The sequence below is a fragment of the Alteromonas sp. ALT199 genome (assembly GCF_018619335.1).
GTDB lineage: Bacteria > Pseudomonadota > Gammaproteobacteria > Enterobacterales > Alteromonadaceae > Alteromonas.
In genome coordinates this window covers 577-58,247 of the sequence record NZ_JAHHDX010000076.1, presented here as the reverse complement: position 1 = coordinate 58,247, position 57,671 = coordinate 577, and the positions used below count along the sequence as shown (strand labels likewise).

The following is a 57,671-nucleotide window of genomic DNA, read 5'->3' as shown; positions in this document are numbered from 1 at the left end:
GTTTTGTTCGGCTTGTTTTCGACGCCAACTATCATACCGCCCCACCGCGCTTTTTGGCCTTGAGCATTAGCACCTGACGTAACAGCTTTGGAATAGCTGACTAATTGCGTTCCTTCAGGTACTTCAATACTTTCTGGAACTATGGCACAGCCTGTAAATAACATGACCGTAAGTAAAACTAAATAACGAGACATTAAAGCGCTCCTTTGAACCCTAGAAAAAATGTTGCGCCTGTATGGTTTTCCTTTGCAAAAGCAGCTGATTTAAAAGGAATCCACGTGCGGCAGCACATTTTAAAACTCTTATAAACTTTTATGTATCTCTTTAAGTTAAAAAGAAAAACCGCACTCTAGCAACTAAACATTAGCATTATTACGTAACGACAACCACTGTCGTTCAATCAATGCAACCCATAAATGAGAACGGTAGTCTTAAACAAACACATTTTAGAGTAATGTTAATGGCGGTTTGTTCCGAATACTGAACGAAATTTAACAATTCGTTAGAAATATTTATCTATGCGAAAATAGCTGAGCGTAAAGCACTAAGCGTAGATATCTACACCAAACATTGATTGGATAGAATCCCGTTGTTGTTGTTTTTCGAAACTGTTGTAAGAGGCTATTGCATTTTGAGAATAGCTGTTGCCGTCTTCACGGATAAATTGTTGGTACGCTTTGGCGTTATCCGTACCCTGTTCGTCGGGCGCAACAACGATCGCCTTAGCAGACGATTCATTTTGCCCTTTGTTTTGCTGTTCAGGGTCTTTGTTAATTTTAGCGACACGACCCGGGGAAGGTTCAGAGGACGGTAGCGCGAAATTATTATTGATAATCATACAAACTTAGTGAGGCAAAAAACGTACCATACAAGAGCGAAATTTGCCATCTCGCTCGCATTTATGAGGTACGCTTTTTCGAATTGTTACTCTCTACCTGGTAACTTTTTCCATGTTACTTTATCGCGTAAATAAACGGGCTCCACATTCACAGCTTCAGTTACTTCACCTTTTTGATAAGCATCTAGTGCGTGCTTAAGCATATACTGTGCGTTTGGAAGGGTGACCTCAGACGTTACCTCGCCACATACCTCAGACTTCCACTGTTCAAGCTCTTTATAGGCAGACCAGCCTGTTCCAGCAGCGATAACACTCGCACTACTGCTATCTCGAAGGGCGTTTAGTTTCTCAATGGCAATATCTGGCGGGCAAACCTGCTCTTCAACACAAAGTACAAGGCCACTATGTGACTGTGCGTAAACCGCGAAATACACTTCATTCATACGCGCGTCCGACGCAACGGCAATTAACGTGTCTTTGTTTTCAGTTTTAGACACCACTTCATTCGCCATGGCTTCAAGGGTGCTTACGCCGGCTACTTTTAATCCCGTTCCCAACGCCAACCCCTGAATCATACCTGTAGCAATGCGAACACCGGTAAAGCTGCCTGGACCTCTACCAAAAGCCAATAAATCTAAATCACCCAATGTTACCTGCGCTTCTTTTAATACGTCATCTACCATGGGAAGTAGCCGCTGGCTATGCTGCTGAGGGCATACTTCAAAGCGTGTAATTACAATGTCGTTAAACTGAAGCGCAACCGAACAAGCTTCGGTAGCCGTGTCTATAGCTAAAATGTTCATGCTTATCTCTTATTTCATATAAACTGAAAGTGGTGTTAACAGCTCAATACACGTTAACCACTTTTCAGTGATTTAACTTAGGCTTCATCAATGCCGGCTAGAAACTTTTCCACTTCGCCTAAACTTCTTGTTCTTTTCATATCTGGCAAGCTACCGACAAAGGTTTTAGCGTAAGGTTTCGTAACCAGACGATTGTCGCATATTACCAATACGCCCTTGTCAGACGGGTCTCGGATGAGCCGTCCTGCCCCTTGTTTTAACGTAATAACAGCCTGAGGAATTTGAATAACTCCAAAGGGATTAGCGCCTCGTTTTTTCACATCATCCATGCGCGCTTGCAGCAATGGATCGTCAGGAGAGGCAAAGGGCAGCTTATCAATCATCACACATACAAGGTCATTACCTCGCACGTCTACTCCTTCCCAAAACGCTCCCGTACCCATTAGTACAGCTTTTTCATCAGCAAGATAGGCATCAAGCAGCGCCTGTTTTGTTGTTGTTCCTTGTACTAGCAACGGGTTATCTATTTCATCCTCTAGCTTTTGCGCTATTTCTCTAAGCATTGCGTGGCTTGTAAACAGCAAGAAACACCTACCGCGACTTGCTTTAATCAGCCGTTTAGCCGTTTCTAACAAGGTTTCGCGCATAGCGTAGCTATTAGGCTCAGGTAAATAGCGGGGTACACACAACATGGCCTGCTCTGGATAATTAAACGGGCTATCCAACCCTAATGTTTCTGCATCTTCCAACCCCATTCGGCGTTGAAAGTGGTCAAACCCGCCATTCACCATTAAGGTTGCTGACGTAAAAATCCACCCGCGCGGCGGCGATGTTATAAAGCGTCTGAATTTAGCAGCAATTGATAAGGGCGTTAAATGCATAATGAGATGGCGCTGAGTAGTTTCATACCACAAACTTACATTTTCTTGCTTATTGTCGCTTAACGCATCTAACTGTTCTCTTGCAGCCACAACACGTTCGTACATGTTGTCTAAATCTTTATCACGGCCAATATGTAACTTACACACTTCATGCAGTACACCTAGCGCTTCGGCCAGCTTGCCCACCTGCATGCGAACGTCGTCACGGTCTAGCGCCTCGGCCCAGTTGCCGCGTTCAGCAGTATCCGGGAACAATAACCGCAAATCAGAGGCAATCATTCTGCATTTATCAGCCGCTTTATCCAGCTGCCCAGCGTCTTTGAGAACCGTTCTAAATAGCAGCGTAATATCTTTTGCAATGTCGTGAATTTGTCGCGTTGAAAGCGACTCACCGAAATAGTCACTGGCAATATCAGGAATTTGATGGGCTTCGTCAAAAATAATCGCATCTGCTTCAGGAATGAGCTCGCCGAACCCAGTGTCTTTTAGTGCCATATCAGCAAAGAAAAGATGGTGATTAACTACGATTATATCCGCGTCTAGCGCTTTTCTTCGTGCTTTTACCAAATAGCACTCTTCGTAGTCAGGGCAATCTCGTCCCAAGCAGTTATCCACTGTAGAGGTAACAAGTGGCAAAACACGGGCATCTTCAGGAAGGGTTTTAAGTTCGCCCATATCACCTGTTTTTGTGGTGGTAGACCAACGTTTCACCTCTGAAAGCTGGCCCAACACCTCTTTTTCAACAAGGGTAGAATTACCACCGTGTTGTTCTACGCGATGAAGGCAAAGGTAATTCGAGCGCCCTTTTAACAGTGCGGCTTTACGTTTACTGCCCAAGGCTTTTTTTACCAGCGGTAAATCCCGGTGAAATAGCTGTTCTTGTAGGTTTTTAGTACCGGTAGAAACAATGGCTTTCCCATCGCTCAATAATGCAGGCGCAAGGTAGGCAAAAGTTTTTCCAGTTCCTGTACCCGCTTCAACTATTAAACTGCCTGTGGTATCGATTGCGCGCTTAACCGCCTTAGCCATTTCAGTTTGAGCTTCGCGAGGCACGAACCCCTTGATAGCACCGGCAAGGAGGCCATCTGAAGAAAATACGTTGTTTATTGTGGGCATTGTTTAAGCGCTGTCATTACTTTTCTATGTTAGGCCGCGCATTATGCCAAAAAGGCTATAGAATGCCCATTAAAGGTTTACATTTTAACGACTGTATTCGCAGTGATATAGCTTTTCGAATATTGCTAGGGCCCAAGTTAACGTTCAAAAAAAGCGTCAACTAAATCGGCGAGTGATTCTTCAAGTTCTTCTTCAAAAGCGTCGATATCGATACCAAAACTATCCATATATTTAGCCGCATTATCACGGGAAAGTACGGCATTTTTTATCTGAAATTCAAGCTCAGGTAGTGTTTTGTCGTAACGGGGCTTAATGGTCCACCGCAAACAGTGACCATTGTTGTCTTTTAGCTTCTTTTTAGCAAAAACACAGAACTCCTCGACATAGTCAGCACCTTGCGGCCCAAGACACCCAGGTTCTATGCGGTACATTACTAGCAGCTTTTTGTATAGCGGAAGTCGCGTTTCCATCACATCTTTGAATAGCTTAAAGATTTGATTATCGGAAAATTTTGAGGATTTTACCAGTTAAGTTGTGGAGTAAATGAGGTAATTACCTCATTTACTCGAATTAACTATTCTGCAAGTTCAGGGTCTTTTATGAACAGGATATCCATAATAATTGCAGGGTCCCACTCGCGCATTTCTGCTTCACATTTCAATCGAATTTCGTCTAACTCACTGATTGTAGCAATCGAGAATGCATCATCCACAATAATGTGGACTAAAAGATAAACATCCCTACCCCGTTTGCTAATCCGCACTTCCACATGTTCATACGGTACGTTTGCCAACGTCTTTTTGAATTTCTTTTCAATCACTGCCGAAATCGCTTCCGGTGGGGCCTTATTAATTACCTCGTTAAGACTTTCACGTAAAATCTTAAAAGGAACGGGCAACATTGCCGAACCTAGAATGATCAACAGAACAGGGTCAATATAGGGAGACAAGGTTTTATATTCGGTGAACTCTAATGCAAAGGCCAAAATGAAAGCGAACAAAATGGATGCACTCAACACACCGTCTATCATCCAAGTATGGGAGTCAACTTTCACCAAGTCCGATAACAAGTGCTTTCCCTTCACGCGCATGTAAAGAGAAATACCAAAGCAGCCTAAGGTCGCTACCACACCGTAGACCATGCCAATGCCATATTCAGCAGCTTGCCCACCCGCCAACAAACTCTGAACAGAACTTGCGACGGCATACATGCACGTAGCAATGATAATGAGCGACTTAAACATGTTTAGCGCAGGTTCAATCGCCGTATAACCAAAATGGAAACGGTCGTCATCAGGACGTTGAACTAAGTTAGCGACTTTCAGTGTCAGCATTGACATAACAAAAGCGATTAACGAGTACGCAGCATCAAATAAAATGGCGCCTGAACTCGTTAAAATGGCAAAACCAAGCGCAATGAACACAAATGCGCCAGCAATATAAAAAGAGAGCGTTAACAAACGCTTTTCTTCAAGGTGATGGAAACCAACGTCCATAAATATCACTTCGAAATTGAGGTGCGCGGATTCTACGTCGATATTACAAAAATGATAGTACTTCAAATCAAAATAGTACCTGAGGTATTTCAATGTTCCTTACGTTCAGTTGTTCGAAATTTGTTAAAAACAGTGAGTAACATTTGCAGAATAACCTAAAGAACTCGCAATACACATTCACATATGCTCTCCCACAAGAACCTCAAACCACTGTTTTGAATAACATTTTCACAAATGGCATGTACCATGAATATTTCCTTATGAATTCTCTCCTCCGTTTTTAAGCAGTATGGAGGCCGAAAACCAAGGAGTAAGATATGAAAAAGTTAACTATTGCTACATTAATTAGTGCCGCTCTGTCTGCTGGTGCATTTGCTGGCGACAATATGGAAAAAATCGACACTACGTTCGTCGATTTAGACAACGACGATAATGGCTACATCTCACGCGAAGAAGCTGACGACGATGAGATTCATGCGCATTTCTCGAAAATTGATGCTAATTCAGACATGCAACTTTCAGTTGAAGAGTTTAATTCTCATGTTATGAAGCATCCTCAACATTTCGATGATGAAGTGCTCGCTACGGTAAAGTCGATGAAAGAAAGCATGGGTACTGAAGGTACGATGAATACGACAGTTAAGGTTGATTCCGATATAGATGAAATGGTTGCTGCGACGCAAGACAAGAGGCTAACCCACGAACTAAGAGCTGAGACAGATCTGAAAGCCAATGGAAACTTAAAAAAAACAAACGTTGAAAAGGTCGCGGAAGATACGGTTGTTAACGATAAGACGGTTATCGCAGATGAAGCGGTGATTGCGCGTAGCAAATTCGAGAGGATGGACGCTAACAGCGATGGCGAACTTACCAAAGCTGAAGCCTCAAGAAGTGGCGTAACACGCGACTTCGACAAAATCGACTTAAATGACGATGAACTAATTACACAAACGGAATTTAAGCGTTATCAGCGTACGTCCGAAGTACAACATGAAGATAACTCGGAAGAATAGCAGCGAAGTAAGAAAAGAGCCGCATTAGCGGCTCTTTTAGCGTCAGAGACGGGCTTAGCTGCCACTGCAGTTATTGGGAAGCCGAGGACTAAGCGTGATGCACATCCCTTGTCAGATCTTTTAGTGGGAAGCTGTTCAGGCTTTGGTGTTGCCTACGCCCTCTCTAAAACTCGAAAAGCCCATTAAATCTGAAGTTTAAAGCCTTAAACAAAATATGCACCGGCAAAACCGATTTAAATAGCTCGAAGTGAGTATGTGCAAAGTAAGAAAGGCTCCTTTCTGTTGTAAAAGGGAACTGACTTCCAACAAATGAGCCTTTAACTTTCGGGCGTGGATTTAATCACTTTCTCTATATCACTGTTACCACTTAACCGGGCGAGATCTATCAAGTAACCTTTTTCTAGCTTATTTAAAGTATGGCCTTCGAGTCGCGCCTTAACCTCTTCTACATCTCCATTGGCAATAGAAGTCTTTAGCGCAGCATGATTATTTAAAGAGCGGTCTTCTGTTTTTTCAGTTGAATCATTCGCGGTCATAGTTCGTCCTTAATTTTTACCTAGTAAAAGATGAAATCACTCATCTACCCTTTGTAGTCGAAGGCAGCCCTAAACGATCAAAACTTCAAGCCACCCATACTTCAAAGTGCCAAGGCGCAAGTTTACAGAGGGAGTTAGATTTAAATACTCGCCGTTTGTCAGTGTCCCAATGCGTGTATTCACCTTGAAATAGCGGTTCTTCGAAGGTTACTTCTACCTGCTCGCTTGAAAAGTTAATAACAACAAACACTTTTTCCCGCTCGTTATGACGTAAAAAGCTAAAAACCTTGTCCATTCTTGAGTTTGGGACCTGAATCATCCTTGCGCCATACTCTCCGTTTCCTAATACCGCTTTAGATTTTTTAAGTGCAATAAGCTTGCGATACAAGGCGCCAATTTCATGGTCTTGCCACGCTATTGGATCGCGTTCAAAGAATGCTAACCGTTTGGTTTCTCCCGCTTCCTGTCCGTTGTGAATAAGCGGCATTCCCTCACCGATGACAGACAAAGCAATGCAAGCTTCAAGCGCATCGCCAAATTGCTCGCGCTGGGTGCCATCCCAAGCATTTTTATCGTGATTACTAACAAAGGTCATTCTGTAAGCTGAGAGAGGCCAGCTGCGTTCGTTCCACGAATAATATTTACGCAATCTATCTAGTGAGCACTTTCCGTGAGCGAGCTCATGAAGTGTTTCATTCCAGCTCCATGCATAGGTCATATTGAACGCATTTTCGTGAAGATCTCGATTCTCCCATTCAGCCAACATGAAGACTGGTCTGATTGCGCTTAGCGTTTGCACTGCTTGCTGCCAAAAATCGTTGGGGACATACCCAGCTACATCACAACGAAACCCATCGATATCAAACTTTTCAACCCAGTAGCACAATGCATTAATCATGTATTTTCGAAGGCCAATGTGTTCATAATCAAACTCAATAATATCGCTCCAATCCCACCACGGCGAAGGACGAAAATCCCCCTTGTAGTCTTTGGCGTACCACTCGGGATGTTGTTCAACCAAAGGGTTATCCCACGCGCTGTGATTGGGCACCCAGTCTATAATGACTTTGAGAGATAGCCGGTGCGCTTCGTCCACCAGCGCTTTGAAATCTTCTTCGCTACCAAATTCTGGGTTAATGGCCAAGTAGTCTTTAACGGCATAGGGGCTACCAAGTTCACCTTTTCTGTTCTTTTCGCCAATAGGATACACAGGCATTAACCAAACAATATCCGCTCCCAACGATTTGATATGCGCTAATCCTTTTCTCACCCCCTCAAAATTACTTTCTTCTGAAAACTGCCGAGTGTTAACTTGATAAATAACCGCATGAGATGACCATTCTGGCTGACGTACGTTATAGCGTTTCTGAGGTACAGGATTGATATCCATATTATCTTTCCTTTTGCAGATTAGCGTTTTTAAAGAAGAACTCGCATCACACGCACCACTTTAGGCGCTACCGTTTGGAGTAACAGCGATAGACACACTTAAAATATTGGTAAACTTGTAACACCTAAAATTAGTACCCATATGCCGAAAAAAAGTTTTAGACGCTGAACAGAAAATGCCAAAACTACATATTTCGCAATCATTCCCCCAATAATTGCACCAGCCCCCGCAAACAGAACAACGTGCCATATCACAGACTCGCCAATAAAAGCGTGATACGGCAATGCAGACCACACGGTGAACGCCGATAAAATAACGGCTATAGCGATAGACATGGTGACATTAAATCCGCGAATTATGAGGTAAACAGCGACTAACTCTCCGACCCCCACCGAAAGCCAGGCAGTAATAATTCCGCCCAAAAAACCAATGAAGGGTAAAAACACTAAGTCTTTTGTTTGTAAATCATTCTTAAAATGAGTGCGTTTCATTAGCGGAATCGACGCAAAAATGGCCATCGCCAAAAGTACGGAAAAGCTGCCAAAAGCAAAATGTAGGTTATTAGCTCCGCCCCATAAATGTTCAAGCAGTAACTTACTTTGCGAGGAATATTGCGCAAACCCTATACCGCAAATTGATGAAGGTATGGTTAGCATTAGTGCGCTCGGCAACGCTTTCCAGTAGTCATCGTGCTTGTGCTGTCTTTTATAGTAAGTTGCCCAAGTTAATGCGCCAGCCGTCATACCACAGCATTGAATTGCAAAACTGGTGGCGACTACACTTTGAGGTGAGAAAGACAGATAATTGAAAAATGGAACAAACACAACACCGCCACCAGCGCCTGTAGCGTTTGCAAATATAGCGCCTATCACACCTAATCCACCAAAGAGCCCGAACTCTTCAATAAGTGCTAATGGCGATGACTGAGCCAGCAATATACTTAACCATGCGCACACTAAAAAAAGCCCAAACAGCTTAACCGGTCTTTGTTTTATAAAAGAGAACACACTTATCCTTCTTAATATGACAACCACACGCCATAACCTCAAGTTTTGAGCAAGACTGCTGTCTAGCGCGCGTACAAATTTCGAACTATTGTTACCTATCTACGTATAAGCTTTTGCTTACTCATTTAACCTATACAAGATTTATTGAACGCATGGTTGAAGTATCTACATTTGAGCATAACGTGCAACTGCATCTTACACCGAACCGCTCGGCATCGTGGCAACAAACCAAACATCTGATATTGGTGTTTGCCCTATTTATAAGTGGTATCGCCATCGCTTGGTCTTTGGTTGGCGTTTGGATCATATTGCCTTTTGCAGGTTTAGAGGTAGGCCTTCTTGCGCTAATTATGCATTTAGTATCTAAGTCTACCTACCAGTGGGAATCCGTGGCCGTGTCTTACCGAAGTATCTCTGTTCGCTGTTCAAACGGAGCATTACTCGTTTTTTCTCGACAAGGTACTTCGCTATATTTCATTGAGGATTTAGGCAAACAACGTCTGCCCCGCGTACTGCTAAAAAGCGATTATCAACAGTGTGAACTGGGCGCGTTTTTAAACGCAGACGACAAACAGCGTTTACATTTGAGTTTAAAACAAGCTGGCGTAATGGTGTGCACAAACAGGTGGTGGTAAGAGAGATTTAATCGGTTTCTAACTAGGCAATAAGCACCTTAACCCAACGTCTATATGACATAAAATTAATGATCATCATCTTGGTTTTCGACTATCTACTTAATAATCGCGAATTTATTAGGCCGCGAAATAAAAAGGGCAACATTATGAATTTATATATCGAGTCTATAGAAGGTGGAAACTATTTAGCCGCTACTGGTGTAGGAGCAAATCGAACTCTAGTTAGAGATAATAAGTCACAGCCAAAATCGTTTCACTGCCTTAATGAAATAAGAGAACATTTCAATACAAAAGATTTCGACCACGTATGGCTACGGCAAAGTACACCTTACGAGGAAATGGTGGGTCAAACCGATCATCCTGGTGCGTTAGAGTTAGAGATTGAATGGTAACTTACCCACTGTTTTCATGTTGCGAAATTTTGCGGGATTACGTTGTCAACAATTGAAAAATTGGTGGAATAGTCTGCTTAAAAAGGCGATTCAAATTGAACTCGCCCTTTCAAACTTCCCGTAACTGACAAAACTTAGGTTACGCTGCTTTTTGCAACTTAAAAAAGAAGGTTGTTCCTTTGCCTAGGGTGCTTCTAACATCGAGGACAGAGCCATTGATTTCCACGAGTTTTTTACAAATAGCGAGTCCAAGCCCAGCGTTTATTCCTCTTTCTTTTTGACTATTTGAAGCCTGATATCGAGTATCAAATATGTATTGTAATTCGCTTTGCTCAATACCAATTCCAGAATCTTCAACTTCTACTACGATACCGTCTTTATCGTTTTGAACGGCTAACACAATACTTCCGTTGGCCTTTGTATGCCGAATTGCATTTCCAATTAGGTTAGTCAGTACTCGCTCTAACTTTTCAATGTCAGTACATACAATTGTCTCAATATTATCGGGAGCCACCGTGAGGGATATCTTATGTTCTGCCGCTTTTAAAGCAAATTTAGCGGCAATATCGTGTAATAACTCTCCTATTGGAAAGCGTTCATTAGATACGTTTACTTGGCCAGCTTCTAAATAGGCTAGTTCAAAAATTTGATCGATTAAACGCTTGAGATTTTGGGAGTTTTTGAGAGTTATCTGAATAAACCTTTGGCGTTCTTCCGCACTTAGTTTCTCATCGTTTATCGCTAACGTTTCAATATAACCCTGAAGGTTTGCAAGCGGGGTGCGCAAGTCGTGAGACAAGTCCGCAAGCAAAGCGCGACGCCTTGCATCAATGCTTTGTAGCTCTTTGAACTGCTTTTGAATATGGTCGACCATATCATTGAATGCGCATCCCAACTTCTGAACTTCATCCACACTATCTCGCTTCCATTCCATCTTTTCATTAGCCGAAGTAAGCATGTCGTAATTAGAGTCTCTTACTTTTTCCATGGCACTGGTAAGGCGGTTGATAGGCCGAGTTAAAAATGCGAATAGTGTTACCATCATGGTAAGAAAGAGACTTAATGTTGTTACTCCAATAAGAGTGTACTGAGCAAAAAGGCGGTTGTTAGTTAACTTATCAACAATAGAATCATAACGCTCACCACCGATAATGACATACAAATACCCTTGTAGATTACTGTCTTTATACACGGGGGATGCGGAAAATATTTTGTTTTTTGCAGGGTTTCTAGGGTCTTTGCCGAGAATAGGTAGCGCTTGAGATTTTTCTAAAAATGTATGAACTGGCTCTAAAGGAACTTTGCTGGCCTTTACCTTACCAGGCTCAGCGCTATAGGTAAGAATATTGCCTTCAGTATCTAAATAATAAAACTCAAAACTAGGCCCTAAAATCATCAAGGTATGAAACAGGTTACCCAAGCCTTCATAGTCGAAAACACCGTCTTTAAGCAATGGATTGTCTTGTACGAGGTGTTCTGCAAGTTCCAAATGCAGCTGTTGTTCAGCCTGATGGCGCGTGACGGTCTGCATATCATTTGACCACCAAACAAAGGCGGTAGTCATCATTAAAAATGCCGTGATGGTAACTAAAGAAAGTCGCTGATAGAAACGCGTTTTCATGCATTTAACCCTTCTGGATTAAATTTATAACCTACTCCCCAGACGGTTTGCACAATTTTCGGTTGGGCCGCGTCAAACTCTATCTTTGCGCGTAGGCGATTAATGTGCGAGTTTACTGTGTGCTCATAACCACTGTGAGTATACCCCCAAACCGACTCAAGCAACTGATTTCGGGTGAATACTTGCCCAGGTCGCTTCGCTATGTAAAAAAGCAAATCGAACTCTGTGGCTGTTAATTCCAAAAATTCTCGCCCTCTTTTTACACTTCGAGTTTGTGCGTTTATCGTAAATTGGCCAAATGCAATCTGTTCCGCCACATCATCGTTTACACTCTTTTCTTCCAATTGATGTACTAAGTCTACCTTGCGCAGCTGTGCTCTCACCCTCGCCTGAAGCTCTCTTACGCTGAAGGGCTTTGACATATAATCATCTGCCCCTAACTCAAGGCCGAGTACCCTATCAGTCTCTGAGTCCTTCGAAGTTAGCATTAATATGGCTTGCGCTGGCTTTTGCTGTCTTAAAGTACGGCAAATATCTAACCCGCTCATAGAGGGAAGCATGACATCGAGAATAATCACGTCAAAATCATTAGTAAGCGCTACATCAAGCGCCTGCCTGCCGTCAGAACAGATAGTAATATCAGCCCCTAATTCAATTAGATTAACGCGAATGAGCTCAGCTATATCTGGCTCATCCTCAACGGTTAGAATTTTGTAGTTCATATATTTTTACCGGAAAAAAGTAGCAATCAGCGCTCTGATTGCTACTTTGAACGCTACTCTACTCGAGAAATCGAGATTTTAGCCGTAGGGTTGTCAAAGCCATGTTGCTTAGTTAACACTGACGTTGATAGACCATCCTGTTGTGAAACAATACCAGGGTGCATTGAAACGAAATCCACATCATCTCTTAATGCATTGAAGCCTTCGCCACCTGGGTCTGCTGGACCAGGCATAGTACCTGCAGCTTCAGAATTGGCTTCGGTACCTGAATCGTATGTTCCAGCCCTGAAACTCATCGACTCACCCACTTCCAAACCAGCTAGCGATACAGCATTTAAGCCAGTAAAAGCATCGTTAGTATTCACTAGCATGGTAGCCACGCTAATCAATGCACTATCATTGTCGTCGATAGCAATTTCGATGCTTTCTGATGCGCCCGGTAATATCAAGCCCACACCACTCTCACCAACTTCAACAAATGGTAAGCCAAGGACAAAATTATTGTCTCCACCTTCAGAGACGTATTCTAATTCCTCGGAAGCGGGGCTACCGATTTCCCACAGTTTATCTTCACTGTGAAGAATTACAGCCACAGGAGAAAAAGGTTGAGCATTGGTTAAATTTGTCACCGTCACTTGGTAAACGCTTGTTACTGTTGGCGTAGGTGTTGGCTCTACATCTGAACTGGGCGAGTCATTATCACTGCCGCATGCTGCTAGAGCCAATACTGATATCATACCCAGCGCAAGTCTTGACTTTTTGATTCCTAAATTGGATAACATGACAATCTCCTACTGCACGGTAACGGTTACTTTGGCAACAGGGTTTAACCAACGCTGAATAGTGCTGTTAACGTCACTGCTACCACCGTCTTCCATTGAGTCACCTAAGTTACCTCTGTGAATATGGACAGTTTCGTTATCCTCTTCAGTCGTTACACCCGTACCGTTACTTCCTAGCAGCGGGTCAAGTGGTGGTGGAACAGGCATACCCGCTTCACCCACAGCGCCGCTTCCGCGTATTTCATCATTTGCTTCCGTACCTGCATCGTAAGCATTAAGAAATACTGTGTAAGTGCCCGCTTCGGTTGGAATATCCCAGTTATCAAGCCCTACGAAACCGTCGTTGGTAGGTAGCAACATTGCAGTTATTGAAAGTGCTGTATTTGCATCGTCAGTACTTAACATAAATGTACGCGTAGTTCCTGGAGCAGTTAATTCACCTTGCACTTCGGCAACGTTACCGTCGAGGCCATCCACAAGACTAACTAACCCACTAACATCACCGCCCTCAGCCATCATTGTGAGCTCATCAGTTGCGGCTTCACCCAGTTCAAATAATGAAGCTTCTGGGGTGTGAGCCGCCACTAGAAACGGGGTGTAGTAAATACCTTGCGTTAGATTTTGTATTTCAATTGTTAGGTCGGCGGCTTGAGAAACACTGCTTAACGAAGTTAGCAAAGCCCCTGCTAGGAATGAGTTACGAATTTTCATGATGTCCTCGATTTATTTATTAATTTATATTTTGATTTGAATATGCAGACCGAGACTCAACTCGAATCATTTCAAAATCGTTAAAACAAAATTTCTTAGATGTGACTTAAATGAAACTCACCTAATGTCAAAATCGAGTATGTATTGAAGGTATCCCAAAAGTATCACAAGAGTTTTACGAAAGAGTTCTTTTGCAAACATTATCGCTTGCAGGTCGAAATTTATTATTCTAGTTAAACTGATTGGTATAGCGTTACGTTGATTGAAGAACAAAGGGCTCTTCTTCCTTCCCGCATATCTTCGCTAAGTACACGAGATGCTTTAACTAAATCATTTCGTTCGTCGATATCGAAAGTGGTTGGTATAACTGCAATGTTATTAGGTGAGCCGACGCCAACCAAGTCCATTAAATCTTGTCCTAAACGGCTTGTACTCCAAGGTAAATGAGATAAACACGGCCAAGGCTTAGTGTTAGCCATAATAGTAACGCCACCATCTTCAGCTGGACTAAATACGAACTCGTGCACGTTTAACTTTGTTATCACTTCAACATAGTGCGCGGTATTTAAAACAGGGGCATCAGTACCAATGAACACTAATCGTTCATGGCCTAATTCTCGAAGTGTTTCATCAATTGCATTTATCCGCTGCCCTAAATTTCCCTCTGTTTGAGTTAGTATTAAGTCTGATGAGGGAAATTGTGCTGCAGCCCAATTCGCATCACACTTATTTGACACAGTTAACACTACCGCTCCAGGCCAGTTTTCAGCATCTTCTAGGGCACAAACAACTAACTTTTCAGCAATGAGTAGCGCTCCTTGCTTACCAATGCCCGCCGCTAACCTAGACTTGCCTTGTCCGAGTAACGGTCGTTTACAAAAAATAACCAATGTTGGGTAAAGCGTATTTGAGAATGCTTTATTCATTATAATCTCGTTAGTAATGGGCTTTATTAATGTCAATTTTGCTTAGCATCAACGATGCTGATAGGTGATTGATATCGTAAGTTAGTAGCCTAAGTTAAAACACGCTACTTGATTGTTGATGCTGTCGCTTAAGAAAAGAACGCTGCTGTAACCGCAATCGGGCAATCATGGACAAAATACCTATTCCGGCTCCAACCGCTCCTTTTAGCGTGCCACTAATTTTTGATTGCCCTATTCTTACCTTTGAATCGACTGGCACTTCCTGAACGTTCAACCCTAGCTGAATTGCTTTTACTTGCATTTCCACAGTCCACCCAAATCGCTGATCTTGCATTTCAAGGCAAAGAAGCTTTTCGTAAGTGACCGCTCTAAATGGCCCTAAGTCAGTAATATCATGAGACCACAATGTACTTATCAATCGGCTAGATAAGGCATTACCGAATTTTTGTAGTGGTGTTAATGCCCCTTCTTCTGCATTGCCAAGACTGCGAGAGCCTATCGCCAAGTCGGCGCCACCTAAAATAGCATTGAGTAAATCGAACGTTTGCTTTATAAAGCAAGAGTCATCAGCATCAACGAATAAAACAATGTCTGTATCATTGATAGCGCTAATCGCGGTAAGGCAGGCTATTCCGTAACCTTTTTTAGCTTGGTAAACAACATGTGCCCCACATTCTTCGCTCAATGCTGCGGTATTGTCAGTGGAGCCGTTGTCGCATACGATAACGTTGTCGACCACCTGTAAACCTTCATACTTGAGTGCTTTCAACTGCTTAATAACCCTTGGTATTGCCTTTTCTTCATTCAAAGCAGGAATGACGACTGTAACGTGATGTTCTTTGTACATGAACTATACCTTTACCTGTTTTATCACATCTGCAGCCCGTACGTTACTTGCGATAAGTTCGTCTTCTTTCAACTTCTTACCCGTTCTTTTGTCAATTTCACCAAAGCTAAGCACGCCCGTCGGGCATGAACTTACACATGCACTGCAACGAACACATTGAGGGTCAGACATCGGCTTTCCTTTGTTGGCAAAGCTCATCACATCGATCCCCTGATGACACACGCTGGTACACTGGTTACATGAAATACACTTACTCTTTTCCGCGAAGATTCGAAACTTAGAAAACCGAGCATAAATATGCATTAGTGCTGCAAGCGGACAGGCAAAGCGACACCAAGTTCGCCCAGAAAACTTAAAATACAAACCCACACCTAAAATACCGCCTATAAGAACATCAACAATCCATTTCCAGCTTAACGGATTGACTAATTCACCATTAGAATTTTTACCCTCAAGCAATAGGTTAAAACCAGTGGAGAAAACGGTTTCAGGTGCTAGCCAACCAGTAACTCGTATGACGAGTAAAATGATGGCAGCTAAAAGAATAAATTGTCCAAGCATATTAAGCTTGTTCCAAAAAGGCCCATGAGGCATCTTGTGGCGCTGATTATCACCAACCGTTTCAGCTAACGCTCCGCAAGAGCAAATCCATCCACAGTAGGCACCTTTTCCCCATTTATAAACAAGCAGTGGTATTATAACGAAGGTTTGAATTGCACTTATTATTAGCCACCCCGCTATTGGTGTTGGAGTGAAAACGTTATATACGTTAAGTGGCCAAGCTAGAATAAACCCATAAGCATGCCAGTAAGCTCTGGGGTGCCCCCATTCGGGCCATTGCTCTGCTAATAGTTCCTGGGCCGATATGTAACTTGGAAACAAGCTGTTTGCCAATGACTCGCCAAAACCCGACGAATAAAAGCCGTTGTATCCTAAGTAGGGAAGTAACACTTCAGGTAGCAAAAATAGAGGGATAGCCTGAATACCAAACAAGGTTATCGTTTGGACTTTGACATAGGCTGTTTTTCTTCGCCTAATCCTCATGTAACCAAAAATGCCAATGACACTTGTATAAATAAGGGTGTAATAGAAGGATCGGCTTTTCATTGAATAGGCAATGGTACTAATAAGACTGGTCCGGTCTTCTAACCGAATTTGCCACCACTCACCTAATGTTGACAATACGTTAGGCATATTGTTTGGAAAACTAGTTAACTCCCAGATCCCGTTCAAAAAACCCCAGTTTTTCCAGTCATAAACACTGATGGCAAAAAGCATGAAGCAGGCAAACGCGAGCCAGCCTATCAACGTGCTGTCGCCGGTTACGGCTATCTTATTGTTGCGGAAAAATGCCAGTGGCGCTTCCCTACCGAGCATTGAAAAAACCGTATCAGCCTTTATTTTTTTAGTTTGGTTACTATCAGGTACGAAAAGCTCTACCGCACCTTCGCTTATAGCGGAAACGTTTGATGCAGGTACGGTATGAAGGTTATATATTCGACGAGCATTCTCTAATCGGGCAAGATTTTCCGGCTTTGGGCGCGTAAGCGTATGTTTACGGTAAGATAAGGTAACCTTACTCCCTTCCTCTGCCAGCGCTACCGCTGTTTCTACCGCGGAATCTCCCCCGCCAACCACAACGACATTTTTGTCTTTGTAGTCAGCTGGGTCGTGTAGACGGTTGAGCGCAAGCTCTTCACCCTCAACACAAAGCTTTCTATAGTTTCCAGAGCGCCCAATAGCTACAATGATTCGATGTGCGTTTTGTACCTCGCCCGAACTAAGCGTAACCTTAAAGCAAGCCGATACTTTCTCAATTTTGGTCACTTCGCCTTTTTGAAGCTCTACACCACTTTTCGCAATCTGCGCTTTCAAGTTTTCAAGTAATGCTTCTTTCGTTGTTATCTCTTCAGTAAATGAGATCTCGCTGTTAGGGGTAAAGTCCTTTGGGTAACTATAAATAGGCTTCCCTTTCGGAAAATTTTCTATAGTGGAGAAGGGTTGATTCGCTTCTATAATAAGGCTATCGATTCCCTGTTCTCGCGCTTTGAGGGCTGCAGAATAGCCACTGACTCCTGCACCTACAATAATGACATCCCTTATACCACTTGAGCGTTTTCTGTTTGCAAACGCTTTATCCTTAGCAAAATGCTGAACAGCTTTAGAGCCTGTATCTGCTGAGAATTTTAAAAGTGGTAAACCAGTAAGATCGCCTACCACATATATGCCCGGAATGGATGTCATTCCGTTTTCATCAATTTGAGGAAGAGGTTCAGGGCGACCATCAGGCCATTGTGTATGGAGCCACTCACGGTACTTTTTGTAGAGTTTTATCATTGTATTAATTCTCCAGACGTGTTTTTTTGAACGAGAAGACATCAATTAGAAAGCCCGCGACAAGGCCAATGCCAATCGCTTGAGTGACCCACCCGACAGGCTGCCAAATCCCATTAAGTGCGAATTCATTCAAAACTAGATATGAAAGAGGTAAAAGTAGAAACCAGCTGCCCAACGTCCAAGTTGGGCGTAATGCAAAGAGTGGTACTAGCGGCATTAAATACCATGGGAAAATAACGGGACTGATAATCAAAGGAAGAGCAATGACAATTTGAAGCAGCAGGACTCGACTGTGTAAATCGCCCTCTATTCCATTGTTCTTAAGAGACTTAACGCCCACTACTGCCAGGGTGAAGCATGTGATGATAAGTAAACACGCAAGCAATTGAGGCTCAGTAGCGGTGTGCTCTAACCACTCAAATAATGGCGAGGCATTTCGCCATTTAGCAAAGAAAACAGGGGCACTGCCAATAGGCTTTAGTCCGATAAAGAGTGCCGTAGCATAACCTATGCAACAGACTCCAATAGCAGCAAACACTAGTTTAGCCGCTGATAGAATTCGTTTAGACGAGAGGACTAGAGGTCCCAAAAGCACAATTGGAATAAGCTTGATCAGCATCCCTAGTCCAATAAAAATACCAACCGCCACCCTTTTATTTTTCTGATAGAAATAACAAACAAGAACAATGGTTAAGGTAGTGAAGCTATCTACGTGGGCTCCTATGCCTGCCTCCAATACCAATATTGGAGACAGTGCGACTAAAGCTATGTGATGAAGTTTACCGCTTCGCCTTAACAACCTAACCATAACGAAAAGCGTGGTAACACTTGCAAAGAAGCAAAGTACTTTCCAAACGTATACCGCTTTTCCGCTGCCAAATGCCGCAGACAGAGAAAACAGAGCAATTGCTGCTGGGGGATAGATTGTCGGGTATTTAGCGTGCTCTTCTGGCGGTCGCCACTCAGATTTCAAATCAGCTAAAACGGTGGCATCATGTGTTACAACGTAAGGGTCTAAACCTATAAGCGCTATTTTTCCATCAAACATGTAGCGACTCACATCATTAGACGTGTAAGGTTCAACCCCCACTAATAACACGCGAACTACAACCGCTATTATTAACAAAGCTTTGTAGTCCGCCACTTTTGAAGATCGTGGGCCAAAACGCCAGGCAGCAATCATGCAAACAAACATAGCAGTGAACTGCCAAACTACCGCTGTTCCAAGGTGAAAATCTGTAAATTCAGTCCACACTATCTCAGCGAAGACAAAGCTACTTACTCCTATAATGAGACACAGAGAATAGGTAGCTGGCAGTATCAGTTTCGTCATTGTTTACAACCTCAAGTTTTAAATAGTTATTTTGAAAGCTTGAGGTTGCCGACAAAACTTTGCTTTGCGGCATAAAGGAAACCTAAAATTATTAGCATTATAAAAGGTAAAAGAGGCCATAATTCCTGACCTATTGCCCACATAAAAACTACGCAATAAATCACTGCAAACATCAGTTCGAAAAATGCGCCTTTAGGCGGTACTGCACGATAAAAAGCAACAGAAAGGTTATCTTTTTGATTCATATTTATATTGCTTTGTGGTGCTCTTGTATTGGTATCTAATTCGCCGCTTTTGGGCGTTCGCACAAATTCGCTTTCCAATCCTTTCAGTGCTTCTAGCGCCGCATTTGCATTGTTAAAGGCGAGTCGTATTCCCATAACGATAAGCAGCGGTATAAAACAAAACGCTTTTAGGTAGGACCGCTTGAGAGCGATTTGGCCGAAAGCCAAATAAACGAGGTGCCCCCCAGAACTCAACAAAAGTAGTGGAACATCAAACCACAACATGGAGTCTGTTTGGTAAACGCTTCGCAGCCACAAACTTGGAAGAAGCAGGAACAATGTGTCAAGAAGCATTATTAGATAAGCGAGATTGTTAGTTAGATGAAACGTAGACTCAATTTTTTGCGATAGCTTCAGCGGGGCCTTCCATACATCTTTAAGCATTTTCAGCATTACCTGAATCCCACCTTTTGCCCATCTATGCTGCTGGCTTTTAAACGCATTGATATCTGAGGGCAACTCGCCGTAACAGACCACATCGTTTAAATAATGCATTTTCCAGCCTTTTAACTGCGCTCGATAACTCAAATCAAGATCTTCAGTTAAAGTGTCTGCACTCCAATGGCCTGCATCAATAATGGCTTTCGTTCTCCACATTCCCGCAGTACCGTTAAAGTTTAAAAGCATCCCACTGTTCGCGCGTACCGTTTGCTCTAAACTAAAATGAGCATCTAGCATCATCGCTTGGGTTTCATTTAGTAAGTTACTGTGCTTGTTTAAGTGCTCCCAGCGGTACTGAACCATTCCTACACGACTGTCTGTAAAAACATCGACCGTTTTCATTAATAAGTCGGGCTCTGGGATAAAATCTGCGTCAAAAATAGCGATGAATTCGCCAGTTGCACTTTCCATTGCTTCTTTTAATGCTCCAGCTTTATAACCTGCTCGGTTATTTCGCGTCACATGTTGAATATTTACATCCATGTCTTGATAGAATTTAACCCTATGGGAAACGATATCAAATGTTTCATCAGTGGAATCATCAACGATTTGAATTTGGAGTTTTTCTTTTGGGTAGTCAAAACCACAGACTGCATCTACGATACGTACGGCCACCATTCGCTCGTTATACAAAGGAATTTGCACCGTAATATTTGGAAGAGTCGTAAATTTTGACAACACAGGTGGCTGGTCATCGCGATATTTAAACCAGCGAAGCACCATAGACAACCGATGGGTTCCAAAAGCACAAAGTACAAAAAGTAGGAGAAAATGGAGAGCGAGAACTACCGCTCCCCAAAGTGGTAGTTCATTAGAAAACACGAGTAATTCCTAGAGAAAAAGTTTCACCCTGAAGCGCGTTGTCACCATAGATTTCGTCAGTATAGGTAAATTCTAGGCCCCACTGTGAGCCGCCGCGGTTACTGTCAAAGTTGTAGCCCACTGTCATTTCTAACTTACCTAAATCGAATTCAGGCACAAGAAGTAGACTCCCCGTCTGTGAAAGTGGTGCGTCATCCGCATTTTTTGCACTTAGAATGCCGTCTAATTTGGTACGTACATATACGTTTTTATTAAATGAGTAGCCGTACTCTACTAAGTACCTATATTCGTCGGAAGGAGCATCTGCGCGATAACGATAGCCCGCTTCCACACCAAGATAACCATATGGATAAAGGCTTTTACCTACAAGCACCTTGAATTCAACATCTTCTTGACCATTACCAGTAGGTAAAGGCTTATTCTCGTCATAGAGATAAGGAAGCTTTACAAGAAGAGAAGTAGTAAGCACGAATGGTTCGGCCTGCCACTGATATTTCACACCAAGCTCTAAATCGCTAAAGCCATTTCCTGTTGTTGCAACGTCGCTAGAATCTGTCTGCTCTAAATCTTGATATGAAAGCGATCCGAAAAGCCCAAAATTATTGCCTAATCCATATTCTGCATACAATGTCGTGGAGGAACTATCGAATTCACCAAAATCAGTATTGTCGCCCTCAAATTCATCGGCATTATATGTGTTGTAAGAAAGCTTATTGTAACCTTTACCCTTATCAGCCACCCAAGCCCCAGCGTACGATTGATGGCTAAACAAACCAAGTAATATGCTTGAACCCAGCATACACAAAACCACTTTTTTACTGATTATCTTATTTTTATGACTCATCAAATTATCCCAAATTTAAGTGTGAGGTTGATAACTTTTGATGGAGTCTGATTGAGGATTTTTGACGAGGCAATAGCCAAACTCTAAAGTGAGAAAATAACCTTATCTTGATGATAGTTTTGTTATAAATGCCGTACTTTTGTGAAAGATACAGGCGAAATAGGAAGATAAACTTTTCCCATCACTTTCGTAAAAACAAAAAGTACACAATGATTACTATCGTCATCCCCACCCTTAATGAAGGGAGAAGCACTTACTTTAGAAAAGTTCTCAAAAGTATTCCTAAAGAGGCAGAATTAGTTATTGTTGACTCCTTTAGTTGTGATGGAACAGCAGAGATCGCGAAAGAATACGCTGACAAATTTATTCAAACCGACACGCAATCTCGTTCTGCCAGACTAAATTTAGGTATTGAAGCTGCAACTGGAGATTGGATTGTGCTTCATCACCCTCGCAGTGTTTTATCTGAAGATGCGTTAGCCCAACTCAATCAAATTAGCGAAGAAGTGGTTTGGGGTGGGTTCACACATCAATTCGATGTAAAACACCCTGCACTAAAGTTCACTTCCTGGTATTCCAATAATGTTCGAGGAGATAAGAAGAAGATCTATTATTTAGATCACTGCATTTTTGCTCGCGCTATGATTTTAAAAGAAAAGCTTCCCTTACCGGAAGTCGATATTTTTGAAGATACTTTACTTTGTAAAATGTTGAAAAAGCACAAGAGCATAAGACTAGGTGCTACCAGTACCACTTCCGCCGTCCGGTTTGTTAAAAATGGTATTTTTAGACAAGCAATATTAAACCAGTACTTGAAGGCTCTGTTTTTCTTAAGTTTCGATCATAGAAAAATGAACGTTCTTTATGAAAGAAAAGTGCCATTAAATACCGAATATGACAGAGACAACTAATTCATGAAATTTTCAAAATGGAAAACATAAGGTTTGGTTGATATTTTTGAGGAATAATTTAGCTTCGCACGTTAAACGCGGTTTTCTCCTTTCCTCCTTTTAAAAGAGGAGGTGAAAAATGATGTTACAGCTGCGCTAATTAGCACACTTTTTGCGTAGAAAGCATGTAAGAAAATTAAACTCGGTTTTTTATTGAATTACAAACAGTGAAAGTGGTCTTTCGTTGTAGATTGTAAAATACCTACATGCTAAGGAGAATTGCATGAGAATGAGTAAGTTAGCTATTAAGTCTGTATTTTTGGCTGCCGTTTTGGCTTTAACAGCTTGTGCTTCTATGGGAGATGGTACTGTTGCTGAAAAGCAACAAGCGATCTTAGATATGCAGGAGAACGCGCTTGCACGTCTTTATTCTGAGAAACCAGATACGCGCTCTCAAGTCAGGGACGCGGCGGGCTACGCCGTCTTCACTAACGCCAACATTAACGTATTTTTTGTTGCTGCGGGCACTGGTTACGGTGTAGTAAACAATAACGTTACCGGCGCAAAAACCTATATGAATATGGCTGAGGGTGGTGTTGGTATAGGGCTGGGCGCTAAAGATTACCGAGTTGTAATGGTTTTCCACACTCAAAAAGCGATGAACTATTTTATCGAGAACGGCTGGACTGTTGGCGGAAATGCAGATGTAGCGGCAAAAGCAGGTAATAAAGGCGCTTCTGCAGAAGGCGAAGGTTATCTTGGTAATGTAACGGTTTACACCATGACTGAAAGCGGTCTTACTTTACAGGCCACTGTAAAAGGCACAAAATTTTGGGTAGATAAAGAACTAAACTGATTCTGCCCTAGCTATGCCTAATCGCAGTAGCGATTAGTGCTTCAAACAACCAAAGGCCTCTTGAATGCAAGAGGCCTTTTTATTTTCGCTGGCATTTTTTACCGCGAGCTTGCCAAGTCTGGCTGCCATTAAACCTTAGACAAGGTTTTGCATAAACGCTTTTAATTGGGCATATTTTAACATGTTTAGCAAAGGGATTTTTTATGATTACCGTGGTGTTTAACCAAAAAGGCGGCGTGGGCAAATCTACTATAAGCACTAACCTAGCCGCTCAAAGCGCCAAACTGGGTTACAAGACCTTATTAGTAGACTTAGACGCTCAAGGAAATAGCACTCACTACGTGGGGTTTAACGTCAGTGAACAAAGCCTTACTGTTGCCGATATGTTCAAACAAGTTGTGGGAATATTTAGAACCGCAAAGAAACCTAAGGAGTTCGTTCACCCCACGCCTTTTGAAAACCTCTTCGTCATGCCGTCCTCACCAGCCTTAGCTGACGTAGAGCGAGAACTCGAATCTCGGTACAAAATTTTTAAACTCAGGGACGCATTAAAAGAGTTAAAGGGCGAATTCGACAACATCTATATTGATACGCCACCGAATTTTAATTTCTATTCAAAAGCGGCACTTATTGCTGCAGATGGCTTTTGTGTACCTTTTGATTGTGATGACTTTTCCGCACAAGCTATCGAGCACTTACTTGAGAATGCAACAGAACTTAAAGAAGACCATAACCCAGAACTTCGCTTGTTGGGTATTGTAGTTAATCAATTCAATAGTCAAGCAAAGCTGCCTACAGAACTAGTGCAATCGCTCAAACAACAAGGGTTGCCAGTGTTAGAGAGCTATATAAGTGCTACGGTGAAGGTGAAAGAGTCTCATTCTAAACGTGTGCCGCTGCCCTTCTATTTGCCTAAACACAAAGTCACAAGGCAAATCGAGGCGTTATTTGACGAGCTAAACGCAGAGAAAGCGTAATGCTACTAGAATTACCTAAACATCAATATCGATATGCTTAAGCCCGCCATTGTTACTTTCTCGCTCTTTGTCTTTCGAGCTCTCGATTGATGCATCGACCACCTCTGTGCGTTTTATGTCTTGGTAGTTGTCGCGATCTTCTTCACTGAGATGCTCAGACTTCTTTGTCTTCTGCACTTTCTTAACCCGCTCATCGGGTTCCACCGGCACTTTGGTATTGCGAGGCAAAATGGGAAACAGTAAATCGTTGCTCATACGCCCTCCTAAAATGTGTACGTGTTATATAATTTATCGGCAAAGTGGTGCTTAAAATTATGGTTCACAACTAGTTCATAACGAATTGTTTTATTATATGTATATTAATTTAGAGTTAATGTATCAAAAGAGTTCACTTTTGCCTTGCAAATCGATGCTCAAACCGCTAATGTTTCAGCCGTTCGAAATTAGGAATTAGATTCACCAAAATGATTAACTGCGCAGCGAAACATCACCACCATCACAAAGCATAACCTTTCAGGTTCGTGCTGGAAGGTCTATATTTCCTTCCAACGGCGCAGATAGAAAAATTCTCGACCCTCGGAAGGAAACTTCCGGGGGTTTTTCGTTTTAGGCGCAATCAAAAGTTAAAATACAACGTGTAAGGAACGTTTCAATGAGTAACAGCAACAGACTTCGAATTGCCGTACAAAAATCAGGTCGCTTAAGTGATGATAGCATCGCGCTTCTTAAAGCTATCGGCATTAAATTGAACATTCGTGATCGCCTGCTGATTGCGCACTCAACGAACGAGCCAATCGATTTACTTCGCGTACGTGACGACGATATTCCAGGCCTTGTTATGGACGGCGTTTGTGACCTTGGCTTCATTGGTGAAAACGAGCTTGAAGAAAAAATGCTGGAACGCAAAGCGGCAGGTAAACCGTTCGAGTATGAAGTATTACGTCGTTTAGATTACGGCGGCTGCAGACTATCAATTGCCGTACCCAATGAATGGATTACGACGGCATTAAGTCTTTAGAAGGCAAAAAAGTAGCAACTACTTACCCTTACCTTCTTGAGCGCTACTTCAAAGACCAAGGCATTAACGCAAAAGCTGTAATGCTGCAGGGCTCAGTAGAAGTAGCACCTAGAGCTGGTGTCGCTGACGCTATTTGTGACCTAGTATCAACAGGCGCAACCCTTGAAGCAAATGGTCTTGTGGAAAAAGATGTTATCTTCCGCAGTAAGGCAGTACTTATCAAGCGTACCGACAGCGAACTTAGCGACGAGAAAATAACATTGGTCAATCGCCTAATGCCTCGTGCTGATGGGGTATTACTAGCAAAAGAAAGCAAGTACATCATGCTGCATGCACCTAAAGCCTATTTAGAGCAGGTTAAAAGCCTACTTCCAGGTGCTGAAAACCCGACGGTGCTTCCATTAGCTGGAAATGAAGAGCAAGTTGCTATCCACGTAGTTTCTACAGAAACCTTATTCTGGGAAACCATGGAAAAGCTTAAAGCCCTTGGTTGTAGCTCTATTCTTGTAATGCCAATCGAAAAAATGATGGGCTAAAAGGCAGACGATTATGATTACTTGGTCATCTCTCTCGGCAAATGAGAAAAAACAGGCGCTAGCCCGCCCGGCTATGGCCAATAGCCAACAGTTAAAGCAAACCGTGGGCGACATTATCGCCCGCGTTGAAGTAGAAGGTGATGCGGCAGTACTCGACTATACTCGTAAGTTTGATTGCCCCGACCTAACTAACCTTGTGCTCTCGCAAGAAAATATCGACGCCCTTGCGGCTAAAGTAACGCCAGAAGTAGCAAGCGCTATCGACACGGCGTTTAACAACATTAAAGCCTTCCACGAAGCCCAAGTTCCTAGTGATATTACACTCACCACCACACCTGGGGTTAAATGCGAGCTTCGCTTTACATCGCTTGATGCTGTAGGGCTTTATATTCCGGGTGGAAGCGCACCGCTTCCTTCTACTGTGCTAATGCTTGGTGTACCAGCGTTAGTGGCAGGTTGTGAGAACAAACTACTGTGTACACCGCCAAACAAAGAACAGCTTATCGCGCCTGAAATTGCCTATGCGGCAAGAAAATGCGGCATTGACAATATTTTCTTATGCGGCGGAGCACAAGCGGTTGCAGCCATGGCACTAGGTACTGAAACTATCCCGCAAGTCGATAAAATTTTCGGCCCAGGCAATAGTTTTGTGACTGAAGCTAAACAACAAGTTAGCCAACGCGCAGATGGTGCGGCCATTGATATGCCGGCTGGCCCGTCAGAGGTATTGGTTCTAGCCGATGAATTCGCAAACCCTGAGTTTGTAGCGTCAGACTTACTTTCTCAAGCAGAGCACGGTCCAGACTCGCAGGCTATTTTAGTATCTAACAGCGCCACGCTTATCGAAGAAGCAAAAGCGGCGGTTGAACGCCAACTAGCTACGCTGTCTCGCGCTGAAATTGCGCGCCCGGCTATGGAAAATGCACGTTATATATTGGCCGATTCAATTGAACAGGCTATTGAAGCAAGCAACGCTTACGCGGCCGAACACTTAATCGTGCAAATCGAGAATGCCCGCGATTATCTACCAAAAATTAAGTATGCAGGCTCTATTTTCTTAGGCCCTTGGTCGCCAGAGTCTGCTGGTGATTATGCGTCAGGCACTAACCACGTACTGCCAACCTATGGCTATGCTAAGAACTATTCTAGCCTTGGTCTGTTGGACTTTATGCGTCGCTACACCATTCAAGAGCTAAGTGAAGACGGCATGCGCAATTTAGGCCCTGCTATTATGGCACTAGCAGCAGCAGAAGGGTTAGACGCCCACGAGCAGGCCGTTGCACTTCGTATGCAGGCACTTCAGCAAGGAGACGCCTGATGTCGGCACTTATCGATAACTTGATTAACGAAAACTTAGTGCCGTTAAAGCCTTACGAATCGGCACGTCGTTTGTTTTCAGGTGGTCAAGATTGGCTTAATGCCAACGAATCACCTTATGCTAACGAATACAGCGTAGATAGCAGTAACTTTAACCGGTATCCGTCTTGTCAGCCTGAAGCAGTAGTAAGCGGTTACGCAAACTATGCAGAGCTAGATAAATCACAGCTTATTGTGACTCGTGGTGCCGACGAAGGTATTGAACTGCTTATTCGTACCTTCTGTACGCCGGGTAAAGACAAAATTCTGATTTGCCCGCCTACCTACGGTATGTATGCCATCAGCGCTGAAACCTGCGATGTGGGCATTAAAAAAGTGCCTTTAAACGACGATTTCAGCTTGAATGTAAATGCTGTTTGCGCTGAAGAAGACGTGAACGTGATTTTTATCTGCGCACCGAACAATCCAACCGGTACACCGGTTGCCCGCGAAGACATAAAAACCGTACTTAATCACTTTGCTGATAAGGCTTTAGTGGTGGTAGATGAAGCGTATATTGAATTTGATGCTGACAATACGTGGGCAAATGAAATAAACAACTATCCGAACCTAGTTGTACTTCGTACGCTATCGAAAGCGTTTGCGCTGGCTGGGCTTCGCTGTGGTTTTACCCTTGCTCAAGCTCCAGTCATACAGGCACTGTTAAAAGTAATTGCACCCTACCCTATTCCAGAACCGGTTGCACAAATTGCTGCACAAGCACTGTCGGTAGAGTCATTAACGTTACTTGAGCTGCAAGTTGCAACACTCAACCGTGAAAAAGAAGCATTAGCTGAAGCCTTAAAAGCAATTGAAGGCTTTGAATTAGTTGGCGACAGGCGAGCAAACTTTATCTTATTCCGCTACGCAAAAGCGCCAGCCCTAATGCAATACTTGGTAAGCCAAGGCATGCTAATTCGCGACCAATCAAAACAGCTTAACTTACAAAACTGTTTACGCGTGAGCATCGGCACCGAAAAACAAAATCAGCGTTTAATGCAGTTGATTAACGAATTTAAAAATAGTGAGGATGCGGCATGAGTCAGCAAGCCATTTTATTTATCGACCGCGACGGTACACTTGTTGAAGAGCCGCCGATTGATAAGCAACTAGATAGTCTAGAAAAACTGGTTTTCGAGCCAAATGTTATTCCCGTGTTGCTAAAGCTTAAAGCGGCCGGATTTAAACTCGTTATGGTAAGTAATCAAGACGGATTGGGCACAGACAGCTTCCCTCAAGAAGACTTCGACAAGCCACACAATGCCATGATGGCCATTTTCGAAAGCCAAGGCGTAGTGTTTGACGATGTGCTTATTTGCCCGCATTTCGATGAAGATAACTGTACGTGCCGCAAGCCAAAGCTTGGTTTGGTCCAGGAATATTTGCAGAAAGGTAAAGTAGACTTCACTCGTTCATTTGTGATTGGTGACAGAATTACCGATGTACAGCTTGCTGAAAACATGGGTATTCGCAGCTTCCAGTACAATCGAGAAAGCTTAAACTGGAATGACATTCAGAAAAGCTTGTTAGCGTCTTCACGTATTGCAGAGGTTGTACGTACCACCTCTGAAACCGATATTCGCGTTCGTGTTGACCTTGATTCGCAAGCCAAGTCGACGATTCAAACCGGCATGGGCTTTTTTGACCACATGCTTGACCAAATTGCTACCCACGGTGGTTTTGAGCTAACTCTTACGACCAACGGCGACTTGCACATTGACGATCACCATAGTATCGAAGATACGGCGCTTGCACTCGGCGAAGCCCTTAAAAAGGCGCTGGGCGACAAACGTGGAATTGGACGCTTTGGCTTTGCATTGCCAATGGATGAGTGCCGAGCTGAATGTATTATGGACATTTCAAATCGACCGCACCTTAAATTCGACGCTGAATTTAGTCGCGACCAAGTAGGCGAAATGGCTACAGAAATGGTACCGCACTTTTTCTACTCGATTGCACAAAGCATGGGACTGTCGCTTCACCTTTCCACCAGCGAAGGTAACGCACACCACCAAGTAGAAAGCTTGTTCAAAGTCTTTGGCCGCGCTCTTCGTCAAGCTATTACACGCCAGGGTGACGCGCTACCAAGCAGTAAAGGAGCACTGTAATGTCAGTGGTAAACACTAGCCAGCGACAAAAGATAGTCATAGTAAATACAGGCTGCGCTAATATCTCATCGGTACGCTTTGCCCTTGAACGCCTGGGTGTTGAAGTAGACGTATCGGACGATGTAAACGTGATTAAAAGCGCTGACAAAGTGTTTTTACCAGGTGTTGGTACCGCAGCAGCAGCTATGGCAAGCATTAGGCAAAAAGCGCTAGTGGAATCCCTGCAAGCGCTAACCCAACCTGTGCTCGGCGTATGTTTAGGCATGCAACTTATGGTTGAAACCAGTGCCGAAGGTGGTTTTCAAGGGACAGGTAACATCGACTGTTTGAACCTTATGCCAGGTCACGTGGCTCGCATGGAATCAAAAGGCGTGCGCTTACCTCATATGGGTTGGAACACAGTGGCTCATAAAGAAGAAAGTTTATTTAAGGGCATCCCACAAGATACCTACTTTTACTTTGTGCACAGTTTTGCCGTTCCTGAATACGAGCATACGCTTGCAAGCTGCACTTATGGCAATACGTTTTCTGCGGCCATAAATAAAGACAATTTTTACGGGGTGCAATTCCACCCAGAGCGTTCTGGCGAAGCCGGAGCACAACTACTGACTAACTTTGTGAACCTATAATGATTATTCCAGCGATTGATCTTATTGAAGGACATGTAGTCCGCCTTTATCAAGGTGACTACGAGCAAAAAACCCAATACGAACTTGACCCAGTAAACGTGGTTCACGACTATGCTGATCAAGGCGCAACTTGGCTACATATTGTTGACCTTACAGGCGCTAAAGACACCAGTAAACGTCAGCTTTCACTGATTAAGTCTATGGTCGATACCAAGCGCATGAAGTTTCAAGCTGGCGGCGGTATTCGTAGCGAAGAAGAAGTGGCGCAGTTACTTGAAACTGGCGTCAGCCGTGTGGTTATTGGCTCGTTGGCCGTTAAGCAACCTGAACTAGTGAAGTCTTGGGTAGAAAAATACGGTCCAGAGCACATTGTTTTAGCCCTTGATATCAATATTAGCGACAGCGGTGAAAAGCTTATTGCTACTCACGGCTGGCAGGAAAACTCTGGTGTAGCCCTTGAAGGCTTACTTGAAGACTTCGCTACAGTAGGCGCAAAGCATGTACTATGCACTGACATTAGTCGCGACGGTACGCTACAAGGCGCGAATACCGAGTTGTATCAAGAAATGGCAGCCCGTTTCCCTAATGTAAGCTGGCAAGCATCTGGCGGTATTGGCAGTATTGCTGATATCGAAGCCTTGAAGCCGACTAACGTTGGTGGCGTAATTTTAGGTCGCGCATTACTTGAAGGTAAATTCACGGTGAAGGAGGCTATTGCATGCTGGCAAAGCGCATAATTCCTTGTTTGGACGTACGCGATGGCAAAGTCGTTAAAGGCGTCCAGTTTAGAAACCACGAAATTATCGGTGATATTGTGCCTCTTGCCGAGCAATACGCAAAAGCTGGCGCCGACGAGTTGGTATTTTACGATATTACCGCAAGTTCTGACGCCCGCGTGGTAGACAAAAGCTGGGTAAGCCGAATTGCACAGGTTATTGATATCCCGTTTTGCGTAGCTGGCGGCATTAAAAGCATTGAAGACGCTGGGCGCATTTTAGAAATGGGTGCAGATAAGATTTCAATTAACTCCCCTGCCCTTAACAACCCGGAGCTTATTAATCAGCTTCACGATGTGTATGGACAACAGTGCGTAGTAATTGGTATCGACAGTTTCTATAACGAAGCAACCGACCAATATGAAGTATACAAATTCACCGGTGATGAAGCTCGTACACAGAAAAGCCAGTGGCAAACCATCGACTGGATTAAAGAAGTTCAGTCGCGCGGTGCAGGTGAAATTGTACTGAATTGCATGAACCAAGACGGCGTGCGTAAAGGTTATGATGTGAAGCAGCTTAAAGCCGTGCGCGATGTCTGTGAGGTGCCTCTTATTGCATCGGGTGGTGCAGGCGAAATTACTCACTTTACTGACGTGTTCCAACAAGCTGATGTAGATGGCGCACTTGCAGCATCGGTATTTCACAAGGGCATCATCAATATTGACGAGCTAAAAGCAGAATTAACCAGCAATGGCGTTGCCATGCGTAAGCGTCACGGATTAACGGCGCAAGCAGAAGGAGTAAACCCGTGATCATTACTAATGAAAACAGCAATAAACTAGCTTGGGACAAGATGGACAACCTGCTACCTGCCATAGTGCAAGACGCACTGTCGGGCAAAGTATTAATGCAGGGCTACATGGACCGAGATGCGCTAGCAAAAACTCTTGAAACGGGCAAAGTGACCTTTTTTAGCCGCTCTAAGCAGCGTCTTTGGACCAAAGGTGAAACCTCGGGCAACACGCTAGATTTAGTGAGCGTTGCCTGCGATTGCGACCAGGATTCACTGTTGGTACTAGCTAACCCTAACGGCCCGACATGCCACACAGGCGTTGAAAGCTGTTGGTTTCACGGCAACACGCCAGCCTTTACCTTTCTTGCAGATTTAGAGCGTGTGTTGGCGGCCCGCAAAGATGCCGACCCAAAAAGCAGCTACACTGCTAGCCTTTATAACAAAGGCATTAAGCGCATTGCTCAAAAGGTAGGCGAAGAAGGCGTGGAAACAGCACTAGCTGCTACTGTGCATGACAAGGAAGAGCTTAAAAACGAAGCCGCTGATTTGTTGTATCATCTAACGGTTCTTCTTCAGGCCAGTGATATGTCGCTAAACGATGCGCTAGATGTACTTCGCGAGCGTCATAAGTAACCAGCGTACGCCCCAGTATATTAAAGTACTCTGACCCTCGATATTTAAATCAACCAATTATCGAGGGTCTTTTTATTTGTCAGTTAACCACTCAACATTTAGTCAAACCTTCGAAATTGACTCTCACATGGAATGCCATCGTCATCGCCATCCATTTTCGTATTGGGGCAATTTTTCAGAAAATACTTTGCTTCTTCATATGAGGCCATTTGACTGCAATATTGTCGTCCATCGCACCTAAAAGAAACACGCACAGGTTGAGTGAGACGCTCTTGAGTAGAAAGTTGATTTCGATCCGGCTGTTTATCTGAGTATGGCTGGCTGCTGCTTTCGAGGTAAAGTTTAACGCCAAAGGCAACGACTAAAATAAGTAAGAGTTTATTCAACATAGTGTTTTTCGTCCTTGAATGATTCGCTTGCCTTTTAATTCGTTCTAAATAGCCTGAACCTTTTTATTCACTAATGACTGCTATTATTAACTAGGCATTTACGAAAATTATCGATAACTCCTCAATTCTACTGTTTTGAAATCCAATATCCAATAATGAAATAGCTCACACATTCCAATTAGAAACCTTCACCATAAACTTACTAAGCTTCTTTCTCGGTTAGTAAGCGACTTAGATTACTTAAATGCACTTAACATTGATAAATTGAGCTTATTCCCAATAACCGATAATAAGCTTTTCCTGTTCAACTTAAATACGTCGGCATGTTGCTCCAAACACGCTATTCTTGATAATTTTTTTACGTCTTCCTCGTTATTCCTGAAAACTCCATAGCTTTCTTCACTAGTAACAACACCTTTTATTTTATTGGCTTGCAACGAAGTTGAATCTATTTTTCTCGTGATTTTAGGGAGCTTTTTCATATAAGTCTCACTGAATGTATTTGAGACTAGTTTCTGTTTTCGAGCTTTACATGACCAACGATAAAAGTTAATTTTTAATATTAGATGAACTTATATTGTGACTATGGATAGAAGACTAAGGTGGTTAAACAATTTGCTCTGCTTTGAAGTGGCAGCTAGACACGAAAGTTACAGTAAGGCTGCTGATGAGCTATGCATTACGCAAGCTGCAGTTAGTCAGCAGATGCGTCAATTAGAGCAGAATTTACAGGTTAAACTTTTCAGACGAAGCGCAAGAAGGATGCTACTGACTTCTCAGGGACAGGTACTCTTTGAAGCTTGTCAAAATGGCTTTAGTGAAGTTATAAACGGTTTAAACAAAGTTCAAGAAGAGCCATTAGAAGGAAGTTTGACAGTGAGTACTACACAGGCGTTTTGTGCTCTGTGGCTGTTACCAAATTTATTTAAATTCTTTAATCAGTATCCAGATATAAATATTAATACTTTTGCCTCCAATAGAATAGAAAGCCTGCACGATGGCAAGATAGATATCGCAATTCGCTTTAGTACTTCGACTTCGTCAATTATGGAGGATGGTTTAGAGGTACAAAAGTTTGGTGAAAATGGAATTGTTCCAATTTGTTCACCAGGTTACAAACAAACGCTTGCGTTGAATACTCCATCTGATTTGCTTAATGCTAGATTACTTGCCCTAGCTTTCGGAGACAGAGCTAATTGGGAAAGTTATTTTGAGCACTGCAATATTGATATTACAAACAGAAGCTTAAAAAAAACAGAGATCTCCTCAAGTGACCTGGCGTTGAGCGCAGCACTAACAGGTCAAGGTGTAATGCTGGCATCAGACGTAATGATTGGTCAATATGTTAAATCAGGTCAGCTTGTCATTCCGTTTAATATACCTCACCCGGTACGTTGGAAATCCCATTTTGTATACCTTAAGAATTCGCCACGTAAAAAGCGTATCGCTCTCTTTTGTCGCTGGTTAGCTCTGCAAATGGAAAATGATGAAGCGCTTGTGAACCTAGACTAGTTTTTTCTAAACGCCTTCTCATTTAATGTTATACGTTACGTGTAAGAGGCTAAACGCACATTGCGTTCTTGCTGATGCTGTAAAATGTAGAGCAAGAGACTAATAGCAATGAGGAATCAGCGCGCGCGTTCACTGCCCAAAATCAAACTTACTCTTCAATCTCTCGTACGACTTGCCCGTAGGCCAATAAAGCGAACAGCCCTGTTCCTCCCACGATATTACCCATCAGCGTTGCGCCTATTAACCCAGCGGTTTCACTAAGGCTTATGTGCCCTTGAAGAGCCAATAAAAAGAGTTCCGTTGAACCAGCTATCACGTGGGTGAAGTTACCGATGGCAATAAGGTAAGTGAAAATAACGATCATTAATATTTGAGAATGCTTAACCGAAGGCTTCATCCATACGATAGCGGCTATGATAAACCCAGACGTAATACCGTAAGAAAAAGCGTCTGATGGTGTTAGCTCGGCGTAATGTTTAGATATTGCCGTCATTCCTTCGACAAGCTCTGGTGGAACTGCTTGCAGGCCGTAGCTGAAAAACGCCGCTAGAAATGTGCCAACCATGTTTGCAACAAAGACGATACTCCACAGTCGCGCAATGCACGCTCCCATATAAAGAGATGGCTTACTTAGCAATGGTAAAATAACTGACAGCGTATTTTCGGTAAATAGCTGTAGCCTCCCTACGATAACCATTATAAAGCCCACCGTATAACCTAAATTTTCTATCACAAACTGATAGGGAGAACGAGAAAAAAGGTGGTGCAGGATGCCCTCAGCTAAAATAGAGAGAGAAATACAAATACCTGCCGCAACCCCAGACCACCACAGCGACATCATAGGCCGCTGGAGCTCTTCTAGCCCTTCCCTGTGGACAATCGCGTACAAAGAAACAGAATTTAAGCCCTGATTATTTCTGACATCTTTTTCTTCCGTATGGCTCAGTGCTACATCTTTACGTCGATTATCCGCTTCACTCTTTTTATTCGACATCGAATTGTCCCGTCCTTTTTATTCAACACATATATTATTGCTAATTGTAACTACGTGCTTTGTCACCTATTTCGGTCATGATCCCCACCCTAAAAAGTATAAATTTGAATGCCTGTGTACTTTTCGAGAAAACATTTAATCAGTGTCTTAGGAACAGGGATAAGTATAATTATCAGGCAAAATATCGAAAATCCCCTACGCTTAATCAAATTGTGCTTTGCGGAAAGCTAAAACAGAGATGTTTCCGCTAAAGTTCTCACTCAAACGTTCCGCTCAATGCGGGTTACACTCATTCTAGCTAAGTTAGTATCCATGAAAAAAAGCTACTCTTTGTCGTCTAAACTCATGTCTGTTGTAGGCATTCTATTTATCTTACTCGCACTAGTGTTTATTGGCGTAAGCTATGTGCTCCTTGAAGGTACAGAGCGTAAGATCGATCAGCACGTCAATTCAGAGGTTGTAGATCAAATAGAAAAGACAGTATCAGCAAAGGCAGCGCAATTTGCAGCTCAAACAGAAGCTCTGATTAATAGTGCGCACTACTTGCCCACGGCCCTGGCAGCCCAGTTAACCTCTAGTATTGAAACAAGTGACGAATTGTCGTTAAGCAGAGAGCAGACAGAGCAACTTGTTAGGAGTGTGCTAACAACAAACGTTACATCAAGTATGTATGCTCAATTCGAAGCAAATTTGTTTGACGGCAAAGCGGCAGAAAACATCAGCGGGAGAACACATTCGACACCCGGCAAGGGAAGCTTTGAAGTATACTTCATTCGCGGCGCTAAGGATTTGCCAGAGCAAGTTTTGATAACCGACCCAACACTTAAGCACGACACTACTCTAGATGAGTTTGGCTTTAGAGCAGCAGAGTGGTATTTGTGTAATAAGGAAACGCTCACGCCGTGTGTCTCTAACCCATATAAATACGAAATCCGCGAAGGCTACAGCGAGCTGATGACAAGCCTAACGGTTCCGGTGATTGCAAATAATCGTTTTCGCGGTGTGGTGGGCACTGACTTAAACCTCCCTATTATTCAGAAACGCGCTGAAAGTTTAAAAGCATCACTTTACGGCGGTAATGCTGAAGTTTATGTCGTAAGCCAAAATGGTTTAGTAGTTGCAGCAACGAGCGCGAAAAGTAAGTTAGCGCGTCCATTTTCTGAAATATTTAGCGATAAAGAGAAAAGTAGCCGCCTGCTAGACGCAGAGTCACGGTCAGGTCTCTATGAAAGCGACGGAATGTTATATGTTTCACAAGACATATCGCTTGATGTCGCTAAGGTAAAATGGAAAATGATTGTTGGCGTTGATAAAACCCATGCGCTGGCACCGATCACTTCACTAGAGGCAATGATCTCTTCGTCAGTAACCTCATTATTAACAACTCAACTAATTGTAGCGATAGTATGTACCGCTATTGCCCTAGCTCTGGTTTTCGCGTTCACAAAGAGTATTATTCAGCCAGTGCGACAAGTCGCGCAGAGAATGGAAGAGCTTGCGGGGCAAGGCGGCGATTTGACCCAAGACATTCATGTTGATTCCCACGCGGAACTTATTCAGTTGAGCGAAGCTTTCAACTTATTTAAAGAAAGAGTACGTGAGTTACTAGAGCAAGCAAAACAGTCGTGTGCCCATGTTATAGCGCAAAGTGAACAAACGCAAAGCCATGCACAAAGCACAAATTCACTTATTCAAGTTCAACAGGCCGAAATTGATAGTGTCGTTACTGCGATTACGGAAATGTCGCAAACTGCTCAAGAAGTAGCGGGGACCGCTGCTGACGCAGCCACTAATGCGGATAATGCCACAAGTTCCGTAAAACAGACGGAAAACGAAATTTCAGAATCAACACATTCTGTAATAGCTCTATCGACGGAAATGCAAAACGCATCTGACGCAGTCCAAGCGGTTTCTCAACGAAGTGCTGATATCAAAAAAATCCTCGACGTTATTGGCGCAATAGCTGACCAGACCAACCTCTTGGCACTTAACGCTGCTATCGAAGCGGCGCGCGCCGGAGAAAATGGCAGAGGATTTAGCGTAGTGGCGGACGAAGTCCGTTCTCTTGCTTCTAAGACAGCTGAATCAGTAGGTGAGATTGGCAAGGTTATTACAGCGTTGCAAAGCGAAGTTGATCATACGGTAAACACCATTCACACTGGCAGCCAGAAAGCGGAAGGTGCAGCACAGCTTTCACGGTCAGCGCTGGAAAAAATGCAAACCACTGTACTTCAAATCGGTGAGATAAGTGAGCGTATGACTCAGATGGCAGCGGCCGCAGAAGAGCAGAGCCAAGTCAGTGAAGAGCTAAACAGAAACATGGTAGTAATAGGCAATGCCACAACTGAAGTATCAAGTAATTCACAGTCATCGGCAGAAAGCTCAAAAGCCATCTTTACCGCGGTTAGCAAACTAGAACAGCTTTTGGCCAAACTGAAAACGCAATAGCAGCAAGCGTGAGTATAACAACAGCTTGAATTGCTATTTTTTAGGGACTTCGAACTGTGGCAAGTACAAGTGGATTTCTAAGACCACGCTAACAAAGGGCCTGCATTGATCTGTGCGGGCCCTCTTCTTTTACATGTTATACAACAGGCTATTACCAGTAAGGCAAATAGTCTATTTTCCGCCCATCCCTTATTGCTGTGAAGTATTAAGCAGTACTGGTTTACCTAGTCCAAGTGCCTCAAGACGCTCAAACTGCGTTGCTTTATCCCCAACAATTAGATAAATCATCTTGTCTGGATGCACATAATCGCGATAGAGGCGTTTAACCTCTTCAACGGTCAACGCTTTCACTTCTGCCTCTTGCCTTAATACGTAATCATCGGCAAAGCCAAAATCACTGATTTCGCTCACCATATTCAACTTTGCGCCGAGAGTTTCAAATGCGCGCGCGCCAGACTTAAGCGTGAAGCCTTTGGTAATAGCAAGATCTTCAGTTGAGTAACTATCATCAAAAGACGCCAATATATCCATAATCGCCTGCGTGGCTTCAAGCGTCACATTGGAACGAACTGAGCTTCGAATAGTAAATTCGCCGGTATACTGGTCGCTAGAAAATGACGAGCGAATACCATAGGTGTAGCCTTTATTTTCGCGAAGTTCTTGCATAAATTGCGAGGCAAAACCTCCTCCACCCAACCGGTAGTTCATTACGCCGACCTTGTAGGCGTCCTGATGATTAACGTTAAGCGCCGAGTGCCCGAAGTACAACACTGACTGTTTCGCGCCGGGAACATCGTAGAAAAACAGCTGAGCCTTTGAAGGTAAAGTAGGCTCAGACACCGTTGGAAGTGTTACCTTTTTAGACTCCCAATTATCGCTGAGCGTGGACAAAGTGCCTACAGCCTCTTGTTGACTGATATCCCCCACAATACGCAGCTTAGCGACGACAGGTGAAAAATTACTTTTGTAATACGCCTGTAGATCATCAAGGGTGATGTTTTGAACCGATTCGACGTTACCCAGTGTCGTCCGGGCAAATGGGTGCGCTTTTCCGTAAAGCAACGTTTTAAACTCTACAGATGCGATAGCGTTCGGGTTTGCTTTAATTTGTTCAATCTGATTTCTCACATCATCTTTGGCAAGTTCAAACTCCGCCTCATCAAAACGGGGGGAAAGGATGACTTCAGAAACTAACTCCATTAACTTACCGTAGTGTTTAGATAATACAGTACCGCTAATAGTTAAGTCAGTTTCAGACGCGCTAGCTTCCAATGACGCACCTAAAAGCTCAATTTCTTGCTCTAACTGTAGAGCTGTTTTATTAGCTGTACCTTTCAGCAAAGTTTCGGCAAGTAAATTGGCTGTACCTGTTTTATTTTCTGAATCAAGTAACATCCCACCTTCGAGTTTTAATTCAAAGGCGACTAACGGCACCTCGCTATTAGAAATACCCGCCACTTCAATGCCAGAAGACAATGTGCTTTGCCAAACTTTTGGTGGAGTAATTTCTATGCTATCGCCATAACTAGGCTCTTGCGTGCGATCAAAAGATGAGGGGGTGCGTTCATATTCACTAGCAACGGACGCATCAAAGCTTTCTTCGGCGTTCGCTACTATCTGCTCTTCGACTACCTTAGCTTTTGTCGAGCCATTGAGCACCAACTCTTGTCCGCCTTTAGGTACGAAGCTTGTAGCGACGTAAGGCTTGTTTTTCAAGTAGGTGTTATATACGCGCATTACGTCTTGTTGCGTAACCCCTAGAATTTTTTGGACGTCCTGACTTATGAAATCTGCGCTACCCGCAAAAATTTCGTATTGTGCTAGCTGAAACCCCTTACCTAACACGCTGGACAACCCTTGATAGAATTGCGTTTCTTGCCCTGCTTTTATACGTGCCAATTCTTCTGAAGAAATGCCTTCTTTTTCAAAGCTAGATAACGCTTCGCCAATACCTTGAGCAACTGCATTGAGATCGACACCATTAAACGCCATAACTTGCAGTTGTAATTGCCCTGCTACCTCTGCGTCATACCCGTAAAGGTAAACATTACTGGTAAGTTTCTTTTCATCAATAAGTACTTTGTTCAGTGGCGCATTTTTGCCTTGGCTAAGGTATTGAGAAAGCACTTGCAACGCATAGTAGTCTTTGTGGTATTCGGGCACGGTAGGCCATACCATAGTTAAAAGTGGCGCTTGGGCGAAATTGTCAACGTGGAATCGTTTTATCGTCTTATTGAGCTTAGCAGGTTGTGGCGGTAACTTATGGATTTGGTTTCCCGCGGGAATTTCGTCAAAGTACTTTTTAACCCAAGCCTTTGTTTGGTCTACATCAATGTCACCCGCAATGGTTAACACCACATTGTTAGGTACATACCAAGTTTCAAAAAATTCTTTAACGTCAGACAGTGTAGCGCTTTGTAAGTCTTCAAGTGAGCCAATAACTTGCCAGCTATAGGGGTGCCCCTCGGGATAGAGGTTCTTGTCAATCACGTATTGGTTATGTCCGTACGGGCGATTATCGACACTCTGGCGTTTTTCGTTTTTTACTACCTGCTTTTCTTTTGCGAGTACGGGCTCTGTCACCGTGTTAATAAAGTATCCCAGTTTATCGGCTTCAGCCCAAATCATCTTCTCTAAGGCGTCAATGGGGACCGTTTGATAGTAATTAGTACTGTCACGACTGGTAGAACCGTTAGCCCCAGAGCCACCAATTCTAGCACTGAGTTTGTCTAAACCCCCTTTTCCTAAATTTTCCGATTCTAGGAAAAGTAGATGCTCAAAGAGGTGGGCAAAACCGGTACGACCTTGTTTCTCCCGGGCCGACCCAACATGGGCTGTCAACGCCACTGCGGCCACCGGGTCTGACTTGTCTACATGTAATAGTACAGTAAGCCCGTTATTCAACGTAAAGCGTTCATAGTCTACGTTTAACGATGATGCGCTCTGAGATACAGCTTTAGTTTCCTCAACAGAAACTGACTGGCTTTTATCAGCATAACCCGTGGTATAGGTGCATCCTACCGATATTGTAATTAATGCAGTAACAGCTACGGCAGCATATATTCGTTTTCTATTTAATCTCGCGCGCATCGTTCTTATTTCTTTACTAACTAAAAATGTAACAAGTACCACAAGCGCGCTGGCAGTGCACGAAATTAGCTTTAGTCGTAGCGTTTTAACTACATAAATCGTACCTAATACATTTTTATTCAATGCTCACAAAAGCAACTTTAAGTAATTGTTCTTAAATTACCTTTAATAAAAACACTGAGTGGGAAAGCATGAAACTTGAGGTAATTCTCTTTGTGCAACGACACAGTTAGTTACATTTTCCACATCGTTAAGTTGAACGAACAGGTTAGATTAACCTCTATATACAGTGAAAAGGGAAGCTTCAAAAGCCTTTAAATGAATTTACAAGATAAGAACAGCGAGAATGCGATTGTGAAAAACATTAAAGAAAGCGTAAAAAACCACCTGCCTTTTATTTTATTTGTTATTTTGCTTTTCTCGTTTAGAAGCAGTGTTGCTGACTGGTACTATGTTCCCTCCGGCTCTATGGAGCCAACCATCAAAGTGGGAGATCGAGTGGTTGTCGATAAATCTGCATACACGCTAGAACTCCCCTTTACCAATGTAGTGATCGCTCAAACAGGCGATATCAAACGCGGCGACATTGTGATTATTGACAGCACCGCCGCTAATACAAGGCTCATCAAGCGAGTTATTGCCGTAGAGGGCGATAAAGTTGAACTGGAAAACAATGTACTATTTATAAACGGTGAGAAGGCAGCATTATCCCCCTCAGGTAGTCAGGTTTATTCTGAAGAAATTTTGGGGCACAGCCGTACTATTGCACTTAATCCGATACCAAGCCCTGCAAAGAGTTTTAATGTAGTTACCGTGCCTAAAGCTCACTTACTTGCGATGGGCGACAACAGAAACAATAGTGTAGATTCCCGCTACTATGGATTTATTCCAGTTGAAGAGGTTCAAGGCAAAGCCACGTCTGTGGCGTTTTCTCTAGATACGCACAATATGTATTTACCAAGAAAAGACAGAGTTTTTACCACTCTTCAATAAGCTCGGTTAGGTACGGTCTTTTTGCAAAATAGCTATGAGACATTTACTTACGTTTAAATTTGCGTCACTACTAGAGTGATCAGATTTACAAAAGTTGCTGCTTTTTGTGTCTACTGCAAAATTTAGATTAATTAGATCTCTTTCAAAATATTACAAATTACCCGCCTACCTTTGCGCTATTTTTATCCATCAACTCAAGTTTTTAAGTTGAATAATTACGTGCTACCCCACTATTTGTAAGCAATCTTTACCTTTCCTTAATTATTCATATTTTGCGAAAAGCATGCGTTAAAGTAAGAGTTGGTTTACACATTTTGTAACCAAGAGTCACATCTTTCGTGTTTTTCCCTATTGCAACTTTAGTATTAGGAGTGCTATTGATAATTTCGCAACATAGCTATGTTGCGAAAACACACAACAAGTAAAATGGATAATAAGGAAATAACAATGAAACAAGGTCGTAAAGTAAGTGCAATTGCAGTGGGATTAGCACTTTCAGGATTAACCTCTCTATCTCCTGCGTATGCACAGCAAGCTGACGAAGAAGCAGCCAACCTTGAAAGAATTGCAGTTACCGGTTCTCGTATTAAGCGCACTGATATGGAAGGCCCCTCTCCTATTCAATCAATTGATGCAACTATGATTGAAGGTATGGGTTATGAAAACCTTCAACAACTACTTGAACGTATGCCTGCTACTGGCGCAGGAACCTTTTCAACCCGTAACAACAGCCAAGACTCGACCGCAAACGGTGCAGCCGCAGTATCGCTTCGCGGCATGGGACCTGACGCGACACTGGTATTAATTAATGGTCGCCGCGTGGCAATTAGTGCATTTGCAGAAAGTATCACTAATTCATTTGTTGATATTAACTCTATCCCAGTATCTGCCATTGAGCGCATTGATATCTTAAAAGACGGCGCATCGGCTATTTATGGTTCAGATGCAGTAGCAGGTGTAGTTAACGTTGTACTTAAGAAAGACTATGAAGGTCTTGAGATTAACGCCGGCTATGGTGGCACTACTGGCCCAAGTTATGATGAAACCACTGCAAGCATCTTATGGGGCTCTCAAAGCGAAAAGAGCAGCGCTACTGTTATCATAGACTACTTTAACAACAGCACATTAGGCGCTGATGAAATGGGTCGCTACGGTACCGCAAACCAATCGCCTTATGGCGGCATGGATTTTCGTTCATCGCGCGGCTACCCAGGTTACTTTTATGTAGATGGCGTTAAAACAATCGACCCTGATTGTCCGGAAGATAGCGCTACGGCTTCAGGCAGCTGCTTGTTTGATTAAGGCCCTTTCGGCCTCGTAATTCCTTCCTCTGAGCGCGTAGGCTTTATTGGTCAATTTGATTACAAAATTGGCGACGAAACTACAGCGTTTATGGAACTTGCTATGCAGCACAATACGTCTGAAGCAGGCGGCGCTGCAACACCGCTCGATGAAGATGCAGGTTTAACCGTTCCAGGCACCCATCCTAACAATCCTTTCGGTCAAGATATCGAAATTGGTCGCTATCGCCCTGTTGATGCTGGCGCGCGCCGTTGGGACATCGAGTCTGATACCCTTCGCTTAGTCGCGGGCCTACGCGGTACATTTAATGATTACGACTGGGAAGCGTCGGTACAAAAAGGTCGCAGCCGTTCAGAGCAAAGCGGTGACCAATCACAAGGCTGGGTTCGCGTTGACTGGTTACAAGAGCAAATCGATCTTGGAAACTACAACCCGTTTGGCGGCGTAACTAACCCGCAAAGCGTTATTGACGAAATTACCACCAGTTTAGTGCGCCGTGGTGAATCTCGCATGACCAGCGTAGATGCGCACATCACGGGCGAAGCCTTTAACTTTGGCGACGACGTAGTCATGATGGCGGCTGGCGTTGAATATCGTGAAGAACAAGTTTCAGATGTACCAGACGTTCAATTCCAACGCGGTCTAATTTTTGGTACAGAGTCGGTATCAGCTTCAGCAGAACGCGACCAATACGCAGCGTATTTAGAGCTTTCAATTCCTTTGGCTGAAGAGCTAGAACTTCAATTAGCTGGCCGCTATGACCACTATAGCGACTTTGGTAGCACAACCAACCCTAAAATTGCTTTACGTTGGGCACCGAGCGACGAAGTGACAGTGCGTGGCTCTTGGGCGCAAGGTTTTAGAGCTCCATCTCTTGCACAAGTTGGCCTTGGTCCATCACAAAAGAGCGTATTTTTTGTAGATAGATACCGTTGTGAAGCAACCGGTCAAGACTGTGAATCACTGGATTACAACATTGAGTTCGCTGGTAACCCTAACCTTGGTGCGGAAGAATCTGAGTCATGGAACGTAGGTGTTATCTATGCCCCTATTCAAGAGCTTGGATTAAGCATTGATGTATGGAGCATTACCCAAGATAACAAGATTGACGAACAGCAGTTTGGTCTTGTTTACGACGCAGAGTGTAATAATCAAGACAGTACAATTTGTGTTCGTTTAGACCCGCAGCAAGGTGAGTCGCTAGGTGTTATTCAGAAAATTTTCAACACCTACCAAAACGTCTCGTCACAAGAAGCTTCGGGTGTAGATTTCAGTGCTAATTACAGCATGGAACTTCAAGAGTACGGTAACTTACGCTTTAACCTTGATTGGTCTTACATGAATGAGTTTGAAAAAGACGGTCTAGAATACACGGGCGAGTACGGTTACCCAGAGCACCGCTGGTTGTTCGGCACAACATGGTCAAAAGGCGCATTTGATGCCAACCTAAACATCAGCTTTGTAGGTGAATTTGAAGACACGCCAGACATTAACTTCGACGGTGTGCTCGACTTTGAAGAGAACACGTCAAGAACCGTTGATTCTCAAATGTTAGTAGACTTGCAGATTGGCTATAACTATAGCGATAACCTTCGCTTAGTAATTGGTTCAAACAACCTACTAGATGAAGAGCCACCATTTGCTATTGGTGATGGCGATAGCGACCTCTATGGTTATGTAGGTAGCGTACACAATCCTCGTGGCCGCTTTGTTTACTCTAAACTAACTTACCGCTTCTAAAAGTAGCTCAAAAGAAAAAGCGCTCGCTGGCATTATTTTGCCACGAGCGCTTTTTTATATGCGTTTATTGAATCTGCCTAATAGAACAGATATTCAAAAAGAACCGTAGTAAGCCATGCAAAAATAACAGGCAAAGCGATCATCACGTATACCAGTATCTTAGAGCCTAATGTTTCGGCTTGCCAAGCATCCATCATCTTTACGTTGAATCTTCGCTTTAGCAAAAAAGTGTAGAAAATTACTAGTATTAAAATAATTATAGCTTTTAGCATTCTTCTTTACCCCCACTCTCTAGTAATGACCTTGCATAGAAAGCATCGGTCATTGTAAACCTCTGTTTTCCTATTAGGATTACTCGTCTGTCGTTTCCTCATACTGAGAATCAACGGCGTTACCTATCGCACCACCGCCTAACCCTAAACCTACAGAACCAGCTAAACGCCCAACGCTACCCACCGGATTGAAAAAGCCAGCACCTGCACCAACTAAACCTGCTGACCATAGGGATTTAGAACTAGCGCCACCACCGCCTGCTATAGCCGCGCCATAAACGCCTCCAACGGCTCCTGCAAAAGCGCCTATAATATTAGCAATCCATGCTCCGCTGACCTGTTCTAGCTCTTCTTGTGAAAGCTCGTGCCCATTTAAATTTATGTCTCTTTCCATGATTTTTCCTTACAGTTAATATGTTAAAGCACTACCAATACATTAATTTCCTTGAAATGTAGATGCGTTGACGAAAACACTATATCTGTAAAAATTAGAAAAAAGACCTGTTCTGAGTACCTGAGTACCTGATTACCTGATTACCTGATTACCTGATTACCTGATTACCTGATTACCAAGTATTTTTAACTATGGCTTTGTATTAAAAACTCGAACCTCAGTTTATTTAATGCTATCCATAAAAAATGCCAGCTTAGCTGGCATTGTTATAAACGAACCCACGGTAGATATCGAACTTACATACCAAAGTGAATAAGCACAAGGTTGCCAATAGAGGCGCATAGCATAGCAAGAAAAGTTAGTATCATACCCGCGAAGCGCTGCCAACTCACGCCTGAATGACGTCCGAGTCCATAGGCATGCAACGCACGGCCAAACAGTAGTGCGCTACCTAAAGCGTGAACAGCCCATACTTGACCTGTATTAGCTTCAAAACACGCTATCATAATAAGCGTAATGGGTACGTATTCGCTAAAATTACCATGCGCTCTGGCTAATCGATTGAGATCTTCATGACCACCATCGCCTATTCCAACTTGGTGGCGACGCCTTGCACCAATTACTAAAAACGATAAATAAAGGTAACAAATACCCAATAGGCTGGCGTAAAACGCCGTGATAGGCAAAACCATGGTCAACTCCACATGTTATAGTTATAGCGCGTTATTTCGATTAGCGGATAAATTGTATACTTACTTAGTAACATTAAACGTTATCCGCTGATAAGTTACAAGCAACAAAAAAGGCCGCATAAGCGACCTTTTATAAACCTTTTTAGCAATTAGCCTAAACGCTCTGCTAATTCAGCACTTACTTCTTCAACTGGACGCGTACCGTCTAGCTTATGGTATTCGCAGTTCCCTGCTTCCGCTTCAGCGCTATAGTAGTTTACAAGTGGCTTAGTTTGCTCGTGATAAATGGCTAAGCGCTTGCGAACTGTTTCTTCTTTGTCGTCATCACGGACAATTAGTTCGTCACCGGTTTCGTTGTCTTTACCTTCCACTTTAGGCGGGTTATAAACAACGTGGTAAACACGACCCGATGCTGGGTGTACACGGCGGCCGCCCATACGCTCAACAATTACATCATCTGGAACGTCAAATTCAATGCAGTGATCAACGGAAACGCCGGCTTCTTTCATTGCGTCAGCTTGCGGAATAGTGCGAGGGAAGCCATCTAGCAAGAAGCCTTCTTTACAGTCATCTTGTGCAATTCGCTCTTTTACTAGACCAATGATAATCTCATCAGATACTAGCTTACCTTCGTCCATTACACGCTTAGCTTCAAGACCTAGCTCTGTACCTGCTTTAATCGCAGCACGAAGCATATCGCCCGTTGAAATTTGTGGAATGCCATATTTGCCCATTAAGAATTGAGCTTGTGTGCCCTTACCCGCGCCAGGAGCGCCGAGAAGAATGATTCGCATGAGTGCGTTCTCCGCTTATGATTTTTGAACTTTTTACTTCGGGCACTTTACACATTCAACACTGTAGTGACAAGTGTAAGGAGTACCGTAAAGTTAATCTTAAGACTAATGGCGAATATATGTTCAGCTTATAGGCAAATTTGAAAGTTTATGCCTATACCCTTAACTGTATTGCCTGACTATTCAGTTCTACCAAGACTAAATTACCCAACGCCTAAAATGATTAACTTGAAATTTTTTAACCGCCAAAATATAGCACATTAAAACAGACAAACTGATCTTTGTTGGTGGTAGAAACAAAAAAACGGGCATTACGCCCGTTTTTAAAGGTAAACCTATTAAATTACATCTTATTTTGCCAACTTCATTAATAGAGTGTTCAAGTTCTGAACAAATGTAGATGGATCTTTCAGGCTACCCTGTTCCGACAGTGCGGCTTGGTCAAACAATACACCAACCCACTGGTTGAATAGCTCTTCATCTTGCGTGTCGGCAAGCAATTTAACTAAGCTATGCTCAGGGTTAAGTTCAAAATGATACTTCACGTCCGGCACGGCTTGTCCCGCAGCTTGCATTAACTTCATCATTTGCGTAGTCATGCCGTTGTCATCGGCAACGATAACGGCAGGAGAGTCAGTTAGACGGTGCGTGAACTTCACGTCAACAACCTTGTCACCCAGTGCTGTTTTCGCTCTTTCTAATACGCCCTCAACTTCTTTTTCTGCTTCTTCTTGCGCTTTCTTAGACTCTTCGTCTTCTAAGTCGCCTAAATCTAAGTTTCCTTTAGCAATCGATACAAACTGCTTCTCGTTAAACTCAGTTAGATGAGACATTAACCATTCGTCAATGCGCTCGCCCATAAGTAGCACTTCGATTCCCTTCTTACGGAAAATCTCAAGGTGTGGGCTAGATTTCGCCGCTTGCAGACTGTCTGCAGTTACGTAGTAAATCTTATCCTGACCTTCTTTCATTCGCTCAATATAATCAGCTAGTGAAACTGTTTGTGCGTCTGACTCACCGTGTGTCGATGAGAAGCGCAATAGACCAGCAACTTTTTCACGGTTGCTGAAATCTTCTGCAGGTCCTTCTTTTAGAACATTACCGAATTCATTCCAGAACGACTGATACTTTTCGCTATCGTTCTTCGCCATTTTTTCAAGCATTTGCAGAACGCGCTTTGTACAGCCTTGGCGAAGCGCTTGGGTAACCTTGTTATCTTGAAGAATTTCACGAGACACGTTAAGTGGAAGATCGTTGCTATCTAGCAAACCTTTCACAAAGCGCAAGTAGGTTGGCATAAACTGCTCTGCGTCATCCATGATGAAAACGCGCTGAACGTAAAGTTTAAGACCGTGACTTTGATCGCGATTGAACATGTCAAACGGGGCTTTAGAAGGAATGTAAAGTAAGCTTGTATACTCGGTTTTACCTTCTACTTTATTGTGTGCCCAAGCTAAAGGATCAGTAAAGTCGTGAGAAATGTGCTTATAGAATTCGTTATATTCCTCATCAGAGATATCTGATTTATCACGAGTCCATAGTGCAGTAGCTTTATTTACAACTTCCCATTCGCCAGGCTGAGCTTCTATTTTCTCGCCTTCAGGGCCCTCACTCTCGGGCACCTCATCTTTCCACATTTGCACAGGAATGCTGATGTGATCTGAATATTTGCTGACGATAGAACGAAGACGCCAAGTATCAGCGAATTCTTTTTCATCTTCGCGAAGGTGAAGCGTAATCTCTGTACCGCGAGTAGGTTTGCTTATTTCAGCGATAGTGAATTCACCTTCACCGTCTGAAATCCACTCAACACCTGTAGACGCATCTGCGCCAGCAGCGCGGGTACGAACAGTAACCTTATCTGCAACGATAAACGCCGAGTAGAAGCCTACGCCAAACTGACCAATAAGCTGCGAGTCTTTAGCGCTATCGCCAGAAAGCTTACTAAAGAAGTCTTTAGTGCCAGACTTTGCGATGGTACCCAAATTTGCGATTACTTCATCGCGGGTCATGCCAATACCGTTATCGGTAATTGTAACCGTGTTAGCTTCTTTATTGACGCTCAACTTTACATTTAAATCGCCATCGTTTTCGTAAAGGCTGTCATTTTCTAGCGCGCGAAAGCGTAGTTTGTCAGCTGCATCAGCGGCGTTTGATACGAGCTCGCGTAGAAAGATCTCTTTGTTTGAATACAAAGAGTGAATCATCAGTTGAAGAAGCTGTTTTACTTCTGTTTGAAAACCGTGGGTTTCTTTGTGGGCTGCTTCAGCCATAATCCAATATCTCCTCGTTGAATGGATCACGTTTGATGTTTAACAGGTAAGGTCACTGAACGCACTTTTCAACGTTTAGAGCGAAAATTAATTTGTAATGAGCAGACTTTTTTATGAGACGGGATGATGTAGGCTATTTTGCAAGCAATAAAAAGAAAATAGCGTTAAACAGGCATAAAGACTTTTAAGAAAAAACATAGCGTTTCACATCCAATAAAAGCAAAACGCTAAACATAAAAACTACAGTTTGCGGCGACCTGAAAATGCATGGGTAAGTGTATTACCATCGATATATTCAAGCTCTCCACCAACCGGAACACCGTGTGCGATTCGAGAAGCATCGACGTTATGACTTGTGCATAGCTGAGCGATGTAATGTGCCGTGGCCTCCCCTTCTACAGTGGGGTTTGTAGCTAGGATAACTTCATTGATACCACCAGCAGCAAGGCGAGCTTCAAGCTCGGTTAAACCTATTTCTTCTGGTCCAACACCGTCTATTGGCGACAAATGCCCCATAAGAACGAAATACTGACCTTTGTAGCTCAGCGTTTGTTCTATTGCCAAGACGTCTTGAGGGCTCTCTACAATACACAACAAACCGCTGGTTTCTCTTTCTGGGTGACGGCAAATATCGCATAGCTCATCTTCGGTAAACGTTCTGCAACGCTTACAATGATGAATATGCTCCATTGCATTGTGTAACACATTACTTAAATCTATAGCTCCCGTGCGATTTCGCTCTAGAAGATGAAATGCCATACGTTGAGCGCTTTTATTGCCAACGCCAGGAAGACAAGTTAATGCTTGTATTAATTCTGAGAGTAGCGGACTGAACTTCATAATATTTACTGCTTAGGTATTTGTTCTGGTTGTTTCGGGCTTTCGCGGTATTTAATCACGTTACGCTTTGCTTGGTCGAGTTTAACTTCGTACACGTTGCCGCCGAACAACCCTTTATACTCCTCATCGGTGAACACAAGGGTATTATTATCATAAAAAGTTACTGCTTCTTTTTGTGTTACCACACCTAAGTCAATTCGCGATACGTCACCACTGAAAAAATTATCACTTTCGAAATTTTCGAAAAGCCACAAGCTGGTTGAATCAAGAAGCACTAATTTGGTTCTATCAGGGCTTATTGCGGCAGAGGTAATCCAGCATAACTTTTCAAGTGTGGTACATGTTTTAAATTCACCAATAAGCTTTGCATCAAAGTTTGCTGCATGGTCGCCCACTTTGTATAGTTTTGTAATGCCATCGAAAGGCTTCGTTCTATTTTTGGTAAATAGATAAAGGTTTCGTTTGTATTCAACAAACGCTTCTAGATCGTAGTTTTTATCCTCGGGCTTTACTTTTCCTTTTCCCATTTCAGGGTAAGTAAACTTTATTATTTCTGCTTCAGTGGTTTCACCTTCAATATCGATAGGATTTTCAATTTTATAGATAGTTAACCAGCGACGTTTATTGTCATTATTGCCAAAGTCTCCTAAAAAGAAATGACCAAAACTGTTTTGCGTCATGTCTTCCCAATCCACGTTCTTCGCGTTAGTAACGGTTACCTCTCTCTCTATTGTGCCGTCTTTATTTAGCATATAAAGTATAGGCCCATCCCCGCTATCGTTTATGGCCCAAAGCCTTTTAAACTTGTCGAATTCAATACCTGAAATTTCTTTGAGCTTGGGGTCAACTGTCACTGTTTTCATTTTAAACAGCTCATGGATACTCATAAAAAACAATACGGCAGCTACGGGCAGCAGAATAACCGTGGTGATAACTAAGCCTTTCCTTAGCACTACATACGCCTCTAATTTGGATAATAAAACTCGAATTTAGATTTCCCCATTTTGCCTTAGACAAATTAGAAAGTAAGGTCGGGGATTTTAGATACCATAATATAACGAAGTACCCTCGATTTAAGACCATTTTTAAATGGAGGTGTATTCTAGTGCGATATACGCCCTGACGTCGATAGAATTTCTCTGATAGGGATTAGTGAAAGGTCAACACTCAAAAAAAAGCTCTGGTAACTACCAGAGCTTTTTAAATAGACATACTTTCCGTTTTGATTCTGCCTTTTAGCAAGTAACCAAAAGAAAAAATCAAGCAGGTATCAATTGATTGTATACTTTAAAACGGCATTTTGAAGCCAGGAGGTAGTGGCATACCGCCGGTGACATCACCCATCTTTTCTTTGCTAGTCTCTTGAACGCGACGTACCGCGTCGTTAAACGCCGCTGCGACCAAATCTTCAACCATGTCTTTGTCGTCGTCCATCAATGATTCATCAATGTCTACACGGCGTACGTTGTGATTGCACGTCATGGTTACTTTAACCATGCCAGCACCCGCTTCACCTGTTACTTCAATTTTTGCTAGGTCGTCTTGTGCTTTTTGCATGCGCTCTTGCATTTGCTGCGCCTGCTTCATGATATTGCCCATTCCACCTTTAAACATAATTTTTGTCTCACTTCGTTTTGGTGTTAATAATTTTGCTATCGCGCTTTAACCGAATCGGTTAGCACTGACGCATCGAAAGTCGATAGCAATGTTTGAATTGTATCGTCGGTCTTAATTACCGTATGTGCATGCGCATGACGCATGGCATGAATCTCTTGTTGTAACGCAAAAGGTGTGGATGATGGTTCACCTAACGTAATATTTATTTCTACGTTTTCACCCAATCCATGATGTATTGCATCAACTAATTGCTTTTTTGCACTATCGTTTAATAAATGCGTCTGACTATGGTCAATTTCAAGGGATACTTGATTTCCATTTCGAGAAAATGCTGCATGCAACACTAATTGCTTAAGAAGCCCAGCGACTGGCATCTGTTCAACCAAGTTACTCCACTCGTCAATTTGACTTGCATGTATTAGTTTACTTCCATCATTTAGATAGGCTTCTAGCTTCCCGTCATACGTACTGCTGAGCGGCGTGTCAAAATTTAGAGCATCTCGCGCAAAAGACCATTCACCTGCACCTTCCACTTGTTTTGGAACACTGCTGTTGTTTGCATGGCTGTTAGAAGACGTTTCAACGAAGCCAGAGTTTTCAAAGTGTTGAGGTGGTAGATTATCGTAATCTGTAGCCCAAGGTGGCATATCATCAACGGGCTTCACTTGGCTTACTTGCGTATCTGCTTCGTCATTTGAAAAAGGTAAATCTTCTTCAAAATCATCAAGAGCAAAATCGTCCTTACTGCTTACGCTAGACTGGCCATCTTCAGCTTCACTAACGTTCATAGTGTCGGCAGGTAATACCTGAGCGCCAGTTCGTGGAGTTTTTGAATTTGCATTTTCATGCAGAGAGTTGTGGTAGCCTTCAATGCTTTCGTTTTTAGCCATTTGAGGGCTATTTTCGAGCTCAGGGCTGTTGTTAAGCTCAAGGCTGTTATCAAGTCTAGCGCTGGTGCCGGGCTCTGCGGGTTCTACTCCAGCACTGTTGCTCTCGTTGCCAGCATCGTTTTGCACCGCACTATTGTCAGTACTATTGTTAATAGTGTTTGTAGTTTGTGCAGCACTTAAAGCTTCGCTTTTACTTCTGGTAAAGCGCGCTTGAATATCACTCGCACTTTCCGCCTTAGCATTCGCTACGCTGTTGCTTTTAGCATCGGCGTCTTGGGCTTTCTTTTGTTTAAGCTTTTGACGAAGCGCTAACATATCAGCTGTAGAAGTAAGCTGTTCCTCGGCGGTTAACGATGACGTTTCTCTGTTGATAGAATCGGTACCTGCCCCATTTCCTTCATTAACAGGGTTGCCATCTGTTTGAACACCGTTTGCAGAATCTGTCTCGTTCTCGTGCGCCAATGACTCGCCGTTAATATGAGAGTCTTCACCGTGATAGCCTTCAACACCGAAAAGTCCATCGTCTTCTGATGGAGGTGGCACATCATCCATATATGCATCTAACGGTGGTTCATCATAATACTGTTCAGCTTGAGGCGCGCTAGCCGACGTTGGCTCAGACTGCGCCTGCGCCTCCGCGTATTCTGTTCTTTGTGTAGCGCCTTCTACCGGCAACACTTCATCAACAGGTGAAGGAGGCTGCTGTTTTGCAGGTTTATCATCAAGTGTAGCGTAGGTATTTAGACCAGTTGTTTGAGTCGGCGCTTGATCAGTTTTTACATTGGACGAAATTATCGAAGTTTCTGGTTCACCTAGCCCACTTTCGTCGTCTGCTGAATGGTCTTCTTTGACCTCATGCTCAAGCTGGGGATTCGATTGCGATTCAGGCAGAGGCTCTTCTTGCGGCTCTCGTTCTACATTTGGTACACCAAGGGGCTCTGAGGTGGGTGATGCACCGGCTAATGACTGAGCAAAGGTAGATTCTACCTGTACTTTGGAAGGCGTCACCTCCTGCATCTTGGTTGCAGAAGTTTCGCTTAACGGCGCTTCCCCCTGCTTACCAACGTTTCCCGGGCCACCACTGGAAGAAGCATGATCTACAGGTAAACTATGCTCACTCCTCCCATTTTCAATTTCACTTGAGGTGTTTTCAATGGGAATATTTGGAGCAAACGACATCATACGCATTAATGTCATTTCAAACGCACTTTTACCGTCTGCCGCAAAAGGTAGGTCTTTTCTACCTTGAAGTGCAATTTGATAGAGTAACTGCACTTGTTCTGCTGGAATGGTTTTAGCTAATTGAAAAATCGCTTTAGCCGAAGTGGTTTCTAGCTTACATGCTTCAGGCACCCATTGAGTCAGTGCTATTTGGTGTAATAGACTAGCTAGCTCGCTATGAACATTGTCATAATCAGGAGCTTGCTCTGCTAAATCGTTTACCAATTGCAATACATCAGCAGGACTCTTGCTCACCACGGCGTGAACCACTTTAAGCAGTTGGTTCTTGTCCATCAATCCAAGCATGTCGGTTACCACCGATGCCAGAACTTGATTTCCACCCTGAGCAATAGCTTGATCAGTTAAGCTTAACGCATCACGCATACTTCCGTGGGCAGCTCTGGCTAAAAGCGCAAGCGCTTGTGGTTCAAACGGTAGCTGCTCATGCTCTAAAATATGCTTTAGCTGTCCAACTATTTGCTCCCGAGACATAGCTTTCAAATTGAATTGCAAGCAACGAGATAAAATAGTTATTGGAAGCTTTTGAGGATCGGTGGTCGCTAATAAAAACTTAACATGTGGGGGTGGCTCTTCTAACGTTTTCAACAGCGCATTAAAACTGTGCTTTGAAAGCATGTGTACCTCATCAATAAGGTACACTTTATAACGTCCACGAGTAGGCTTGTATTGCACGTTGTCAAGAAGCTCGCGAGTATCCTCGACCTTGGTTCTTGACGCCGCGTCAATCTCTAGCAAATCAACGTAATTACCCTGCTCTATTTCTTTACAGGTATTACACTGACCGCAAGGGTTAGCCCCTTGTCCTTCTTCGCAGTTAAGGCTTTTTGAAAAAATACGCGCAATGGTGGTTTTACCTACACCACGCGTACCGGTGAAAAGGTATGCGTGGTGTAAACGATCGTTATCCAAAGCGTTTGAAATGGCAGAGACAACATGTTCCTGACCTACAAGTTCGCTGAACTTGCCCGGTCGCCACTTCCTTGCTAGTACCTGATAACTCATTCTTACGTATTTCGCCTTTTGCTAGTTATGCTTTATAGCGACTATTCGCCTTCAAATTCGCAAATTGAGTAGCTTTCAATATCAAGCTGATTCAATTTTTGCTCGCCACCTAAGTCGGGTAGATTAATAATAAACCCTGCGTGGTTTATTTCGCCACCTAGTGAACGGATTAGCTTCGCTGATGCACCTATAGTACCGCCCGTTGCAAGTAAATCGTCAATAAGAAGTACTTTATCGCCCGGCTCTATGGCATCTTTATGGATTTCTAATGTATCCATGCCATATTCCAGCTCATAGCTTTCGCTAACAACTTCGCGAGGAAGCTTATTGGGTTTTCTCACTGGAACAAAACCAATGCCCATTTCGATGGCCAATGGCGCACCGAAAAGAAACCCGCGCGCTTCAGTACCTGCAATTTTGGTAAAACCCATACCCTGATACTTTTCTACAAGTAACGAGATACAGCTACTGAATGCTTTGTGATCTTCTAAAACGCTGGTCACATCTCTAAATAAAATACCTGGCTTAGGATAGTCAGGTACGGTTTTCACTACTGATTTAATATATTCTGCAGTCACAATTTTGCCTTGAATGTCTGCGTTATAACCAGAAGGTGAACCAGCCGGCGATGATATGCATCAACGGGAACGCAATTAAAGTTACTAGCGATGCTAGAAAGTACCACTTGTTATAGACTTCTTTGAAATCTGAATTGTCAGCCATTTGCACTACCTAAACAATTTTATGAACAAAAAAATGGTGCTAAATGTTAATCGAAAGCAGGCATGATTGACAGCGATAATGTGATCGATCGCTCACTTTCAGACCAGATCCTACCGAAAGTTTAATATAAAGCAGGTAAATAGTGATTGTGAGTTAGGGCCGAGTGTTATTCTTGTACATTTTCCCAGCGATCTATATGTTATCTAGATATGACAAATCTTTGAAGATCTAAAAAGCCTAAATCTAACACGGTGGAGATGGCTTACAGATGCTAGGATATTGGAATCAATATTCCTTTTTGTAACATTTCGGTAAGAGTTTGATTCATGCCATTTACTAGTGCGTTCGAAGGTATTTGTGGAAGTTGTTGGCTCAAAGATTCAGCTAACTCTTCTATCTTCATTCCCTGGTCACTTTGTTCAAGCGTATTGACTAAAATAGCAGTGACAGGATTAACGTGAGCAAACTGTATGTCAAAATCACTGTCTCTATATACTACATAGAATTGTTGTACCTGTGAGGGATGCTCAGGCATGTAATCCTCTCCAATCAAATGAACTTCGTAGTGGTACGCTGCTAACGAAGCATACGGCGATACACTTATAGCAGTAACAATATGATCTGGAGTATAAAACTCAATATTCTCTTGGTTTTTTCTTATACTGACATCAAGCTCTAGCCATTCATAGTGAGCTAGTTCCGCGGTGAAAGCGGGTAAAACGATATCGAGGTTCGGCTCTGTTGAAAGGTATTCTACAAACTCTTTACTGATCTCGGAAAAATAGGGCGAACGGCATTCATGCTCAATAAAAAACTGACGCACAATGCTCTCCCATCCTTTCTCACCATATAACTTCAATACAATAGATCGTAAAACCGGAAACCCTGTGCTAACAAAATTGTCTATATTATTGAAAAAAAGTGATTGATAGATCTTCATCCGACGAGCGTTATCACTGTCACTGTCGCGATAAGTTCGCGGATCTTTGATCGCGCTAACGAATACTTTTTGCGTAGTTTGAAATGACTGAGTCACGCGACACTTCCTTTGATGTCCGACGACCGGGAAGCAGTACATCTTGATTGAATATGCTTAATCTTCTGAACTTCAGCTAACAATTCGCTTAAAGGAGGAATATTAAAATCACGCTCTAACAAAGTCGGAAACACTCCGTGGCTAAGATAGGCATACTCCAGTAACTCCCATACTGGCTCAATTACATCTGCCCCATGTGTATCAACTTTTAAATCCTCAGCTTCGTCATAATGACCGGCAATATGCCCATAGACGATTTTGTCCGAAGGTAAGCCGTTAATAAACGTTTTTGCATCATATTTGTGGTTTATGCTGTTTACATACACATTGTTTACGTCGAGAAGCATTTGGCACCCCGATTCCCTCAATATATTTGTAGTGAATTCAAGTTCGTCCATTTCTTGGCCTGGTGCAATGTAATAAGAAACGTTTTCCAAGACCAGCGGTCTTTCGATAATATCTTGAACTTGACGGATGCGAGAGACCACATGAGTGATTGCTTCTTCAGTGAAGGGAATTGGCATCAGATCATACATGTGGCCATTCCCTGAACAAAAGCTTAAGTGCTCGCTGTACAGAGCAATATCGTTGGTATCTAAGAATTGCTTAACGGTTTTTATAAACTCAACATCTAGTTTGTCGCTACTTCCTATAGACAATGATAAACCATGAGTTGTAAAGGAAGCCTGCGAAGATGCTTGCTGAAATTGTTTTTGATATTTACCGCCAAGCGGGATCCAATTTTCAGGTGCTACTTCCCAAAAATCGACCTCAGATGGCAACGTTGGTAAAAGCTCTTTTAGCATTTCCCGACGAAACCCCAGACCTGCGCCATTGATGTTTTTCATATCTTCCCCTTTTTACCGCTTGGGATTGCAACATTGCTATGTGCTCATCTGACAAAAATGGCCATCATTCGACAGCCATTTTTTGTTAAGCGTTAACCGCGAAGTCTTACATCATTTAAATTAATGCTACGCGATGTTATTAAAATGGCGATTACATACTACCGCATTTACCTTCGCCACACTTTCCTTCCTTTGCTTTCTTGTCTCCGCCACATTTGCCTTCGCCGCACTTACCTTCTTTGTCAGCTTTCTTGTCGCCGCCACATTTACCTTCGCCGCACTTGCCTTC

Annotated in this window: 52 protein-coding genes, 2 pseudogenes and 1 other annotated feature (1 of these 55 running past the window's edge); of the genes and pseudogenes, 18 read left to right on the top strand and 36 right to left on the bottom strand. The window is 43.1% G+C overall.

The features are described from left to right. The 6 genes from KL866_RS07635 to KL866_RS07610 form a co-directional block, all read right to left on the bottom strand. A protein-coding gene (locus KL866_RS07635) for a Slp family lipoprotein (RefSeq protein ID WP_214994406.1) crosses the window boundary here: on the bottom strand, window positions 1–194 show its 5' end (the start). Its footprint begins 463 nt before the window's first position; 194 of the gene's 657 nt are visible here — the first part of the coding sequence; it begins with the start codon at window positions 192–194; the stop codon falls past the left edge of the window. Between the two features lie 350 nt (window positions 195–544). Beyond that, on the bottom strand, window positions 545–838 hold the full coding sequence (locus tag KL866_RS07630) for a hypothetical protein (RefSeq protein ID WP_214994404.1): 294 nt from the start codon (window positions 836–838) through the stop codon (window positions 545–547). Between the two features lie 86 nt (window positions 839–924). Then, the gene (gene tsaB, locus KL866_RS07625) at window positions 925–1,641 is read right to left on the bottom strand and encodes a tRNA (adenosine(37)-N6)-threonylcarbamoyltransferase complex dimerization subunit type 1 TsaB (protein WP_214994402.1); all 717 of its coding nucleotides are present in this window, start codon (window positions 1,639–1,641) and stop codon (window positions 925–927) included. A 77-nt stretch (window positions 1,642–1,718) separates the two neighbouring features. Further along, window positions 1,719–3,638: an ATP-dependent DNA helicase gene (locus KL866_RS07620; RefSeq protein ID WP_214994394.1), complete on the bottom strand. Its 1,920-nt coding sequence runs from the start codon at window positions 3,636–3,638 to the stop codon at window positions 1,719–1,721. Between the two features lie 137 nt (window positions 3,639–3,775). After that, the gene (locus KL866_RS07615) at window positions 3,776–4,108 is read right to left on the bottom strand and encodes a hypothetical protein (RefSeq protein ID WP_025255750.1); all 333 of its coding nucleotides are present in this window, start codon (window positions 4,106–4,108) and stop codon (window positions 3,776–3,778) included. A 104-nt stretch (window positions 4,109–4,212) separates the two neighbouring features. After that, on the bottom strand, window positions 4,213–5,133 hold the full coding sequence (locus tag KL866_RS07610) for a cation diffusion facilitator family transporter (RefSeq protein ID WP_214994392.1): 921 nt from the start codon (window positions 5,131–5,133) through the stop codon (window positions 4,213–4,215). Between the two features lie 317 nt (window positions 5,134–5,450). Between KL866_RS07610 and KL866_RS07605 the strand changes: the two genes are divergently transcribed. Then, window positions 5,451–6,146, top strand: coding sequence for a calcium-binding protein (locus tag KL866_RS07605; protein WP_214994390.1), 696 nt, complete (start codon window positions 5,451–5,453; stop codon window positions 6,144–6,146). A gap of 317 nt (window positions 6,147–6,463) precedes the next feature. On the opposite strand, the gene KL866_RS07600 is transcribed toward KL866_RS07605, so the two are convergent. The 3 genes from KL866_RS07600 to KL866_RS07590 form a co-directional block, all read right to left on the bottom strand. Then, window positions 6,464–6,682: a hypothetical protein gene (locus KL866_RS07600; protein WP_214994388.1), complete on the bottom strand. Its 219-nt coding sequence runs from the start codon at window positions 6,680–6,682 to the stop codon at window positions 6,464–6,466. Between the two features lie 85 nt (window positions 6,683–6,767). After that, window positions 6,768–8,072 (bottom strand): alpha-amylase family glycosyl hydrolase, encoded by a 1,305-nt coding sequence (locus KL866_RS07595; protein ID WP_025255754.1) that lies wholly within the window; start codon window positions 8,070–8,072, stop codon window positions 6,768–6,770. Window positions 8,073–8,170: 98 nt separating this feature from the next. Further along, window positions 8,171–9,079 (bottom strand): sulfite exporter TauE/SafE family protein, encoded by a 909-nt coding sequence (locus tag KL866_RS07590; protein ID WP_025255755.1) that lies wholly within the window; start codon window positions 9,077–9,079, stop codon window positions 8,171–8,173. A 152-nt stretch (window positions 9,080–9,231) separates the two neighbouring features. Between KL866_RS07590 and KL866_RS07585 the strand changes: the two genes are divergently transcribed. After that, the gene (locus KL866_RS07585; RefSeq protein ID WP_025255756.1) at window positions 9,232–9,714 is read left to right on the top strand and encodes a DUF2244 domain-containing protein; all 483 of its coding nucleotides are present in this window, start codon (window positions 9,232–9,234) and stop codon (window positions 9,712–9,714) included. Window positions 9,715–9,860: 146 nt separating this feature from the next. After that, on the top strand, window positions 9,861–10,106 hold the full coding sequence (locus KL866_RS07580; RefSeq protein WP_025255757.1) for a DUF6482 family protein: 246 nt from the start codon (window positions 9,861–9,863) through the stop codon (window positions 10,104–10,106). Between the two features lie 139 nt (window positions 10,107–10,245). On the opposite strand, the gene KL866_RS07575 is transcribed toward KL866_RS07580, so the two are convergent. From KL866_RS07575 to KL866_RS07530, 10 genes are all read right to left on the bottom strand, one after another. Beyond that, window positions 10,246–11,727: a HAMP domain-containing sensor histidine kinase gene (locus KL866_RS07575; protein ID WP_025255758.1), complete on the bottom strand. Its 1,482-nt coding sequence runs from the start codon at window positions 11,725–11,727 to the stop codon at window positions 10,246–10,248. After that, the gene (locus tag KL866_RS07570; protein WP_025255759.1) at window positions 11,724–12,449 is read right to left on the bottom strand and encodes a response regulator transcription factor; all 726 of its coding nucleotides are present in this window, start codon (window positions 12,447–12,449) and stop codon (window positions 11,724–11,726) included. The genes KL866_RS07575 and KL866_RS07570 overlap by 4 nt, the downstream gene beginning before the upstream one ends. A 53-nt stretch (window positions 12,450–12,502) precedes the next feature. Then, window positions 12,503–13,231 (bottom strand): spondin domain-containing protein, encoded by a 729-nt coding sequence (locus tag KL866_RS07565; protein WP_025255760.1) that lies wholly within the window; start codon window positions 13,229–13,231, stop codon window positions 12,503–12,505. Between the two features lie 9 nt (window positions 13,232–13,240). Continuing rightward, window positions 13,241–13,942, bottom strand: coding sequence for a spondin domain-containing protein (locus KL866_RS07560; protein WP_025255761.1), 702 nt, complete (start codon window positions 13,940–13,942; stop codon window positions 13,241–13,243). A gap of 233 nt (window positions 13,943–14,175) precedes the next feature. Further along, window positions 14,176–14,868 carry a DUF2064 domain-containing protein gene (locus tag KL866_RS07555; RefSeq protein WP_025255762.1) on the bottom strand — a complete coding sequence of 231 codons (693 nt, stop codon included), beginning with the start codon at window positions 14,866–14,868 and terminating at the stop codon, window positions 14,176–14,178. A 94-nt stretch (window positions 14,869–14,962) separates the two neighbouring features. Then, a complete protein-coding gene (locus tag KL866_RS07550; RefSeq protein WP_025255763.1) occupies window positions 14,963–15,715 on the bottom strand; it encodes a glycosyltransferase family 2 protein in 753 nt (250 codons plus the stop codon). A 3-nt stretch (window positions 15,716–15,718) separates the two neighbouring features. Continuing rightward, the gene (locus KL866_RS07545) at window positions 15,719–18,052 is read right to left on the bottom strand and encodes an NAD(P)-binding domain-containing protein (RefSeq protein ID WP_029661450.1); all 2,334 of its coding nucleotides are present in this window, start codon (window positions 18,050–18,052) and stop codon (window positions 15,719–15,721) included. A gap of 4 nt (window positions 18,053–18,056) precedes the next feature. Beyond that, complete coding sequence (locus KL866_RS07540) at window positions 18,057–19,385, bottom strand: glycosyltransferase family 87 protein (RefSeq protein ID WP_214994386.1); 1,329 nt, start codon at window positions 19,383–19,385, stop codon at window positions 18,057–18,059. Between the two features lie 26 nt (window positions 19,386–19,411). Then, window positions 19,412–20,932, bottom strand: a complete 1,521-nt coding sequence (locus KL866_RS07535) for a glycosyltransferase (protein WP_025255766.1) — start codon at window positions 20,930–20,932, stop codon at window positions 19,412–19,414. Then, window positions 20,922–21,776, bottom strand: a complete 855-nt coding sequence (locus KL866_RS07530; protein ID WP_155852429.1) for a hypothetical protein — start codon at window positions 21,774–21,776, stop codon at window positions 20,922–20,924. The genes KL866_RS07535 and KL866_RS07530 overlap by 11 nt, the downstream gene beginning before the upstream one ends. A gap of 209 nt (window positions 21,777–21,985) precedes the next feature. Here KL866_RS07530 and KL866_RS07525 point away from each other — a divergent pair, with 209 nt between their 5' ends. From KL866_RS07525 to KL866_RS07515, 3 genes are all read left to right on the top strand, one after another. Continuing rightward, on the top strand, window positions 21,986–22,687 hold the full coding sequence (locus KL866_RS07525; protein WP_025255768.1) for a glycosyltransferase: 702 nt from the start codon (window positions 21,986–21,988) through the stop codon (window positions 22,685–22,687). 262 nt (window positions 22,688–22,949) lie between these two features. Then, complete coding sequence (locus tag KL866_RS07520; RefSeq protein WP_025255769.1) at window positions 22,950–23,522, top strand: YSC84-related protein; 573 nt, start codon at window positions 22,950–22,952, stop codon at window positions 23,520–23,522. A 203-nt stretch (window positions 23,523–23,725) separates the two neighbouring features. Next, complete coding sequence (locus KL866_RS07515) at window positions 23,726–24,499, top strand: ParA family protein (protein WP_025255770.1); 774 nt, start codon at window positions 23,726–23,728, stop codon at window positions 24,497–24,499. 15 nt (window positions 24,500–24,514) lie between these two features. Here KL866_RS07515 and KL866_RS07510 read toward each other — a convergent pair whose 3' ends face one another. Further along, window positions 24,515–24,754 carry a hypothetical protein gene (locus tag KL866_RS07510; protein ID WP_025255771.1) on the bottom strand — a complete coding sequence of 80 codons (240 nt, stop codon included), beginning with the start codon at window positions 24,752–24,754 and terminating at the stop codon, window positions 24,515–24,517. Between the two features lie 229 nt (window positions 24,755–24,983). After that, window positions 24,984–25,101: a sequence feature (His leader region), on the top strand. Window positions 25,102–25,151: 50 nt separating this feature from the next. On the opposite strand from KL866_RS07510, the pseudogene hisG reads away from it, so the two are divergent. The 8 genes and pseudogenes from hisG to hisIE all read left to right on the top strand — a co-directional run bounded on the left by hisG (window position 25,152) and on the right by hisIE (window position 32,291). Then, window positions 25,152–26,053: pseudogene (hisG, locus tag KL866_RS07505) on the top strand (ATP phosphoribosyltransferase). Between the two features lie 13 nt (window positions 26,054–26,066). Next, window positions 26,067–27,371: a histidinol dehydrogenase gene (hisD, locus tag KL866_RS07500; RefSeq protein WP_214994384.1), complete on the top strand. Its 1,305-nt coding sequence runs from the start codon at window positions 26,067–26,069 to the stop codon at window positions 27,369–27,371. Continuing rightward, window positions 27,371–28,450, top strand: a complete 1,080-nt coding sequence (hisC, locus tag KL866_RS07495; protein WP_214994382.1) for a histidinol-phosphate transaminase — start codon at window positions 27,371–27,373, stop codon at window positions 28,448–28,450. The genes hisD and hisC overlap by 1 nt, the downstream gene beginning before the upstream one ends. Next, the gene (gene hisB / locus KL866_RS07490) at window positions 28,447–29,517 is read left to right on the top strand and encodes a bifunctional histidinol-phosphatase/imidazoleglycerol-phosphate dehydratase HisB (RefSeq protein ID WP_214994381.1); all 1,071 of its coding nucleotides are present in this window, start codon (window positions 28,447–28,449) and stop codon (window positions 29,515–29,517) included. The genes hisC and hisB overlap by 4 nt, the downstream gene beginning before the upstream one ends. Next, window positions 29,517–30,146: an imidazole glycerol phosphate synthase subunit HisH gene (gene hisH, locus KL866_RS07485; protein ID WP_214994380.1), complete on the top strand. Its 630-nt coding sequence runs from the start codon at window positions 29,517–29,519 to the stop codon at window positions 30,144–30,146. The genes hisB and hisH overlap by 1 nt, the downstream gene beginning before the upstream one ends. Next, entirely contained in the window at window positions 30,146–30,883 is a 738-nt protein-coding gene (gene hisA, locus KL866_RS07480; RefSeq protein WP_025255777.1) for a 1-(5-phosphoribosyl)-5-[(5-phosphoribosylamino)methylideneamino]imidazole-4-carboxamide isomerase, read from the top strand. Before hisH ends, hisA begins: the two co-directional genes overlap by 1 nt. Beyond that, window positions 30,865–31,677 (top strand): imidazole glycerol phosphate synthase subunit HisF, encoded by an 813-nt coding sequence (gene hisF, locus KL866_RS07475; RefSeq protein ID WP_025255778.1) that lies wholly within the window; start codon window positions 30,865–30,867, stop codon window positions 31,675–31,677. The genes hisA and hisF overlap by 19 nt, the downstream gene beginning before the upstream one ends. Next, window positions 31,674–32,291, top strand: a complete 618-nt coding sequence (gene hisIE / locus KL866_RS07470) for a bifunctional phosphoribosyl-AMP cyclohydrolase/phosphoribosyl-ATP diphosphatase HisIE (protein WP_214994379.1) — start codon at window positions 31,674–31,676, stop codon at window positions 32,289–32,291. Before hisF ends, hisIE begins: the two co-directional genes overlap by 4 nt. A 98-nt stretch (window positions 32,292–32,389) precedes the next feature. Here the strand turns inward: hisIE and KL866_RS07465 are convergent, their stop codons facing one another. Further along, window positions 32,390–32,680 (bottom strand): excalibur calcium-binding domain-containing protein, encoded by a 291-nt coding sequence (locus KL866_RS07465; protein WP_025255780.1) that lies wholly within the window; start codon window positions 32,678–32,680, stop codon window positions 32,390–32,392. A 236-nt stretch (window positions 32,681–32,916) separates the two neighbouring features. Next, window positions 32,917–33,162, bottom strand: coding sequence for a hypothetical protein (locus KL866_RS07460; RefSeq protein ID WP_025255781.1), 246 nt, complete (start codon window positions 33,160–33,162; stop codon window positions 32,917–32,919). Between the two features lie 103 nt (window positions 33,163–33,265). Here KL866_RS07460 and KL866_RS07455 point away from each other — a divergent pair, with 103 nt between their 5' ends. Continuing rightward, on the top strand, window positions 33,266–34,192 hold the full coding sequence (locus tag KL866_RS07455; protein ID WP_214994374.1) for a LysR substrate-binding domain-containing protein: 927 nt from the start codon (window positions 33,266–33,268) through the stop codon (window positions 34,190–34,192). Window positions 34,193–34,340: 148 nt separating this feature from the next. Here KL866_RS07455 and KL866_RS07450 read toward each other — a convergent pair whose 3' ends face one another. Then, window positions 34,341–35,186 carry a formate/nitrite transporter family protein gene (locus tag KL866_RS07450; protein WP_025255783.1) on the bottom strand — a complete coding sequence of 282 codons (846 nt, stop codon included), beginning with the start codon at window positions 35,184–35,186 and terminating at the stop codon, window positions 34,341–34,343. A 312-nt stretch (window positions 35,187–35,498) separates the two neighbouring features. On the opposite strand from KL866_RS07450, the gene KL866_RS07445 reads away from it, so the two are divergent. Then, entirely contained in the window at window positions 35,499–37,634 is a 2,136-nt protein-coding gene (locus KL866_RS07445; protein ID WP_025255784.1) for a methyl-accepting chemotaxis protein, read from the top strand. Between the two features lie 189 nt (window positions 37,635–37,823). On the opposite strand, the gene KL866_RS07440 is transcribed toward KL866_RS07445, so the two are convergent. Beyond that, window positions 37,824–40,724 carry a pitrilysin family protein gene (locus KL866_RS07440; RefSeq protein ID WP_214994372.1) on the bottom strand — a complete coding sequence of 967 codons (2,901 nt, stop codon included), beginning with the start codon at window positions 40,722–40,724 and terminating at the stop codon, window positions 37,824–37,826. 318 nt (window positions 40,725–41,042) lie between these two features. On the opposite strand from KL866_RS07440, the gene lepB reads away from it, so the two are divergent. Together lepB and KL866_RS07430 are read left to right on the top strand one after the other, a co-directional pair. Further along, window positions 41,043–41,717 carry a signal peptidase I gene (gene lepB / locus KL866_RS07435; RefSeq protein WP_051511235.1) on the top strand — a complete coding sequence of 225 codons (675 nt, stop codon included), beginning with the start codon at window positions 41,043–41,045 and terminating at the stop codon, window positions 41,715–41,717. 447 nt (window positions 41,718–42,164) lie between these two features. Further along, window positions 42,165–44,759, top strand: a pseudogene (locus KL866_RS07430) (TonB-dependent receptor). Window positions 44,760–45,110: 351 nt separating this feature from the next. Here the strand turns inward: KL866_RS07430 and KL866_RS07425 are convergent. The 12 genes from KL866_RS07425 to KL866_RS07375 form a co-directional block, all read right to left on the bottom strand. Next, window positions 45,111–45,425: a hypothetical protein gene (locus KL866_RS07425; RefSeq protein WP_214994370.1), complete on the bottom strand. Its 315-nt coding sequence runs from the start codon at window positions 45,423–45,425 to the stop codon at window positions 45,111–45,113. Between the two features lie 296 nt (window positions 45,426–45,721). After that, window positions 45,722–46,117, bottom strand: coding sequence for an MAPEG family protein (locus KL866_RS07420; RefSeq protein WP_025255789.1), 396 nt, complete (start codon window positions 46,115–46,117; stop codon window positions 45,722–45,724). A gap of 149 nt (window positions 46,118–46,266) precedes the next feature. After that, window positions 46,267–46,911, bottom strand: a complete 645-nt coding sequence (gene adk / locus KL866_RS07415) for an adenylate kinase (RefSeq protein WP_025255790.1) — start codon at window positions 46,909–46,911, stop codon at window positions 46,267–46,269. Between the two features lie 350 nt (window positions 46,912–47,261). Next, window positions 47,262–49,184, bottom strand: coding sequence for a molecular chaperone HtpG (gene htpG, locus KL866_RS07410; RefSeq protein WP_025255791.1), 1,923 nt, complete (start codon window positions 49,182–49,184; stop codon window positions 47,262–47,264). Between the two features lie 240 nt (window positions 49,185–49,424). Continuing rightward, window positions 49,425–50,024, bottom strand: a complete 600-nt coding sequence (gene recR / locus KL866_RS07405) for a recombination mediator RecR (protein ID WP_025255792.1) — start codon at window positions 50,022–50,024, stop codon at window positions 49,425–49,427. Window positions 50,025–50,029: 5 nt separating this feature from the next. Further along, complete coding sequence (locus tag KL866_RS07400; RefSeq protein WP_025255793.1) at window positions 50,030–50,977, bottom strand: hypothetical protein; 948 nt, start codon at window positions 50,975–50,977, stop codon at window positions 50,030–50,032. A gap of 334 nt (window positions 50,978–51,311) precedes the next feature. Continuing rightward, entirely contained in the window at window positions 51,312–51,638 is a 327-nt protein-coding gene (locus KL866_RS07395) for a YbaB/EbfC family nucleoid-associated protein (protein ID WP_014950049.1), read from the bottom strand. A gap of 38 nt (window positions 51,639–51,676) precedes the next feature. Next, window positions 51,677–54,775 (bottom strand): DNA polymerase III subunit gamma/tau, encoded by a 3,099-nt coding sequence (gene dnaX / locus KL866_RS07390; protein WP_214994368.1) that lies wholly within the window; start codon window positions 54,773–54,775, stop codon window positions 51,677–51,679. Window positions 54,776–54,816: 41 nt separating this feature from the next. After that, entirely contained in the window at window positions 54,817–55,353 is a 537-nt protein-coding gene (gene apt, locus KL866_RS07385; RefSeq protein WP_025255795.1) for an adenine phosphoribosyltransferase, read from the bottom strand. 22 nt (window positions 55,354–55,375) lie between these two features. Next, on the bottom strand, window positions 55,376–55,498 hold the full coding sequence (locus KL866_RS20455; protein ID WP_256253717.1) for a hypothetical protein: 123 nt from the start codon (window positions 55,496–55,498) through the stop codon (window positions 55,376–55,378). 271 nt (window positions 55,499–55,769) lie between these two features. Next, a complete protein-coding gene (locus KL866_RS07380; RefSeq protein WP_025255796.1) occupies window positions 55,770–56,534 on the bottom strand; it encodes a DUF2063 domain-containing protein in 765 nt (254 codons plus the stop codon). Next, a complete protein-coding gene (locus tag KL866_RS07375; RefSeq protein WP_025255797.1) occupies window positions 56,531–57,382 on the bottom strand; it encodes a DUF692 domain-containing protein in 852 nt (283 codons plus the stop codon). Before KL866_RS07375 ends, KL866_RS07380 begins: the two co-directional genes overlap by 4 nt. Window positions 57,383–57,671 lie beyond the last annotated feature (289 nt).

Bases quoted from the DNA above. Each gene is read 5' to 3' on its own strand.
- KL866_RS07545 (WP_029661450.1), bottom strand. From the start codon at position 18,052: ATGATAAAACTCTACAAAAAGTACCGTGAGTGGCTCCATACACAATGG.
- KL866_RS07600 (WP_214994388.1), bottom strand. From the start codon at position 6,682: ATGACCGCGAATGATTCAACTGAAAAAACAGAAGACCGCTCTTTAAAT.
- KL866_RS07560 (WP_025255761.1), bottom strand. From the start codon at position 13,942: ATGAAAATTCGTAACTCATTCCTAGCAGGGGCTTTGCTAACTTCGTTA.
- htpG (WP_025255791.1), bottom strand. From the start codon at position 49,184: ATGGCTGAAGCAGCCCACAAAGAAACCCACGGTTTTCAAACAGAAGTA.
- KL866_RS07460 (WP_025255781.1), bottom strand. From the start codon at position 33,162: ATGAAAAAGCTCCCTAAAATCACGAGAAAAATAGATTCAACTTCGTTG.
- adk (WP_025255790.1), bottom strand. From the start codon at position 46,911: ATGCGAATCATTCTTCTCGGCGCTCCTGGCGCGGGTAAGGGCACACAA.
- KL866_RS07610 (WP_214994392.1), bottom strand. From the start codon at position 5,133: ATGGACGTTGGTTTCCATCACCTTGAAGAAAAGCGTTTGTTAACGCTC.
- KL866_RS07425 (WP_214994370.1), bottom strand. From the start codon at position 45,425: ATGGAAAGAGACATAAATTTAAATGGGCACGAGCTTTCACAAGAAGAG.
- KL866_RS07510 (WP_025255771.1), bottom strand. From the start codon at position 24,754: ATGAGCAACGATTTACTGTTTCCCATTTTGCCTCGCAATACCAAAGTG.
- KL866_RS07620 (WP_214994394.1), bottom strand. From the start codon at position 3,638: ATGCCCACAATAAACAACGTATTTTCTTCAGATGGCCTCCTTGCCGGT.
- hisC (WP_214994382.1), top strand. From the start codon at position 27,371: ATGTCGGCACTTATCGATAACTTGATTAACGAAAACTTAGTGCCGTTA.
- KL866_RS07455 (WP_214994374.1), top strand. From the start codon at position 33,266: ATGGATAGAAGACTAAGGTGGTTAAACAATTTGCTCTGCTTTGAAGTG.
- KL866_RS07550 (WP_025255763.1), bottom strand. From the start codon at position 15,715: ATGTACAAAGAACATCACGTTACAGTCGTCATTCCTGCTTTGAATGAA.
- KL866_RS20455 (WP_256253717.1), bottom strand. From the start codon at position 55,498: ATGGCTGACAATTCAGATTTCAAAGAAGTCTATAACAAGTGGTACTTT.
- KL866_RS07585 (WP_025255756.1), top strand. From the start codon at position 9,232: ATGGTTGAAGTATCTACATTTGAGCATAACGTGCAACTGCATCTTACA.
- KL866_RS07575 (WP_025255758.1), bottom strand. From the start codon at position 11,727: ATGAAAACGCGTTTCTATCAGCGACTTTCTTTAGTTACCATCACGGCA.
- KL866_RS07420 (WP_025255789.1), bottom strand. From the start codon at position 46,117: ATGGTTTTGCCTATCACGGCGTTTTACGCCAGCCTATTGGGTATTTGT.
- KL866_RS07515 (WP_025255770.1), top strand. From the start codon at position 23,726: ATGATTACCGTGGTGTTTAACCAAAAAGGCGGCGTGGGCAAATCTACT.
- hisA (WP_025255777.1), top strand. From the start codon at position 30,146: ATGATTATTCCAGCGATTGATCTTATTGAAGGACATGTAGTCCGCCTT.
- KL866_RS07525 (WP_025255768.1), top strand. From the start codon at position 21,986: ATGATTACTATCGTCATCCCCACCCTTAATGAAGGGAGAAGCACTTAC.
- recR (WP_025255792.1), bottom strand. From the start codon at position 50,024: ATGAAGTTCAGTCCGCTACTCTCAGAATTAATACAAGCATTAACTTGT.
- KL866_RS07465 (WP_025255780.1), bottom strand. From the start codon at position 32,680: ATGTTGAATAAACTCTTACTTATTTTAGTCGTTGCCTTTGGCGTTAAA.
- KL866_RS07440 (WP_214994372.1), bottom strand. From the start codon at position 40,724: ATGCGCGCGAGATTAAATAGAAAACGAATATATGCTGCCGTAGCTGTT.
- KL866_RS07450 (WP_025255783.1), bottom strand. From the start codon at position 35,186: ATGTCGAATAAAAAGAGTGAAGCGGATAATCGACGTAAAGATGTAGCA.
- hisD (WP_214994384.1), top strand. From the start codon at position 26,067: ATGATTACTTGGTCATCTCTCTCGGCAAATGAGAAAAAACAGGCGCTA.
- KL866_RS07580 (WP_025255757.1), top strand. From the start codon at position 9,861: ATGAATTTATATATCGAGTCTATAGAAGGTGGAAACTATTTAGCCGCT.
- KL866_RS07530 (WP_155852429.1), bottom strand. From the start codon at position 21,776: ATGAGTCATAAAAATAAGATAATCAGTAAAAAAGTGGTTTTGTGTATG.
- KL866_RS07595 (WP_025255754.1), bottom strand. From the start codon at position 8,072: ATGGATATCAATCCTGTACCTCAGAAACGCTATAACGTACGTCAGCCA.
- KL866_RS07565 (WP_025255760.1), bottom strand. From the start codon at position 13,231: ATGTTATCCAATTTAGGAATCAAAAAGTCAAGACTTGCGCTGGGTATG.
- hisH (WP_214994380.1), top strand. From the start codon at position 29,517: ATGTCAGTGGTAAACACTAGCCAGCGACAAAAGATAGTCATAGTAAAT.
- lepB (WP_051511235.1), top strand. From the start codon at position 41,043: ATGAATTTACAAGATAAGAACAGCGAGAATGCGATTGTGAAAAACATT.
- tsaB (WP_214994402.1), bottom strand. From the start codon at position 1,641: ATGAACATTTTAGCTATAGACACGGCTACCGAAGCTTGTTCGGTTGCG.
- KL866_RS07615 (WP_025255750.1), bottom strand. From the start codon at position 4,108: ATGGAAACGCGACTTCCGCTATACAAAAAGCTGCTAGTAATGTACCGC.
- dnaX (WP_214994368.1), bottom strand. From the start codon at position 54,775: ATGAGTTATCAGGTACTAGCAAGGAAGTGGCGACCGGGCAAGTTCAGC.
- KL866_RS07445 (WP_025255784.1), top strand. From the start codon at position 35,499: ATGAAAAAAAGCTACTCTTTGTCGTCTAAACTCATGTCTGTTGTAGGC.
- KL866_RS07605 (WP_214994390.1), top strand. From the start codon at position 5,451: ATGAAAAAGTTAACTATTGCTACATTAATTAGTGCCGCTCTGTCTGCT.
- hisF (WP_025255778.1), top strand. From the start codon at position 30,865: ATGCTGGCAAAGCGCATAATTCCTTGTTTGGACGTACGCGATGGCAAA.
- KL866_RS07395 (WP_014950049.1), bottom strand. From the start codon at position 51,638: ATGTTTAAAGGTGGAATGGGCAATATCATGAAGCAGGCGCAGCAAATG.
- KL866_RS07520 (WP_025255769.1), top strand. From the start codon at position 22,950: ATGAGAATGAGTAAGTTAGCTATTAAGTCTGTATTTTTGGCTGCCGTT.
- hisB (WP_214994381.1), top strand. From the start codon at position 28,447: ATGAGTCAGCAAGCCATTTTATTTATCGACCGCGACGGTACACTTGTT.
- KL866_RS07540 (WP_214994386.1), bottom strand. From the start codon at position 19,385: ATGACGAAACTGATACTGCCAGCTACCTATTCTCTGTGTCTCATTATA.
- KL866_RS07570 (WP_025255759.1), bottom strand. From the start codon at position 12,449: ATGAACTACAAAATTCTAACCGTTGAGGATGAGCCAGATATAGCTGAG.
- KL866_RS07630 (WP_214994404.1), bottom strand. From the start codon at position 838: ATGATTATCAATAATAATTTCGCGCTACCGTCCTCTGAACCTTCCCCG.
- KL866_RS07555 (WP_025255762.1), bottom strand. From the start codon at position 14,868: ATGAATAAAGCATTCTCAAATACGCTTTACCCAACATTGGTTATTTTT.
- KL866_RS07375 (WP_025255797.1), bottom strand. From the start codon at position 57,382: ATGAAAAACATCAATGGCGCAGGTCTGGGGTTTCGTCGGGAAATGCTA.